We start from the raw sequence: 57671 nt of genomic DNA, 5'->3' as shown, positions 1-57671 counted from the left end.
CTCGCTATTGACAAACCTGGACCTTTAACAGAACCATCGCTATTATAAGTATTTCCAATTAAAAGCGTATTATTATCTGGTGAACATGATATTACAAAGTTATAATCATTGTTATTGATAGGTCTACCTAAATTTTTCATTTCAGACCAATTTCCGTTTGCATCTTTACTGCTAAACCAAACATCATCTTTTGTAGAATCTAAATTTAAACTACAATCTTTTCTAGCACAAAACAATGTTTTACCATCTGGAGAAATAACCGGATTTGCTTCCTCAAACTCTTTAGAAGAAATTGATTCTGGCATTTTTGTCATTTTAATATTTGGATTGAAAGATTCCACAACATCAATACTAAAAGGAACTTGAGTAATTTTTAAATTATCTACTGAAATTGATGTTTGTTTGTCAAGAATAAACCCAAATTTTGAACCATAATATAAATTTTCAGACGTTTGAAAAACCATAGTTCCATTAATAAAAAACTTTGTTAAATGAGCACGTTTTTCTATTCGTAAAAGATTTTTATTTCCTTTCCCTTTAACTATATCATTTTTTTCCCATTCTTTTAAATAATGAAACTCTTTGTTATAGTAATGATAAATTTGAAAATATCTATTCGCAGATAGTTGAAAAACCCTATAATCTGAATTATCTGAATAACCACAAAGTACAATTCCGTAATAAGCATTATCGGCAACTGAAGACTCTAATTGAATAGTTGCTTCTACATCAAAATCTGTCGTTCCTGCATCAAATGAAACGTCATATAAACTCCATTTTGAATTTTGAAGATGCGTATTTTCAATAAACATCTTACCTTTATCAACTGTTACATTATAACCGTCATTTGAAAGTGCCCAACCATTGGCATTGGTATCAAAATTGTCTTCAAATAATACTTTTTGACTGTAAACTATTGTTGTCATTAATGACAATAATAAATAATAAATTTTTTTAATCATATATATAAATAGCTTGGTTAAATTTTGTGTATTATTTTAATATTTAAATTAAACCTAATGAAAAATTAAATATTGACAAATATTATCTTCATAAAACAAAAGAAAATACGTATAAATACGTATTTTCTATACTTATCACAAACACAAATTATTTAATAATAATTTTTTCAGTAAACTTTTTACCTTCTTTAATAATTGAAATAATATAAATTCCCGAATTTAAATTAGTATTCGTAATTAAATCATTCATTTCAAAACTCATAACTTTTTGCCCTATCAAATTGTAAATTGAAACATTACTTCCTCTTAAATCTTCAGATATATTTATTGAAAACTCTCCATTTGAAGGATTTGGAAATAATTTAATAAAACTAGTAGTAACATTAAACTCTTCCTCAGAAAGCACACTATTGTTTTGTATACTAAACGGTGAAAATGTTGAAATTCCATTAACCAAATAAGTATATGGGTCTGTACCAGATAAAGCACCCGAAAATCCATCCCATAAAACACCATTAAAATGACCCATTTTTGCATTATTCCTATCAAATCCAGAAAGTTCCTGAGAAGTGTTCCATTGCAAACCTAAACTAACATTACTACCACCTGCTGTAGCTTCATTTATAAACCAAGTAGCATTAACTGCATTATTAGTTAATAAACTTCCTGGTATTTCTCCTGAATAAGTAGATGATATACCCGTCTCAACTCGTGCAGAAAAAGTATCATTTACACCCGAATTGGTCAATAAAACTGGATTAAAAGTAGTAGATGTTCCAATAGGTAAATTTACTATTCCTCTAGCTACATCAACATTTTCAACCGAAACTTTTCCTGTTCCGTTTGTAACGATATATGAAGTTAAATCTCCGGTTGCAGATGCTGTTTTTCCTTTTAAAATTAAACTATTATTATTTAAGGTAATTTTTGCTGAATTATTTAAAGAAGCTGTTCCATAAATATTCAAATTTCCAACATTAAGGTTTATGGGGGAAGCAACACTAATATTTCGAGCATATGCACTTGCCGATGTAGAAATTGAATATCCTGAAGGTATTGTTACATTATCAGAAGAATTTGGCACTAAAGTACTATTCCAATTATTTTTATTATTCCAATCTGAATTAACACTTCCATTAAAAGTGAAATCACCATTAAATTGAAATAATCCAAAATTATTATTAGAATTATATTCACCAAAGAAATATAATTTCCCATTTAATTCAAAGAATCCGTTTGGATTTGAACTAAAAGCACCATTTCCAACATCGAAAGCTAAATTTGTATTCACTTGTAAACCGTCACTTCTCCATACTTCTGCATTTGCTGGCGAACCTAAGTCGCGCGATTGCATCCATACAGAACCTTTATAAACTTTTAAATTTTGAGGATAACTTAAAGTAGAATGCACCACACTAGTACCTTCAATTGTACCATCAGTAACAATCAATTTAGAATTGGCTCCTGATCCAGAAAAATTATAATTTATGTACCATAATTTTTCATTATCTACTGCAGAATATGCAGAATCACTAATGTTATTATTTTCTGAGTTAAGTTTTATCGTTCCTGCAGTTGTACCATCAGTTCTCCAAAGTCCAAAATCTACACCATCATTTGCAATAAAAAAACAATAATTCCCAACTACTTTTAAATGTAATCCTTGAGCTTGTGTTGGTAATGAATTTCCACCAGGATTAATATTTTTCAACATAAATGTACCAGATGCGGTTCCATCACTAACATATGGTTCATATCCGTCAACAGTATTATGAGCAAAGAAAACTACTTTATTACCCAACTTAACCATATCTGAATTCACTATATAGAAAGGCTCCGTTACTGGAATCTGAGAAGTTCCAATATCAGTCCCATCAGTTTTCCATAATTTACCAGGATTTCCAACAGAAGAAGCTTTGAAAATCACATCAGATCCAATTTTACAAAATCCAGCTGGAGCGCTACCAGAAATTCCGGTCATAATATCTTTAACAATATATGTACCTATAGTTGTTCCATCAGTCCTCCAAATTTCAACTCCATTTGTAGCATCTTTGGCTGAAAAATAAAGAACATTTCCATCTAAAGAATAATTTTTTTTATGACCTTCAACGCTATAATAAATATTAATTTCAGATAAACTTGTAGTACCTAAAGTCTTCACTAAAACAGTTCCTGCAGGAGTTCCATCCGTTTTCCAAATCTTATCAGTTGCAGAAATAGATGGAGTAAAAGTTGTAACGGAAGTAATTACATATACAAAATCTTGTGCTGGAATTATTTTAGAAATTGTTTCACCTCCAAGATTAGAAATCCCTACTGTTCCTGCATTCGTTCCATCAGTTACAACTAATCTGTTTGAACCTGAACCAGAATAAAAAGCTTTACCATTCCACACACAATTATTCCATGGAATTTGAGAAGTAGACAATGCATTTGGGTTTAATGTAGAAGTTACATCTTTAACCAAAGTAGGCTGCTGGCTGAAACCCAATAATGCAGTTAATAAAAAAAAAAGATAATGTTTTTTCATAATATAAAGTTTTAACAAATTTATAGCATGCCTAAATACAAAAAAATACGTATAAATACGTATATTAATTAAATCAGTTTGTTGTTTTTTGCTTTTTGAACTGCTTCCAATTTATTATGCACCTGTAGTTTATTATAAATATTTTCTACATGTTTTCGTATTGTCCCTACAGACAAAAAAAGGTTTTCTGCTATAACTTGATATTTCAAACCTTTACTCAGTTGTTCTAGAACTTCAATTTCTCTTGTTGTTAAAACTATATCTTCATTTTCAGATTCGAAAACAATAGGTTCTCTTAACAATTTTAAGGTTTTTAAAGCAATTGAAGGTGTCATGGCGGCACCACCCGCTAAAGTATCTTGTATGCCGTTAAATAATTCTTGTGGATTCACTTCTTTTAAAAAATATCCATCCGCTCCGGCTTTAATTGCTTTAAAAATATTCTCATCATTATCAAAAACAGTCAGCATGATTATTTTAATATGTGGAAATTTATTTTTCACTAATTCTGTGGCTTCAATACCATTCATTTTTGGCATTTCAATATCCATTAGAATTAAATCGATATTATGATTTTTATCCAGTTTTTGCATCAAATCTACACCTTCAACTGCGGTAAATTTGATTTCAATTTCATTAAAAAAAGATAATTTTTCTTGGATCGCTTTTTGTAGAAAAGTATTATCGTCAACAATTGCAATTTTTATCATTTTGAAAATGTATTTATATAAATATATAAGTTTAGCAATATAATTATTACTACAACAATTAGGACAACTATTTCTATTCTAGCTTTTTTCATACTGGATTAAAATCCAAATGTAGCAGAATAGATTATGTGAGTAAATACGTAATTTATCGTATTTAACTTAAATTGTAATAGTTATATGAGTTCCTTTTTCGGTTGAATTCAATTGAAATTGTCCGCCAATTTCTTCTATTCGCTTTTTCATGTTATGAAGTCCATTTCCTTGAACAATATCATCAAATTTAAATCCAACTCCATCATCAAAAATATCAAACACTAATGCATTATTAATTTCTTTAGCAGAAATTTCAATATTTTGAGCATTTGCATGTTTAATAGCATTATTTACTGCTTCTTGTATCACTCTATAAATATTAATACCTTGTAAAGAAGAAATTTTCATTTGACTTAACGAATCGTCAATAGTAAATTTAAAATTAGTTTGTAAGGATGAAATTTGAGCTTTTTCAATAAAATTCAATAAGCGACTACGCAAATCAACGATATTAATATCATGGCTATTCATGGCCCAAATGGTATCACGAAGCTCTACAATTGTATCTTTTGTAAAGTTGCTTATTTTACTAAGATGATTTGAAATTTTATCATCTATATTCGGAAATCCAAATTTTAAATTTTCTACGGAAGAAATGATAAAAGTTAATTGAGCACCAATATTATCATGCAAATCTCTCGAAATTGTTAACCGTTGTTCTTGCAATTTATTTTGAGTTTCAATTGCTGCAATGGCATTTTTCAATTCAAATTCATGCTCTTGTTGTTTGTTTTTAAGCTTTTGCTGACGGAAAAACAAATATCCAATAATTACACTAGAAAGGATTAAAAATGATGCAAAAATTAACCAATACGTTTTCTTTTCATTTTCTTCTTCTTTTTCTAAAATTTGATTTTTGGCAATTAAAAGTTGTTTCTGTTTTTTCTCTGTTTGGTATTTGACTTCCATTTTTGCCAATGCTTCATCTCGCTCAACATTGTATATTGAATCTCTAAGTTTAATGTAATTTTCCTGTTCTTTTATCGTTTCAGAAAGATTGTTTCTTTTCTTATTGTATTTCGCTTTCTGAAAATAATAATCGCGAAGTTTCTCTGCTACATTACATTTTTTTGAATATTTAAAAGCTAAATCGAAATACTTGTCGGCATCTTCAAACTCATTTAATTCAGATGCAATGGTTGCTAAATTGGTATAATAAGTTGCATATTCATAATCTGCAACCGTTTGCATTTTCATTTTGACTTTATAATCGATAATTTTTTTGGAACGTACTATCCACTTTTTTGCTTCCGCGAATTTCTTCTGTTTTAAAAGTGTATTTCCAATGTTATTATACGTGTTATCTAGTATTAACGTATCTTTTCCTTTTACATATTTGAAATTTAATTTATGATAATACAAAGCCAATTCAGGTTTATTCCAATCATCATAATTAATCGCAATAGCATTTAATGCTGAATGATAATCTGTACCTTTTGAAGCTTTATCATTGGTAAATGTTTGAAGCGCTTTTTTACCATAAAAAATTCCTTTTTCATAATTTTCAAAATCATGATAATCATAAGAAATATAAGTATATAAATGTCCAATATAATTAGTTTTTTTCTGACTTTCAGCTATTTTTAACGCTTCAATTCTATAGTTAATAGCTTTGTCATATTGACCTTTACCGTTATAAATATGACCTAAATTATTATAAACTGTTAATAACGAATTATGACTTTTTCCTTCTTTAAGTTTAGGGATAGCAATATTAGCGTAATAAATTGCACTATCTGCAGAACCAAAATCAGCTTGACGAGCGCTTTTACAAAAATAAAACTCGCCTTCATCTGCTACAGAAACGATAGCTTTTTTGGCTTTTTTAAAATAATAATCTGAAGAATCCTGGGAAGTATATGCTTTGACTAAAATTTTTTGCAAATTTTGACAAAAGGATTGCAAAGAAAATAAAACGAAAATAAAACAAGTAATTTTTTTAATCATTGTATCTGCATTTTTTATAAAGTTACTTATTTTTTTTCAGAAATTAACTTTAAAAAAAATTCTTGCAATGAAACAATTTCAGCACCAATTAATTTGAAATCATTTTTGAAAGTAACATCAAAATTTTTACTAATTAAAACCTTTTCGTTCAATTGTTTTTCTTTTAAATGCAACGAATAAATTGTTGCTTTAAGTTCACTTATCTTCTTATAATGTTCTGATCTGATTTGATTGTTGTTTTTCAACAAACAATAAATCCACAAAAACAATAAAAATATCAATATGGCAAAAGTGAAAATCATAAAGCATAAGTTTTCTACAAAATTGAACCAATTATGCTTTTAGTACAATACGAAATTTGTCGTATTTAATGTAAAAATTTTTGAATTTCTTGTTGATTGGAAACGGTTTCTCCTTCAATTTCTACTTTCCATTTCATAATTTCTACAAAGGAATATAATTTAAAAAGCTCTTCTTTCAATCGTTTCTTAGCATCAGTTTTTAATGTTGAAGCATTAATTTTCTTATTCAGATTTTCTCGAGCTATTTTATTGATTTTATTATAATCTTGACCTTCAAATTCATTAAAAGTACTTTGATCAATATTATAATATTTATAATCCGGACTGATCTTTATTTCTTCTTTTGGAAGGTTAGAAATTTTCAATACTTTATGAATAGAATCCACTTCAAATTTAACCTGACTTAAATCGAAACCTACAGTAACATCAGCATTTATGACCACAATGGCTTTCTTTTCAAAAGACAACCAATCTCCCAAATATTTTTTTTGATCTTTATACGTTAGTACTTCAGAAAAATGACCTTCAGTAACTACCAATTTTCCAACATTTTTTATCTGTTGTTGAATTAAAGCTGTATCGTATTCAATTACATTGGTATCTTCTTTTTTATTTGAAAATTGAAAAAACAAATACAACACTACAATAAATCCGATAGCCCAAAGCCATTTTCTAACTTCCGAAATTTTACTAAAAATTGAATTTGAATGTTGTAATGAATTGTTCATGTTCTTAAAATTTATAACGAATGTATAAAAACTTATTTAGTTAACAATACATTTCAAACAGAAATGGGCCATGAATAAATTCAGAGCCCACTTCAACCAACAAACTAAAAACGCTTAGTTGTTTATTTTAATTTTTTCAACTTTTTTACCTTTAAAAGCATAGATAAACTCTCCATCTTCAGACACATCTAAACCGTTTCCATATTCAGGACTTCCACCTTTTCCTTTCGATTCTACAGAACCTTTTAAATCGCCATTTGTCATATCAATTCCATGAAGAATATTTTTACTATTGCGTTGATCTCTTAAAAAGTAATTTTCGCCAATTTTATAAAAGAAATCTACTCCTTTTATTTTCTCAGTTGCATAAGCTCTAGAACCATCTTTTTTATTGTAAGAAGCTAATCCTTTTTCTGAAAGCACAACAACTTTATCATTAAAATCGATTACATCAGTTGCTTTTCCTACACCTGCATCATTGTGTTTTACATCAAACAATTGATTTCCAGATTTAATATCGTATCCATAAAATTGATCACCATCTCCAACAAATAATGTTTTATCGCCATCTAAAACAAAATCAGTTATACGTTTGTCAAATTTTTCTGAACGCCATGAAGTCGTTCCCGATTTATCATCAATCGCTAAAACACCATTTTTTTGTGTTTTATAATCCCAATAGATATAAGGCACCCATTCTTGAGTTTCACCACCACCATACGGATTTACTTTTTTCTCTAATCTCCATTCTTGAACTTCAACTTTTCCACCAACTTGACACATTATTTTATCACCCGTTAAATAAATATTTGGCATACAAAAAGCACCTGTAATTTTTTCTGAAGTCCATAAAACTTTTCCAGATTGTAAGTCGTGTTTTTCAATATATTTCGTTCTGTCACGATTACCTAACATTACTATATAAACTGCATTATCAGTAAATAAAGGATCTGCCATTACTCTATAAAATCCTTTTCTAGATCTATTTCCTAAAAATGAACTTCCACTACTTTTCTCCATATCATTTTCATAAATAGCTTCCCAAAGTTTCTGACCGTTATTTAAGTTATAAACTTGTAAACCATTTAAGTATAAGAAAAGTTTATCACCTTTAATCCATAAATCTACAATAGCGCGACGTGTAACTAATTCTTTTTCAATGAATCCAGTAAAAGTTGCTTCCCATACTATTTCACCATTTTTAGCATTCATTTTAACCAATTGGTTTTTGAAACCTGCAAATAAGGCTCCTAAAGCAGTTGGTTTGAAATTAATCATGATAATTTCATTGCGTTGTGCATCGTAAATATATTTCCCAACAGAACCTTTAAATCTATTTGTTTCCCAAATTTTTTCTCCTGTATTTGCTTTTACTAAAATGACAGATTCTTTTTGAGAAATTAAAAAAGCATCCAATTCGAAAATGTATTTAACAGTTTCTAATTCACCATCATCTGAACCAGAATTATCTCCATCTTTAGGTATTAAATTTTGATATTGTTCAGAATTCCACATTTCCTTTCCAGAAACGATATCAATAACTGCAACTCTATCAGTTCCCATTTTTCGAGCATCAAAAAGAAACAAATAACCACCTTTTCCTTTTCCTTTATGAATAATATATTGGTATTCACATTTATTCGTTTTATTAGTTGTGATGTCTTTATAATCGCCACTCCAAACTTTATTACCAGTAGCATCTAATACGGTTGCTGAATTATCATCAGTACCTAAAATATATTCTCCATCATTAACTGCAACAGCTAAACGACTTGCTTTATTATCAAATTCTGATTCCCATGCTACTGCAAAGCTTCCAGATTTTTTTGAACCTCCACCACCTTTTACTTTGTCTATTAATTTTCCAAATTGGGCTGAAGAAGTAACGGTTGTCAGTAAACAAACAAACAACATTACTTGTGAACTTAATTTTTTCATAATCTTGCGTTTTTAGTTAGTTTTTTTTTTAGAATGTTACGGAATAACGAATTTTATATCGTTGTTTTTTTTGAAGTTTAAATTTGAATTTATGTTCTAAAATGTATTCAGACATAAAATCGATAAAATCAATGTTTTTAATGTCGCTCTCAACTTTAAAAAAAGTTGCTACTTTACCACTTTGAATAACCGAAATATCGATTACCATTTTACCAGTTACATCTGCAAATTTTTTATTTTTCTTTTTTAAAAAATCATCAGATTGAAAAACCTGATCAATTTCTTTAGTTACTGTTTCTGAAACAATTTCCTCATCTGTTAAAACTGGTCGTTGAGAAAAAGCTTCATTACACGAAAGAAAAAATAAGATCATGCAAATAGTATTTTTGAAAAATTGCATAAGATTTTAGTTATAGTTACAAGACAAACTTACAACTTAACTATACAGAAGGAAATACGATAAAATGCGTATTTTTAAAATTGAATATGAGGTAGTTTACTCTTAATTGAAGTTATTTTAGAATTCAGATTTTCTAAAAACTTTAAGTGACTTTCCGAGTTCGGATTAAATGGTTTATGATGCAACGCTTTTTGAATATCACAAACTTGTTGCATGGTTCCGAATTCCTTTTCAGCAACATAGTTTTCGAAAAACTTTATCCAGATATAATCAATTGCCGTTTGATTTGGATGCAACATATCTTCTGCATAAAAACGATAATCGCGTAATTCATCCATCATAATTTCATAACTCGGAAAATAGTTGCACTTCGACAAGCTCAATGTGACAACAGAATTCAAAGCTGCAATCAAATGCGCTTTACTCACGTTATTTTCCATAAATCCGTCTTTAATATGACGAACCGGTGAAACGGTAAAAATAAATTTACAATGCGAATTTATAGTTTGAATTTCCGAAAGTATCTTTTGAAGATTCGATTCAATTTGAGCTACAGAAAGTAATTCTTTAGTAAATTGTTTTTGCGGCACTTTATGACAATTGGCAACAATTTCATTAGATTCAATGTTTCGATACACCCATGAAGTTCCAAGTGTAATAATTATATGTGTTGATTCTAATAGTTGTTGATGAGTGGAATCGATTAATTCGTTCAAAGTTGTTAAAAATTCTTCTTTATTAGAATTTGAAAGTTCCGAATGCACTTCATAACAATGCCATAAATCGTTATGTTGAAAGATATCGTTTTCCGTAAAATATTGCTTGCGAATACATCTTATAATTAACTTTTCAATAGAAACCGAATTGAAAATTATTCCGAATGGATTTACCACATTTTCAAACTTGAAATATTCAAATTTCTCACCCATATTTTCAGCAAAACAAGAACCAAAGGAAATTATTTTTGAAGAATAATCTATTGGAAAATCTGATTTAGAAATAGGTATTTGCGTTTGAAAATTCATAGTTCTTATTATCTTTAATCAAAAGTACAAAAACAAGTTAAATACTTCCTAAAAAATACAGTAAGACTTTTTATTCCTTATTTTTGTAGGATAAATTTTTAGAAATGAAGTTACTTTATTCATACTTACAAAAACATAAATATTTATTACTTATTGCTTTATTCATGGCCGCTTTGAATATTTGTTTTAGCTTAAGTGATTCGGTTATTACCGGTAAATTAATGCAAGATTGCGGTGTTGGAATTGCTAAATATAAGGGAAATGAAATAGGCTTTTTAAAGTCAGTCGGATTTTGGCTTGGACTATCGATTTTCATTGCAATGATTTCTAGAATAACTAAAAATTTTCAAGATTATTTTACGAACATTGTTATTCAACGAACCGGTGCTGAAATGTATACAGATGGTATTAAAAAATCATTAGACTTACCTTTTGCACAATTTGAAGATCAAAGAAGTGGCGAAACGTTAAGCAAACTTCAAAAAGTACGAATTGATTCTGAAAAATTAATCAATCTTTCCATTTCCTTAGTATTTCAAACTATTGTTGGATTTATTTTTGTGTTTGTATATATCGCAAGAATTGATGTAAAAATAGCCTTAATCTTTATCGTAACTGCACCTATTATCGGATTTGTAAGTTCGTATTTAGGTAAAAAAATCAAAGAAGTTTCTAAATCAATTGTGGTTCAAACCAATGCGCTTGCTGGTGCTACAACAGAAAGTTTACGTAACATTGAATTGGTTAAAAGTTTGGGTTTAACGCATCAAGAAGAAAGTCGTTTAAACCTTAACACGCTTAAAATCTTAAAATTAGAATTACAAAAAATTCGTTACATCAGAAGTTTGAGTTTTATTCAAGGAACAACGGTTCATTTCATGCGTACCTTAGTGGTTTTTACTCTTTATTACTTCGTTTTTCAAGGTAAAATTGTAGTGGGAGATTTATTAACGATGACGTTTTTTACCTTCTTCATTTTTAATCCATTGCAAGAAATGAGTCAATTTATCATTGTAAAAAATGAAACAAGAGTATCGTTAGACAATTTCAAACAATTATTAGAAAAAGAATCGGAATACAAACCTGAAAATCCATCAAAAATTGGCGTCATTGAAAAATTAGCGTTTAATGAAGTTAGTTTTCAACATCAATCTGCTAGTTTTAAAGCGGTTGAAAACATCACTTTTGAAATTAAAAAAGGAGAAACTGTTGCCTTTGTTGGGCCTTCTGGAGCTGGAAAAACAACATTAGTAAAATTATTAGTTGGATTGTACAAACCTAAAACTGGAAGTATTACTTACAACAATATTGATGAGAAAAAAGTGGATGTATTAGAAGTTAGAAAACAATTAGGGTTCGTTACCCAAGATGCCCAATTATTCTCCGGTACAATTAAAGAAAACCTATTATTTGTAAAGCCAAACGCAACAGATGAAGAACTTTTAAATGCTTTACATAAAGCCAGTTGCCATAATCTTTTAAACAGAGCTGAAAACGGAATCAATACCACAATTGGTGAAGGTGGAATAAAAGTTTCAGGTGGTGAAAAACAACGATTATCTATTGCCAGAGCCATTTTGCGAAATCCTAATTTATTGATTTTTGATGAAGCTACTTCAGCATTAGATTCTATTACTGAAGAAGAAATTAATAGTACGATTCGAAATATATCCGATGAAAACAGAATTACTGTACTTATCGCTCACAGATTATCTACTATCATGCATGCTGATAAAATCTTTGTTTTAGAACAAGGTAAAATTATAGAACAAGGTAAACACCAAGATTTGGTTGACAGTAAAGGATTATACTATGCGATGTGGCGTCAACAAATTGGAGAGAGAAAATAATTTATTTTATGTTCAAAAAAGAATATTTACATCCTAACGAAGGTTTTTCGCAAGTAGTAATCACAGAAACTGGTGAAACGAAAACCTTACATATTTCTGGACAAATTGGGGAAGGCAACGATTTAGAAACTCAAACCATTGCTACTTTTAAAAAATTAGAAAAACTTTTAAAAGAGTGTAATTCTAGTTTTAAAGATGTAGTAAAAATGAATACGTATATAGTAAATTTCAATCCAGAAACAGATTTACCAATTTTCAGAAAAGTAAGAAAAGATTTTTTAGGCACTGAAAATTATCCCGCAAGTACTTTAGTTGGTGTAACCGTTTTAGGAAATAGAAATTGGTTAATTGAAATTGAAGCTACAGCTGTAATTGATAAAAAAGCGAATTAAAATAAAAACCCTCCAAGAGTTCTAAACTAATGGAGGGTTTTTAATAATTAATTATATTTTACTTCACGAAACTTACTACATTTTCTAAAACTGCACCAATTCCGTTAGCATTTTTACCTTTTCCTGATGCGAAAAACGGTTGTCCACCACCATTCCCATCAATAAGTTTTCCTAACTCACGAATTACATTTCCAGCGTTTAAGCCTTTATCGGCTACTAATTCTTTAGAAATATAACAGTGAATATTTGGTAAACCTTCTTCAATTGAAGCTAAGAACACAAAGGAATTTGGTTTTGAAGTTCCAATCGCTTGTGCTAAATCTTTCGTTGCACTCATTGACAAATCAACTTGTTTTGCTAAGAAATTAATTCCGTTTACTTCTTTCATTTCAGAAACTAAACTAGCTGATAATCCGTCGATTTTTTCTTTTAATAATTGCTCAACTTGTTTTTTCAATTTTGCATTATCATCTTGTAAAGAAACCACCGATTTTAAAATATCTTGAGGGTTTTTCAACGTCTCTTTAATATCCGCTAATGTTTGTTCTTGTTTCGTATAGAAATCTTTCACTGCATCACCAGTAATCGCTTCAATTCTTCGAATTCCCGCTGCTACTGCACCTTCCGAAACAATTTTAAATTGCCAAATATCCGCAGTGTTTTTCACGTGAATTCCTCCACACAATTCCATACTATCACCGAATTTAATCGCACGAACAGTATCACCATATTTTTCGCCAAATAATGCCATCGCACCTTCGTCTAACGCTTGTTGAATTGGAATACTTCTTCTTTCAATTAAAGGAATTTGCTGTGCAATTCTTTCATTTACAAAAGCTTCAACTTGAAGTAATTCCTCATCCGTCACTTTAGAAAAATGAGAGAAATCGAAACGTAAATAATTCGGATTTACCAATGAACCTTTTTGTTCTACGTGCGTTCCTAAAATTGTTCTCAAAGCCAAATGCATTAAATGCGTAGCCGAGTGATTTTTAGATGTCGCATTTAGTAAATCAGTATTCACTTTAGCTGTAAAACTAGCATTTACATTTTCAGGTAATTGTTTTGCAAAATGTAAAATTAAGTTGTTTTCTTTTTTCGTATCAATAATTTCAATCGTTTCATTCGCAGAAACTAAAACCCCTTTATCTCCTACTTGTCCACCACCTTCTGGATAAAAAGGTGTGTTATCTAAAACAATCTGATATAAAACACCATCTTTTTTAGAATCTACTTTACGAATACGAGTAATTTTAACTTCGTTTTCTGTTTGATCATATCCTACAAAAGTTTCTACATTTCCATCGATTAAGACCTTCCAATCTTCCGTTGAAACTTCTGAAGCTGCACGAGAACGTGCTTTTTGTTTTTGTAATTCTGCTTCAAAATCAGTTTCATTAAACGTATATCCTTTTTCTTTTAATATTAACGCAGTTAAATCTTTAGGGAAACCGAAAGTATCATATAATTCGAATGCTTTTTCTCCAGAAACTTCTTTTCCTGAAGTATTTTGCATTACGTTTTCTAACAATTGAATTCCTTGCTCTAACGTTCTTAAGAAAGACGCTTCTTCTTCACGAATTACATTTGTTACTAATTGTTGTTGCGCTTTAATTTCAGGGAAAAACTCACCCATTTGCGTAGCTAAAACAGCTACTAATTTATTGATAAAAGGTTCTTTTGTTCCTAAGAACGTAAATCCGTAACGAATGGCACGACGTAAAATTCTACGAATTACGTAACCCGCACCTGTATTTGAAGGCAATTGTCCGTCTGCAATAGCGAAGGCCACCGCACGAACGTGATCTACAATTACACGAATAGCAATATTTGTTTTGTTTTGCTCTTCAGTGATATTTTTTACTTCATTTGAAGTATATTTCAATCCAGTAATCTCTTCAACTTTCGCGATAAGCGGCGTAAAAACATCTGTATCATAGTTAGATGTCACGTTTTGCATTGCCATACATAAACGCTCAAATCCCATTCCGGTATCAACGTGTTGTGCAGGTAATTTTTCTAAAGAACCATCCGCTTTACGGTTGAATTCCATGAAAACGTTGTTCCAAATTTCAACAACTTGTGGATGATCGGCATTTACTAAACTTCTACCCGAAACAGCTGCTCTTTCTGCTTCTGTACGTAAATCGATATGAATTTCTGAACATGGACCACAAGGACCTTGATCTCCCATTTCCCAGAAATTATCTTTTTTATTTCCTAAAATGATTCGGTCTTCCGAAACATATTGTTTCCAAATATCAAATGCTTCTTGATCGAAAGGTACATTTTCAGAAGGATTCCCTTCAAAAACTGAAACATACAAACGATCTTTATCTAACTTTAACACTTCCGTTAGAAATTCCCAAGCCCAAGCTAACGCTTCTTTTTTAAAATAATCTCCAAAAGACCAGTTTCCTAACATTTCAAACATAGTGTGGTGATACGTATCAAAACCAACATCTTCTAAGTCGTTATGTTTCCCTGAAACACGTAAACATTTTTGAGTATCTGCAATTCTTGGACTTTTAGGTGTACCATTTCCTAAGAAAAACTCTTTAAACTGAGCCATTCCCGAATTATTAAACATTAAGGTTGGATCATCTTTTAAAACAATTGGTGCAGAAGGAACGATGGTATGTCCTTTACTTTCAAAAAATTGTAAATAAGCTTTTCTTATGTCTTGCGATTTCATTTGATATGTATTTATTGAAAAACTAAAATTTCTGTTTCAAAGTGAAACATTTCTAAAGATTTTTCGTATAATAATTGTTACTTTGTAATAAAGAGCACAAAAATAGTAATTTTTAAACAATTTAATGAAAAGAGTCAAATATTATTATGATGCTGAGAAATTGGCATTTAAGCAAATTGTAACTAAAAACAGTACCAAAATTGGCTATGCGTTTTTGTTTTTATTTGCAAGTGCATTATTTGGATTTTTATGCTTTTTCATTTTGAGTAACACCAGTTTTTTTGAAACACCAAAATCGAAATTACAAGCTCGTGAGTTGGAAATTATGAAACAAAATTACAATTTATTGAATCGAAAAATTGCTTTAATGGATGAGGGCTTATCTGCAATAGAACAGCGCGACAATAATTTGTATCGTGTTTATTTTAACAGCACTGCTATTTCAAACGAAGAAAGACGTGCAGGTTTAGGCGGCGTTAATCGATATAAAGATCTAGAAGATTTTAATAATAGTGATTTGATTATTGGTTCTTCAAAAAAAGTAGATGAAATCATGAAAGCAATGGCTATTCAATCGGTTTCTTTAGATGAAATTACAAAACTAGCGAAACAAAAAGCAAATTTATTAAAAGCGATTCCGGCGATTCAACCGGTAAAAAATGAAGAATTAAGACAAATGGCTTCAGGTTTTGGGTATCGAAGTGATCCATTTACAAAAATTAGAAAATTTCATAAAGGAATGGATTTTTCGGCTAAAACAGGAACACCAATTTATGCAACTGGTGACGGAATTGTTCGAAAAGCAGATGCGAGTTTATCAGGTTATGGAAATCATATAGAAATCAACCATGGTTATGGATATTTGACTTTATATGCTCATTTAAGTAAATATAAAGTAAAAGCCGGTCAAAAGGTGAAACGCGGGGATATTATTGGATATGTTGGAAGTACAGGTCGAAGTGAAGCACCACATTTACATTATGAAGTTCATAAAAATGGTGAAGTTGTAAATCCATTAAATTTTTATTACGGCAGTATTTCTGCTCAAGAATATGTTTTAATTAGTAAATTAGCCAATCAAGAAAATCAATCTCTTGATTAATTTGAAAATATAATAGAATAATGCAATTAAACTTACCAGAAAAAAGATATTATAGTATTGGCGAATTAGCAAAAGCTTTTGACGTGAATGCTTCCTTGATACGCTTTTGGGATAAAGAATTTGACGAAATTAATCCTAAAAAGAATGCTAAAGGCGATAGAATGTTTCGTCCGGATGATGTAAAAGTGTTACAAATGATTTACCATTTGGTTAAAGAGCGTGGTTTCACTTTAGAAGGTGCAAAAACACACTTAAAAGAAGGAAAAAAGAAAACCTTAAATAATTTTGAAATCATCACTAAATTAGAAGGGATTAAAAATCAATTATTAGAAATGAAAAAAGGACTTTGATTAAGTCCCGAAGTTTCTGGATATGTCAGAGTCACAGTTAACAGTAAAAAATTAAAAACTAAATAAATTAACTTAAACTATAAAATTATGAGAAAGTATTTACCGATTGTTATTATTTTAGGTGTATTAGCAATTTTATTTTTTTGGTTCATAAGCATTAAAAATGGTGCTGTACGTGTAAATCAAGATGTAAGTAAAGAATGGGGTAACGTTGAAACAACTTATCAAAGAAGAAATGACTTAATTGGTAACTTAGTAAAAACGGTTCAAGGTTCTGCAGATTTTGAAAAATCAACTTTAGAAGCAGTAATAAAAGCTCGTTCTGAAGCAACTTCTGTAAAAATTGACCCAACAAATATTACGCCAGAACAGTTAGCACAATTTAATCAAGCACAAGGTAACTTAAACAGTTCATTATCTAGATTATTAGTTACAGTAGAGCAATATCCTGATTTAAAATCAAACCAAAACTTCTTAAAATTACAAGACGAATTGGCAAGTACGGAAAATCAAATTTTAACTGCTCGTACTAGATTTAACGAATCTGTACAAAAATATAACAATTACATTTTAGTATTCCCTAACTCTTTATTCTTAGGAAATTACAAAGAGAAACCATACTTCGATGCTGTAGCTGGTGCTGAAAAACCAGTTGATGTAAATTTTAATTTTGACAATAAAGAAGATAAAAAATAATGTCGAAAACTGAGGATTTTTTAACTAAAGCAGAAGAACAAGAAATTGTTCAAGCTATTGTAGAAGCAGAAAAAAATACTTCTGGAGAAATCCGTGTGCACATTGAAGAAAACAATACTAAACCTCCTGTTGAAAGAGCACAGGAGGTTTTTCATATCCTTAAAATGGATGCAACTGAATTAAAAAACGGAGTACTTTTCTACATTTGTATGCAAACCAAAAGTTTTGCAATTATTGGCGATCAGGGAATTGACAAATTAGTTGAAGATGATTTCTGGGATTGCACAAAAGACCTTGTGATTTCACATTTTAAAAAAGGAGAATTTAAACTCGGACTCATAAATGGAATTTTAAGAGCTGGTGAACGTTTAAAAAAATACTTCCCTTACGATCACGAAAACGACACTAATGAATTGTCTAACGAAATTTCAAGAAATTAAGATGAAAACATTAGTCGTTAAAAACATGAAAATAGATGCTTTTAAAGTATTCTATTTCATTACAGCCTTACTTTTTACTTCTATTGCTTTAGGTCAATTTACAATTCCTAAAAAACCAAGTTTTCAGACTTCTGTATACGATTATGCTAAAGCATTAAGCGATAGTGAAGCAAAGCAATTAGAATCGAAACTTATTCAATATTCGGATAGTACCTCAACTCAAATTGTTTTCATTTCTATTGAAGATTTAAACAATGAAGACATCGGAATTTTAACACCAAAATGGGCTCATGAATGGGGAATTGGACAAGAAAAAGAAGATAATGGTATTCTGATTTTACTTTCTAAAAACGACCGAAAAATATGGATTGCACCTGGTTATGGTGTAGAAGAAAGATTAACAGCCGGTATTAATGGTGAAATCATTAGAAACATCATCATACCAGAATTTAAAGCAGGAAGTTATTATCAAGGATTAGACAAAGGAACTGATGCTATTTTTCAAGTTTTAAAAGGAAAATACAAAGGTGAAAGAAAAAGTGACGGACCCGGAATTTTACCTATAATATTAATCATAGTATTCATTATCATTTTCCTTACCATTGCATCTAAAAACAAAGGAAACGGTAGTAATTCAGGTGGCTTTGGAGGACCGGATTTAGGAGACATCATTATTTTAAGCCGAATGGGTCGCGGAGGCGGTTTTGGCGGCGGTAGTTTTGGTGGTGGATTCGGAGGTGGTTCTTCTGGCGGAGGATTCGGAGGTGGCTTTGGCGGCGGAGGATTCTCTGGTGGTGGAGCTGGAGGAAGTTGGTAAATTCAGTAATCAGTCGCAGTATTTAGTATTCAGTCTATAAAAACATAAACAAAAAACCCGATAATTGCTTATCGGGTTTTTTATTTTTATAACTATTTCTGTCTGAAGTAAATATCAATTGGAACTCCAGTAAAATTATAATTTTCTCTTAGTTTATTTTCAATAAAACGTTTATACGGATCTTTAATATACTGTGGTAAATTAGCAAAAAACACAAACTGAGGAATTGCCGTTGGTAATTGCATACAATATTTAATTTTCACATACTTACCTTTTAATGCTGGTGGCGGATAAGCCTCTATAATTGGCAACATCAATTCGTTGAATTTTGAGGTCGCAACACGTTGCTTTCTGTTTTCAAAAACTTCAACTGCTGCTTCTAATCCTTTTAATAAACGTTGCTTTTCTAATGCCGAAACGAAAATAATTGGAACATCAGTAAACGGCTTAATTTGCTCACGAATTCTGTTTTCGTATTCTTTAGACGTCATGGTATCTTTTTCAATTAAATCCCATTTATTTACTAAAATTACGATTCCTTTTCTATTCTTTTCCGCTAACCAGAAAATATTCTGATCCTGACTTTCAAATCCTCTTGTAGCATCAATAACTAAAATACAAACATCAGAATGTTCAATAGCGCGAACCGATCGCATTACCGAGTAAAATTCTAAATCTTCTTTAACTTTAGCTTTTCTTCTAATTCCAGCAGTATCAATTAAATTGAATTCAAATCCGAAACGATTGTATTTGGTATCAATAGCATCACGAGTAGTTCCTGCAATATCTGTAACTACGAAACGATCTTCACCAATTAAAGCGTTGATAATAGATGATTTTCCTGCATTTGGTCTACCAACTACAGCAAAACGTGGTAACGGATTTTCTTCTTCAATAGCTTCTGGTAATTCTGGTAACACTTTTACTAAATGATCTAATAAATCACCTGTTCCTGTTCCATTCATACCACCAATAGCAAAATATTCTCCTAAACCTAAGTTATAGAATTCTAATGCATCAGTATGGCGTTTCGAATTATCTACTTTATTTACCACCAAAATAACTGGCTTGGTAACTTTACGTAAAAGTTTTGCAACTTCTTCGTCCATTGGAGTAATTCCTTCTTCTACATCAACCATAAACATAATAGCATCAGCTTCATCAATAGCTAATTCTACTTGTTTACGAATTTCTCCTTCAAAAATATCGTCGGAACCTTTAATATATCCACCCGTATCAATAACAGAAAATTCTTTTCCATTCCACTCACTTTTTCCGTAGTTTCTATCACGAGTTACTCCGCTCACAGAGTCAACTATGGCATCACGACGTTGAATTAAACGATTAAAAAAAGTAGATTTTCCTACATTTGGTCTTCCTACTATGGCTACGATATTGTTCATTATTCTTATATTTTGTGCAAAAGTACGTTTTTTATTTTTAGAAGCCGATATTTTGTATTTCAAAACACTGACTTTCCCGCTTTCCAGGCTACAAGGTAGCTTCTTCCAATCGGGGCTAGATTACAGCTGCTTTTTTCAAATCACTTTTACTATTTACTTTTCACTAATTACTAGTAACTACTTTTGATTGTATCCGAATCTTCTCAATTGAAACGCGTTGTTTCTCCAATCTTTATTCACTTTTACGAAAATTTCGATGTGAATTTGCTTATCAAAAAACAATTCTAAATCGGCACGTGCTTGCATTCCTACTTTTTTCAGCGCTGCACCTTTGTGTCCAATGATTATTCCTTTTTGAGTATCACGTTCTACCATAATCACCGATTTAATTCGGATGATGTTTTCTTCTTCCTTAAACTCTTCCGTTTCAACTTCAACAGCATATGGAATTTCCTTATCGTAGTTTAATAAGATTTTTTCACGAATCGTTTCATTTACGAAAAAACGTTCTGGTTTATCAGTTAAAGCATCTTTTGGATAATACGGTGGAGAAACTGGTAATAACTCCACTATTCTATTTAATACTTCTTGAACATTAAAATTCTCTAATGCTGAAATTGGAAAAATTTCTGCATTCGGAACTTTTGCTTGCCAAGCTTGCACTTGTTCTTCTAATAATTCTTGGTTCGATTTATCGATTTTATTCAATAACAATAAAACCGGAATTTTAGCATGAATAATTTTATTGAAAAATTCTTCATCTTTTAATTCCTTTTCACCAATTTCTACCATGTAAATTAATATGTCGGCATCAGAAAACGCACTTTTTACAAAATCCATCATGCTGGTTTGTAAATCATAGGCTGGCTTTATAATTCCAGGAGTATCTGAAAATACTATTTGGTAATTTTCATCATTTACAATTCCGAAAATTCTGTGACGAGTTGTTTGTGCTTTACTTGTGATAATAGACAACTTCTCACCAACCATAGCATTCATTAAAGTTGACTTACCTACGTTTGGGTTACCTATTATGTTTACAAAACCTGCTTTATGCGACATAAATTTATTTTTTTGCAAAGGTACATAAAAAAGCCACTCCTTTCAGAATGGCTTTTATACTATATTATTTAAAAGATTATTCTGCAGCTACTAATTTGCTTGCACTTCTATATAAAAATTCATTGTAAATATGACGACGTGCAAAACGACTTGGCGATTCTGCATTTACCATTTTAATGTATGTATTTTTTGGAACACCGAAATATTCAAACTCACTACCATCTAAAAAGTTGATATATAAGACTCCGTTATCCATCCAAAAATCTAAAATATTAGATGTTTTAGTAGTGATTTCGTATGCTTCTTTTACTTTTTCTTGAGTTTCAGGAGCAATACTTACTAAAAAGTGGTATGCCTCAATGATGTTTTTACTTCTTTCTTCAGCCGCTAAACGTTCAACTGGATCAGCAATAGTATCAGGATGATCTTCCTTCATACTGTTTCTGTAGATTGTTTTTAACTCTTTTAAAGTGGCAGTTTTAGTAACGTTAAGTAGTTTTCTGTACTCAACAATTTTTTTCATGTTCATAATTTCAAAAAATAAAGGTGCAAAAGTAGTGTTTTTTATTTTCTTAAACCTAAGAAATAACTATTAATTTAAAGTTAAATAATTGAACCTGAGTTAATTGCATAAAAAAAGCCATTCATTTCTGAATGGCTTCTTAGTAGCGGGAACAGGACTCGAACCTGTGACCTTCGGGTTATGAGCCCGACGAGCTGCCTACTGCTCTATCCCGCGATATATTTTTAAATCAGAATTTCAATTTTAATTAAGGCTAAATCTTCTTCCTTAATGCGAGTGCAAATATACAACCTTTTTTGATTTCCACAAGTAAATAATGAAAAAAAATATTTTATTACGCTTATTAAATCTGAAAGTAGTAATTTTAGACCTTATTAAATTAAATAAATTCTCAAAAAAATGTCTTTAAAATACAGATTGATTTTAGGTTCACTTTTTTTAGTTGCGCAATTATTTTCACAAAAAACAATCCATAGACAGGCGCTTTGGGGAGCTTATACGGGGCAATATAAATTAAGCAATCAATTTGGCATTTATTTAGAATTCCAATTTAGAGGCGATTCTAAATTTGAACAAAACAACCAAAATTTATTTCGAATTGGCGGAATTTATTATTTAAATAAAAACACAACTTTTACAACCGGATACGGATTAATTAAAACTTTTAAACCATCAGTAAACGAATTTTTTACAGAAAATAGAGCTTGGGAACAAATTCAATTCAATCATAATTGGGCTAATGATTTAAATGTTATGTTACATAGATTTAGATTGGAACAACGATTTGTTGACAATATAATTTTAAATGTAGACGATGAAGTAGTTGTAGAAGCTACAAATTATCAAAATAGATTGAGATATCTAAACAGAAACACTTTTCATCTTTTCAAATTCAATAACGACAGAAATAAAACCTATGCTATTTTACAAGATGAATTATTTTTCAACTTAGCTGATAATAAAATTAATTCTAATTTCTTTGATCAAAACAGATTTTTAGTTGGATTTGGAATTAATTACGAAGACACAATAAGATTAGAAATTGGTTATCTAAACCATTTTATTACCTCTAGTTCAGGCAACGACACTATGAATCATATTATCTCATTAAGCATAACCCATAACTTAAATTATACCTCAAACAAACCAAAACCTCAAAACTAAAATGAAACTTTATTTAAAACTTGTCATCTTTTTTTGTTGCACATTTTCATTTGCACAAAACACCATTTCAGGAACAGTAAAAGAAGAAACAACCAACAACCCTATTCCGAACACATTTGTTTTTATTAACGAATTAAACAAAGGGGTTATTACTGACGAAATGGGCAATTACAACTTTAACATTAAAGCAAAAGGACAAATTAAATTACAATTTTCTCATTTAGGCTACGAAACCGTAATTAAAGAAATTTTGATCAAAAAGAATGAACCAACCATTACTATTGATGTAATTTTAAAAACTCAAACAATTGAAATTAATGAGGTTGTAGTAACTAATGCCTTTGAAAACAAACAACAACAAAACACTTTTAAAGTAGATGTTGCAAACAGTAATGATATTCAAAAGTATGGAGGTTTTAGTGTGATGGATGTTTTAAATAAAATCCCTGGTGTTGATGCTACAACTACCGGAACGTTAATTTCCAGACCTGTAATTAGAGGATTATCGAGCAATAGAGTTTTAACAGTTATAGATGGTGTTCGATTTGAAACACAACAATGGGACGACGAACACGGAATTGGAGTGAATGAAAATGGTTTAGACCGAATTGAAGTTATTAAAGGACCGGAAAGTTTATTATTTGGACCGGAAGCAATGGGCGGAGTTGTGAATTTCATAAAATCGAAACCAGCAGCAGTAGGAACTATTAAATCATCAGCTTTTACCTCTATGTCGAGTAATAATTTAGGCTGGAGAGCATTAGCTAATGTAGATGGAGCTAAAGAAAAATATAATTGGGGATTTAGCGGATTAGGAAAATTATATTCCGATTATTTCATAGACAATCAATCGTTTAGAGTACCCAATACACGTTTATTGGAATATGGCGCAAAAGCGTATATTGGAACAGACAGAAAATGGGGTTCAACAAATTTATCTTACACCTTTAATCAAGCTTTTTTCGGAATTTTAGATGGAAAAGACATTGTTTTTGGCCCAAATGGAGAAATTATCAATACCGATATCGAAAAAGAAAAATACCCATTTGAAATTGAAGCACCTTTTCATGCGGTTGTTGATAATAGAATTACATCTTCATCAACATTTTTAACAGGTAAATCTAAATTTGATGTGGTTCTGGGCTATCAAAACAATCACCGTTCTGAAAATGAAGAATTAACTGGAGTTAAAAAAGGCTATCGTTATGTAGATATGACGTTACAAAGCGTTACGTATAATGTAAAATGGTACACTCCAAAATGGAATAGATTTTCTACCATTATTGGAACTCAAGGAATGCTTCAAAACAATAAAAATAATAACGAAGCGGCGACAGTTTTAATTCCAAATGCGAAAATTAATGATTTCGGATTGTTTGCTGTAAGTAAATTTGATTTTAATGATTTCAATTTCACAATAGGAACTCGATATGATTCCAGAAAACTTGACACTGAAATGACAAACGGCATGAATTATACCATTCCAGAAATTTCTAGATCATATAACAACATAAGTTCTTCTTTTGGTTTAGCATATACTGTATTAAAAGATTTAACCTTCAGAACAAGTTTTGCAACGGGTTACCGCTCTCCAAATTTAAACGAATTAACTTCTAACGGATACAAATTAGAATCGAGACGATTTGAAACGGGTAATGCTAATTTTGAAAAAGAACATAACAATCAATTTGATTTCAATGTAACTTATGCTAAACCTTCGATAACTTTTGAAACTTCTTTCTTTACCAATCGTGTAAACAATTACATTTATATTGCGGCAACAGGAAATATGGTCCCAAACAATACCAACCCAACAGATATGGTACCAGAATATAAATTCTACCAGTCTGATGCAGAGTTAACAGGTGGAGAAGTTCGATTAGATATTCACCCAGTTCATTTGAAATGGTTCCGATTTGAAACTAAATACGCAACTTTAGAAGGTAAAAGAACAGACAATAATTCATACTTACCAATGATGACGCCTACAAAACTTTCGAATACATTTTATTTGAATATGAATGATTTTGGGAAATTCACTAAATCATCATTCAGTATTAATTTAGCTTCTACATTCGATCAAAATAAAATTGAAGAAAACGAGTTAAAAACGAAGGGATATTCTATATTAAATATTGGAGTATTTACAACTTACAAAAAGATTGATTTTACGTTAACGGCAAATAATGTATTAGACAAAGAATATGTCAATCATATGTCGAGATTCAGACAATTTAATATTTCCGAACCTGGTTTAAACGTTTGCATTAGCGCTAAGAAGAATTTCTAAAAAAATAAATCCAAATAAAAAATCCGTCAAGAAAATTTCAAGACGGATTTTTTTTATTCGTAAATCTAAAATCGTAAATCTAAAATTAGATTACATCATTCCTGGCATTCCACCACCCATTGGCATTGGAGCTGCATCTTCTTTAATATCGATTAAAGCACATTCTGTAGTTAAGATCATTCCAGAAACTGAAGCTGCATTTTCTAAAGCAACACGAGTTACTTTTTTAGGATCGATAATTCCAGCCGCTAACATTTGAACATATTCACCTGTTTTAGCATTGAAACCGAAATCACCTGAACCTTCAGAAACTTTTGCAATTACAACAGATCCTTCTCCACCAGCATTTTCTACAATAGTACGTAATGGCGCTTCAATTGCACGAGAAATGATATGAATTCCAGTTGCTTCATCTGCATTTTCAGCTTTTAATGAATCTAAAACAGATTTTGCTCTTACTAAAGCTACACCTCCACCAGCAACAATTCCTTCTTCAACTGCAGCACGAGTTGCGTGTAAAGCATCATCTACTCTATCTTTTTTCTCTTTCATTTCCACTTCAGAAGCAGCACCAACATAAAGAACAGCAACACCACCTGCTAATTTAGCTAAACGCTCTTGTAATTTTTCTTTATCGTAATCAGAAGTTGAGACTTCCATTTGCGCTTTAATTTGGTTCACACGACCTTTAATCATTTCTGCATTTCCAGCACCATTAACTATAGTCGTATTATCTTTATCAATAGAAATTGTTTCAGCAGTACCTAACATTTCTAATGTTGAATTTTCTAAAGAGTATCCACTTTCTTCAGCAATTACAGTTCCACCAGTTAAAATAGCAATATCTTCTAACATTGCTTTTCTTCTGTCGCCAAAACCTGGAGCTTTTACAGCAGCAATTTTTAAACCACCACGTAATTTATTAACTACTAAAGTAGCTAACGCTTGTCCGTCTACATCTTCAGCAATAATTAATAAAGGACGTCCTGATTGTGCAACTGGTTCTAAAATTGGTAATAACTCTTGTAAGTTTGAGATTTTTTTATCGTAAAGTAACACATAAGGATTACTTAATTCAGCAACCATTTTATCTGCATCTGTTACAAAGTAAGGAGATAAATAGCCTCTATCAAATTGCATTCCTTCCACTACATCAACGTAAGTATCTGTTCCTTTAGCTTCTTCTACAGTGATTACACCTTCTTTACCTACTTTCGTGAAAGCTGTAGCAATTAACTCACCAATAGTTTCATCGTTATTAGCAGAAATAGAAGCAACTTGTTTGATTTTCTCTGAAGAATCTCCTACAGCAACCGTTTGTTTACCTAATTCTGCAACAATAGCTTCAACTGCTTTATCAATTCCACGTTTTAAATCCATTGGATTGGCACCAGCAGCAACGTTTTTCAAACCTTCTTTAACGATAGCTTGCGCTAAAACAGTAGCTGTAGTTGTTCCGTCACCTGCTAAATCATTCGTTTTAGAAGCAACTTCTTTTACCATTTGCGCACCCATATTTTCTAATGGATCTTGCAATTCTACTTCTTTAGCAACAGAAACTCCATCTTTTGTTACAGTTGGTCCACCAAATGATTTAGAAATAATTACATTTCTTCCTTTTGGTCCTAAAGTTACTTTAACTGCATTAGCTAATGCATCTACTCCACGTTTTAATCCGTCACGTGCATCAATATCGAATTTAATATCCTTTGCCATTTTTTTTTAATTTTAAATTTAGAAATCTGAATGTAGAAATCTGAAATATGTTTTCTTTTTAATTTAAATACACAATTCTGAAAGTAAGAAAAAAAATTAAAAGTCAGTTTTTTTCTGAAATCTAACTTCTTAATTCAGAATTTATAAAATCGCGTAAATTTCGTCTTCACGCATGATTAAATAATCTTTCCCTTCGTATTTTAATTCTGTACCTGCATATTTACCATACAAAACAACGTCTCCTACTTGTACTGTCATTTCATAGTCCTTTTTACCAGAACCAACAGCAACAACAGTTCCTTTTTGTGGCTTTTCTTTAGCAGTATCAGGAATAATAATACCTGAAGCAGTTGTAGTTTCGGCAGCAGATGGTTCTATCACCACTCTATCTGCAATTGGTTTTATTTTTATAGACATAACAATATAAATTTTAATTTTTCGATTTTCTTTTTTTCAGAAATTGTGCCAAACCCTATTTCTGACATTTTTACTTAAAAAAAAATGCCAGCACTGACAGGCTGGCATTTTTTATATATTTTCTACAAATTATTTTTTTGTTGAATCTGCTGCTGGAGTTGTAGCTGCAGGTTTAGATGCTGCTGGAGTTGCTGGAGCAGAAACCGGAGCATTTTCATCTACTAATTTAGAACCACCAGTACTACCATTAAAACTTAAAGCAGATAATAAGATTAAAACGATTAACGCACCTGCTAAAACCCAAGTAGATTTTTCTAAAAAGTCTGTTGTTTTTTGTACACCACCCATTTGAGCGCCACCACCAAAAGAAGAAGATAATCCACCACTTTTAGGATTTTGTACCATAATTGTTAGAATTAATAAAAAACAAACAATGATTATTAGTGCTAAAAAAATTGTAAATGACATAACTTTATGTATTAATTATTTTGTTGTAAAATTTTTATATTTTTTATTCGGTCTGCAAAGAAACTACTTTTTTCTGGATATTTCAAAATTAAAATTTCATAAGCTTGTATTGCTTTAGTATATTTTTTCTGTTCTAAATATATTTGAGCTAATGTTTCTGTCATAATTGAAGACGGCATTTCGTTGCTTTTAGCAATATTTGCGGGTGCTGACGCCGTTTCTTTTGCTGGAGCAATTTTCGGATTTAACTCAATAAATTTTTCAATTAAATCGAATTTTTTTTCTAATTCTGATGAAATAGCAGTAGTATTTTTATCTTCTTCACGTTCAATTGGGGCCATTTTTGAAAGTTGTAACCATTCGGTAAAGGAATGTGTTTCTGATTTTTCAAAAGTGAATGGCTTTCCAATTTCTAATTTTTCTTCAATACTTTCTGGTTCTGGTTTGGATTCAATAACTAAATCAGAAACTTGAACTTCTTGAATGTGTTCAAAATCGGTAACTTCAATATTTTGAATTTCGGCTTGATATTTATCGTAAACATCTTGCTGGAAAATTTTAAAATCATCTGAAGTAATAAAATCAAACAAAACGGTTCTATCTGTAGTATGCGCAGCCGTTTTCTTTAATTCGTAATTATATCTGAAACTTTCTTGATTATACAATCCTTTTAAATATAAAGCTCTGGCACTTTGAAAAAAAGGAAATTCTTGCACAATAGTTTCTAATACTAACGTTTGTTTGTCGTTAATAGCTTTAGAATTATTGAGTAAGTTGATATAATCGTTTGTATTCATTTTTTATTAAGGAATAGTGAATAGGTTTTAACTAAAAATTAGTTACCATTTCGCTAAAGATTCATTGAAAATATCTTGAGTAATACGTCCGTAAATAAATTCAAGAGCCTCACTTAACACTTCGGCAGGTAACTTATTAGCGTCGTAATCATAAAAAAACGAAAAACGTTTTTCAAAATTATCTTCTTCAGCATTTTTATTTGAGTACCTAACATTAACTGTAATTGTCATTCTATTTTGAGATGATAATTGTTCTGCGTTTGCAGACATAGGTGATATACGATAATCTACAATTTCGCCTTCATATAATAAATCGCCACCAGAAGTAACCAAATTTAAATTGGTTTGGTTTAAAATTATGTTTTTCAATTTTTGAGTAAAAATACGTTCAATACCTACTTCCACTATTTCTGCATTATTTTGAAAATAATTGACTTGAAAACTTTTAGCATTAATCTTACCTGTTCCTGTAAAGTTATATTTTACATTACAACTTACAATTGTAAATAGTGCTAAAATTGTAAATATTTTAAAAGTTAATCTCATTTTGTTTACAAATCAAATTGTTTTATTTTTCTATATAAAGTTCTTTCGGAAATTCCTAATTCATCAGCGGCTGCTTTCCTTTTTCCTTTATTTTTTTCTAACGATTTTTTTATTAATTCTATTTCTTTTGCTTCTAAACTCAATGTTTCTTCTTCATCTACAGCCTCAGCATATAAATAGTTTTCATTATCGTCTTCATCTATAAATTCTTCTTGCTCAACTTCCTCTTCTACAGGTAAAACATGTAATCTAGATTCCTCTTCAAAAATAGCATTTTTTTCTTCCGTATTGCCATAAATTTTCTGAATCAACGATTTATTATTTTCCTGAACTTTAGCATTTCCATTTTGCATCAATTCTAAAGTTAGTTTTTTCAAATCGTTCAAATCACTTTTCATATCGAAAAGAACTTTATATAAAATTTCTCTTTCGTTACTAAAATCATTAGCGCTTTTTTTATCACTAACAACTTGTAAAGCATTTGATTCTGTATTTGGCAAATACGTACGAAGTGTTTGCAACGAAACTTCTCTATTTGTTTCTAGAACAGAAATTTGTTCTGCAGCATTACGTAATTGTCGAATATTTCCACTCCAACGATAATGCAATAAATATTGAACCGCATCATCTGATAATTTAATTGGAGGCATTTTATATTTATGCGCGAAATCGGCTGCGAATTTTCTAAATAATAAATGAATATCTTCTTTTCGTTCGCGTAAAGCAGGCAGATTAATTTCAACTGTACTCAAACGATAATACAAATCTTCACGGAATTTACCTTTTTCAATAGCATCCAACATATTAACATTTGTGGCAGCTACAATTCGAACATTTGTTTTTTGTACTTGGGAAGAACCAACTTTAATAAACTCACCATTTTCCAACACACGTAACAATCGAACTTGAGTAGTTAAAGGCAATTCTCCAACTTCATCTAAAAAGATAGTTCCACCATTTGCTACTTCAAAATACCCTTCACGAGTAGAAGTTGCGCCTGTAAACGAACCTTTTTCATGTCCGAACAACTCCGAATCAATAGTTCCTTCTGGAATTGCACCACAGTTTACAGCAATGTATTTACCATGTTTTCTGTGCGAAAGTGCATGAATAATTTTCGGAATACTTTCTTTTCCAACACCACTTTCCCCCGTTACCAAAACAGAAATATCTGTTGGAGCAACTTGGATTGCTTTTTCAATGGCACGATTCAATTTTGGATCGTTACCAATAATTTCAAAGCGTTGTTTTATGTTTTGAACTGATTCCATAGTTATTGCGAGGCACGAAGCAATCTCTTTTTATTTTTATTGAAATAAATATCCTTAGTTCATAATTTCTGAATATCCTACAGCTTCTCCAATTAAAGTAGCAGTAGTACAATCTGTGATTTTTACATTTACAAAATCACCTGGTTTATAATTTTCTTTAGGGAAAACAACTACGGTATTTTGTGAATTTCTACCCGACCAATGTAAATCAGAACGCTTAGAATCCTTTTCGATTAACACTTCAACGGTTTGACCTACAAAACGTTTTGTACGTTCTAAAGCCATTTTTTGTTGTAAATCGATAATCTCATTTAAACGTCTTTTCTTCACAGCTTCAGGAATATCATCTTCCATTTTACGCGCAGCTAAAGTTCCAGGTCTTTCAGAATACGCAAACATAAATCCGAAATCGTATTTTGCATGTTCCATTAAACTCAACGTATCTTGGTGATCTTCTTCTGTTTCTGTTGGAAAACCAGCAATCATATCTTGAGATAAAGAAATATCTGGAATAATTCTGTAAATATTATCTACTAAAGTCATATACTCTTCACGAGTATGTTGACGGTTCATTTCTTTTAATATTCTTGTACTTCCCGATTGAACTGGTAAGTGAATGTATTTACAAATATTATGATGTTTCGCCATCACTTCAATTACTTCCAAGTGCATGTCTTGTGGATTTGAAGTTGAGAAACGGAAACGCATTTTCGGAAATTGCGTAGCACATCTGTCTAATAATTGAGCAAAATCTACAGCTGTTGCTTTTTGCATTTCAGAAGCTTTTTCAAAATCTTTTTTCAAACCGCCACCATACCAAAGGTAACTATCAACATTCTGACCTAATAAAGTAACTTCTTTAAAACCTCTGTTATGTAAATCTTGAATTTCTTCAATGATACTTTCAGGCTCACGACTACGTTCACGCCCACGTGTAAAAGGAACTACACAAAACGTACACATATTATCGCAACCACGTGTAATAGAAACAAATGCAGAAACTCCGTTACTACTTAAACGAACTGGAGAAATATCACCATACGTTTCTTCTTTTGAAAGAATAACATTAATAGCATCTCTACCTTCTTCAACTTCTTTAAGCAAATTAGGAATATCTTTGTAAGCATCCGGACCTACAACCATATCTACAATTTTTTCCTCGTCTAAAAATTTCTCTTTTAAACGCTCTGCCATACAACCTAACACCCCAACTTTCATGGTTGGATTGATTTTTTTAATGGCATTATATTCTTGCAAACGTTTTCTAACCGTTTGTTCTGCTTTATCACGAATAGAGCAAGTATTTACTAATACTAAATCGGCTTCTTCTAAATTCTGAGTCGTATTATAACCTTGTTCAGATAAAATAGATGCAACAATTTCACTATCAGAAAAATTCATTTGACAACCATAGCTCTCAATAAATAATTTTTTCTGATTTCCATCTTTTTGATCTTGAACTAAGCTAGTTCCTTGCTTAATTTCTTCAATTACCTTTTCTTCCATAATCCTTTTGCTATTTTTTGAATGTTGTTCATAACAAAATGCAACTTCATTCTGCGAGCAAAGATAGTGCTAAATTTTATTATCTGTCAAGTTGTCAGCACGCAATTAACAAAATATTAGAATAGAAAAATTCAAATGTTAGATTTTGTTTCCTTTTTTTAAAAAAATCAAAAAAAACACTCCTATATATATATATCAAAAAAAACTTCTACTTTTGTCCCATCAAAATATTGAAAATGGCAAAGAATTTAGTTATCGTGGAGTCACCTGCGAAAGCAAAAACAATTGAAAAATTTTTAGGTAAAGATTATCAAGTAGAATCAAGTTATGGACATATAGCTGATTTACCTTCAAGAGAGATTGGTGTAGATGTAGAAAATAACTTTAAACCTAAATATGAAGTTTCTTCCGATAAAAAGGCACTCGTAAAAAAATTAAAAGATCTATCAAAATCAGCAGAAATGGTTTGGTTAGCTTCCGATGAAGACCGTGAGGGAGAAGCTATTGCTTGGCATTTATCTGAAGAATTAAAATTAGATCCGAGTAAAACAAAACGAATTGTTTTTCATGAAATTACTAAAACAGCCATTCAAAAAGCAATTGAAAACCCAAGAGGAATCAATTATAATTTAGTTAATGCTCAACAAGCACGTAGAGTTTTAGACCGTTTAGTAGGTTACGAACTTTCACCGGTTTTATGGAAAAAAGTAAAAGGTGGACTTTCGGCTGGTCGTGTTCAATCGGTTTCTGTTCGTTTAATTGTAGAACGTGAAAGAGAAATTCAAAACTTTAAACCTGTTGGTAGTTATTCTGTTAGTGCAGAATTTACAAATGAAGCAGGAAAAGTTGTTAAAGCTAAATTGAACAAAAATTTCAATACGAAAGAAGAAGCAAAATCATTCTTAGAAAAAAATATTGGCGCTGATTTTAAAGTTGGCGATTTAGAAACAAAACCAACAAAAAAATCTCCAGCAGCACCCTTTACAACTTCAACGTTACAACAGGAAGCTGCTCGTAAATTATATTTACCTGTTGGAATTACAATGCAAATTGCACAAAGATTATACGAAGCCGGTTTGATTACTTACATGAGAACGGATAGTGTAAACTTATCTCAAGAAGCTATGAATGCTGCTCAAGCAGAAATTACTTCTTATTATGGTGCAGAATATAGCAAACCAAGAAATTACAACACAAAATCGAAAGGTGCTCAAGAAGCTCACGAAGCCATTCGTCCTACAGACATGAGTCGCCACACGGTTGATGTAGATCGAGATCAAGCTCGTTTATATGAATTAATTTGGAAACGTACTTTAGCATCGCAAATGAGTGATGCAGAATTAGAACGTACGAACGTAAAAATTGAAACGAATAAACATAATGAAAGTTTTTCTGCAACTGGTGAAGTAATCAAATTTGAAGGTTTCTTAAAAGTATATTTAGAAGGTAACGATGACGATGAAGAAGAACAAGAAGGTATGTTACCTGCATTAAAAGTTAATGAGAAACTGAACATGCAACAAATTACTGCAACAGAAAGATTTACACGTCCGGCAAGCAGATATACTGAAGCTTCTTTAGTTAAAAAATTAGAAGAATTAGGAATTGGTAGACCTTCAACTTATGCACCGACCATTTCAACAATCATCAATAGAAATTATGTTGAAAAAGGTAGTTTTGAAGGAACAGAAAGAAAATACGAGCAATTAACTTTAGTTGGAAACGAAATCCAAACTCAAACGTTAAAAGAAAATACAGGTTCAGACAAAGGAAAATTAGTTCCAACAGATATTGGAGGAATCGTAAATGATTTCTTAGTGAAAAACTTTGAAACGATTTTAGATTATAACTTTACTGCAAAAGTAGAACAAGATTTTGATGAGATTGCCGTTGGAAACGAAGACTGGCATAACATGATGAATAATTTCTACAAGCATTTTCATCCAAATGTTATTGATGTGGAAAAAAATGCCGATAGAGAAAGTGGTGAACGTGTTTTAGGAATCGATCCGAAATCAGGGAAACCTGTAAGTGTACGTTTAGGTAAATTCGGACCAATGGCTCAAATTGGAGATGCAGAAGATGACAACAAACAATTTGCAAGTTTACGTGCCGAACAAAACATTAGCAATATTACTTTAGAAGACGCTTTAAATTTATTTTTACTTCCAAAATCATTAGGAAATTATGAAGGTGAAGAAATTGAAGTAAATAATGGTCGTTTTGGTCCGTATGTGAAATTTGGATCGCAGTTTATTTCATTAGCTAAAGGTGAAGATCCATTAGATGTGTCTTTAGAAAGAGCTATTGAATTAATTCAAGAAAAAGTTCAAGCAGACGCTCCAATTGCAGTTTACGAAAATTTACCCGTTCAAAAAGGTGTTGGTCGTTTTGGCCCATTCATTAAATGGAATGGAATGTTTATCAACGTAAATAAAAAATACAACTTTGATAATTTAACTCAAAGTGATGTGGCTGAATTGATTGAAGAGAAAATTCAAAAAGATATCGACAAAGTAATCCATCATTGGGAAGCTGAAGGAATTAAAGTTGAAAAAGCACGTTGGGGAAGATCGGTAATTACGAAAGGGAAAATTAAAATTGAACTAAGTAAAGATGTCGATGCATCAAAATTAACTTTAGAACAAGTTAAGGAAATGATTGAGAAAAAAACGCCGGCAAAAAAAACTACAGCAAAAAAAACAACCGCTAAAAAGAAATAATTTATGATATTCGAATATTTACAACCTGTTTCAGAAAACATACAGAAATATGTAGAAAGTTTATCTAATCAAAGTTTAGGTAAAAAGGTTGTAATGCATACCGATACGGATTATCCAAATCTAGAAAACATCTCTTTAGCCATTATTTGTGCAAATGAAAATAGAGGTGCCGATTTAGAAAATGAAGATTACGATTTCGATAATTTTAGAAGAAATTTTTACAGTTTATTTCCAGGAAACTGGAATAAAGGAATTGCTGATTTAGGTGATGTTTTAGTTGGGAATCAAACAAGCGACACTTATTTTGTGTTAAAAACAATTTGCGCGGAATTAATCAAACTAAAAATTATACCTTTGGTCGTTGGTGGTTCACAGGATTTAACCTATGCTCTATACAGAGCATTTGACAATCTTGATCAAATGGTAAATTTAGTTGCTATTGATAATAAATTCGACTTTGCTAAAGAAGAAAAATTACAATCTGATTCCTATTTATCAAGAATCATAATTGAAGAACCTAACAATCTTTACAATTTTAGCAGTGTTGGTTATCAAACCTATTACACTTCGCAAGAAGAAATTGATTTGATTGACAAATTATTTTTCGATGCTTATCGTTTAGGTGAAATAATAAAAAATCCTGCAATTGTAGAGCCCATTTTTAGAGATGCTGATATAATCAGTTTGGATTTAAAAGCTATTCGTTCAGCTGATTTAGGCAACGAAACAGAGTTTTATCCTAACGGATTTGACGGTAGAGAAATATGTTCATTAGCAAGATATGCTGGAATTAGTGATAAAGTAAGTGTTTTTGGAATATTTAATCAATTCTATTCTAAGAACGAAAATCATTTAATTGCGCAATTATTATGGTATTTCATAGAAGGTTATCATTTTAGAACCTATGAATATCCATTTGAAGAAAAAACAAATTATAACAAATACATCGTTTTAGCGGATGATGAAGAATTAGTTTTCTACAAAAGTAATCGCTCGGAAAGATGGTGGATTGAAATAAATTATAATAGCATATACAATAAAACAACAAAAAAAACGTTATTACCATGCACTCATGACGATTATTTAGCTGCATGTGACGCGGAAATCCCTGAAAGATGGTGGAAAGCGCACAAAAAAAGTTTCTACTAAATCGGTAAAAGTGTCAAAAAATACGATAAAATGCATTTTTTTAAGTTTTTTTTTAAATTGCTATTGTATATGTCAAAATAATTAAATAGGTTTGAACCCTTAAATAAATAAAATTTTTTAACCCAATTTATATGAAAAAATTTTTAGTACTATCAGCAGCATTAGCTTTATTAACAAGCTGTGGTAAAGGCGATAAAGGTGAGCTTGTAGGAGTTAAAGGTAAGAAATGGTTTTCTGAGAAACCATACGGTATGTCTCTTATTCCAGGTGGAGCCTTTATAATGGGTAAATCAGATGATGATGTTGCCAACATTCAAGACGCACCAACTAAAACCGTAACGGTACGTTCATTCTATATGGATGAAACTGAAATTACGAATAGTGAATATCGTCAATTTGTTGAATGGGTAAAAGATTCAATCATTAGAACTCGATTAGCTATTCAAGCTGAAGAGGCAGGTGCTAAACCAGCTGAAGGCGGAAAAGGCGGTAAAAAAGGTGGAAGCATCGGAGATTTCGCATTTAAAGATGCTGATCCAGAAAAAATGACTGCATATGATAAATATATGTACGAAAACTACTATAGTGTTGGTACAGATAGCGATCCGTATGCAAACCGTAAGTTAAACAACGGAAAAAAAGGTCCAAAATTAATTACAGAAACTGCTAAATATCCAGACGCGGATTATGTTGAAGTAATGGACTCTATGTATTTACCTGAATCAGAATCGTTTAATGGGTTAAAAACGATTGATGTAAGTAAATTAAAATTCAAATACAATCAAGTAGACTTAAATAAAGCAGTTAAGAAAAAAGGTCGTAAAAACTTTTACGAAGATGCTCCAGCTTTAGAAATCTACCCTGATACAACTGCATGGATTAAAGATTTCGCATATTCTTATAATGAGCCAATGCATAATGACTATTTCTGGCACCAAGCTTATGGTGAGTATCCAGTAGTAGGAGTTTCTTGGAAACAAGCTAAAGCATTTTGTGCTTGGAGAACTATGTACAAAAATTCATATGTTAAAAAACAAAAAGGTAGAGATCAAGTTAACTCTTTCCGTTTACCAACTGAAGCAGAATGGGAATATGCTGCTAGAGGTGGAATCGAATCAGGAACTTACCCTTGGGGAGGTCCTTATGCTAAAAACGACAGAGGATGTTTCTTAGCTAACTTCAAACCAAACAGAGGAGATTACGCAGCTGATGGAGCTTTATACACTGTAGAAGCAAAATCTTACGAACCAAATGATTTCCATTTATACAATATGGCTGGAAACGTTTCTGAGTGGACAGAATCAGCTTATGACGCAGGAGCTTATGAGTTTGTTTCTACAATGAATCCAAACGTAGCTGATGCTAAAAACCAAAGAAAAGTTGTTCGTGGTGGATCATGGAAAGATGTTGCTTTCTTCTTACAAGTATCAACTCGTGACTTTGAATATGCAGATTCTGCAAGAAGTTACATCGGATTCAGAACAGTACAAGATTATATGGGTACTGATGCAACTGGAACAAGACCAAAATAAGAAAATATTAAACTTAACTAAATTAACTTAACTAACTAAAATTTTTAAATTATGGCAATTTTACCACCTAAAGTAATGGGATTCCTTTATGGAATGGGGGCAGCAGTAGTAATCGTTGGAGCATTATTCAAATTAATGCACTGGCCAGGAGCAGGACCAATGCTTATTGTTGGATTATTAACAGAAGCAGCTATCTTCGCTTTATCTGCTTTCGAAGCACCACCAAAAGATTTAGATTGGTCTTTAGTATATCCTGAATTAGCAGGTGGAGAGGCAAAACCAAGATCATTAAAGAAAGAAGATCCATCTGAAGCTCAAGGTTTATTATCTCAAAAATTAGACAACTTATTAAAAGATGCTAAAATTGATGCTGAATTAATGACTAGCTTAGGAAACAGTATTAAAAATTTCGAAGGTGCAGCTAAAGGAATCGCTCCTACAGTTGACGCTATTGCATCTCAAAAGAAATATGCTGACGAAATGGTTAACGCTGCTGGTTCATTAGAAGCATTAAACAATTTATACAAAGCACAAATCGAGGGAGCTCAGAAAAATGCTGATGCTAACGCACAAATTGCTGAAAATGCAGCTAAATTAAAAGAGCAAATGCAATCTATGACTTCTAACATATCTTCATTAAATGCTGTATATGGTGGAATGTTATCTGCAATGCAAAATAGAGGATAATTAGTTTTATCAAATTCAATTAACAAATTAATTAACAAAAACTAATTATTAAGAAATGGCAGGAGGAAATTTAACCCCTAGACAGAAGATGATCAACCTGATGTATCTGGTTTTCATCGCCATGTTAGCACTTAACATGTCAAAAGAAGTATTATCAGCCTTCGGATTAATGAATGAAAAATTCTCTGACGTTAATAAATTTTCGAAAGATTATAACCAAGGTTTATATGATCAATTAGCTTCTAAAGCTGGTGAGAATAAAGCTCAATTTGGAGTTCCATTCGAACAAGCAAAACAAATCAGACCTATTGTTGACGAATTCTTCAAATTTATTGAAGGTGTAAAATCTGAAGTATCTGGTTCTTTCAAACCAGAAGAAAGTGGAGTTAACAAAGGGAAATTACCTTACGAAGCAATGGATAAATCAACTATTGATGAAGTATGGTTTGCTGGTGATGGTTACTCAAAAAGAGGAACTGAAATCGTAGCTGCATTTGATAAATTCAAATCTGGAATTGCTGGTGTTATCGGTAAAGATGTGAAATATCAAATCATCATGGAAGATTTAAATAAAAGATTCAGCACTGCTGACGTTACTGACGGAGAAGGTGTTAAGAAAAAATATTTAGATTACCACTACAAAGGTTTCCCTGCTATCGCAACAGTTTCTAAATTATCAGCTGTTCAAAATGATGCTAAAAAAGTAGAACAAGATATTTACAATGCTTTAATTGGAAATACAACTGCAGCTGCAGCTTCTATGAAAAATTATAAAGCTATTGTTAACTTTGAGAAAAACGTTGTTTTCCAAGGTGAAGCAGTAAAAGGTAGAGTTGTATTAGGACGTTACGATGAGTCAACTGTACCACAATCTATCGTTGTTAACGGTGCAAGTTCTAAAATTGAAAGCGGACAAGCTGTATTTACAGCAACTGCTGGTGGAATTGGAGAGAAAAACATCACAGGTAAATTTACATTCATTGAAGATGGTAAACCAGTTATTATCGAATTCGAAGATAAATACGTAGTTGTTCCAAGACCAAACCAAGCAATTATTTCTGCTGACAAAATGAATGTAGTTTATAGAGGAGTTGATAACCCAATTTCTGTTTCTATCCCTGGTATTTCAGCAGATAAAGTAACTGCTTCTGCTCCAGGAATGAGATCAGCTGGTAAACAAGGTGCTTATATCATCTCTCCTACTACAGGAACATCTGTAACAATTACAGCAACTGGTAAATTACCTGACGGTAAAACAGTTTCAAGTAGTGTTCCATTTAGAATCAAAGGATTACCTTCACCACAAGGAAGAATTAGAGGTGAAGCTTCTCCAAAAGGTCCTAAATCAAGTTTAGAACAATCAACAGTTACAGCTGTTATGGAAGATTTCGATTTCCCTATCACAGTTACTGTTAAACAATTTAATTTAAAAGTTCCTGGACAACCTACAATTGTAGTATCTGGAAACAGAATGAACGCTTCTGCATTAGCAGCTATCAAAAAAGCAGGTAGAGGTGATGTTGTAACAATTTCTGAAATTAAAGCAGAATTTGCTGGTTTATCTGTTAAACCAAAAGCAACAAGCCCATGTTCTTTTGAAATTCAATAACAATTAAAAATAAAAAAATGAATTGGAGAAATTTTTTATTAGTATCTGTATTTAGTTTAAGCACATTTTCATTTGCTCAATCTAACTTACTTAATGCAAAAACACCTGCTGAAATAGGTAAAAAAACTCAAGCAGAGTTAAATGCTGACAACGACAAACCATTACCATATGGTTATGTTGGAGATAGAGATATCTTAATGGGGAAAGCAGTATGGGAATTAATCGATGTTAATCAAAGAGTTAACTTCCCTATGTATTATCCTGTAGATGACTCTAAAGATTTAGGTACAGATAGACTTCCTCTTTATCAAGTTCTTATGAATGGAATTAAAGATAAAAAGATTACGGAAGTTTATGATTCTGGTTACTTTACAACTAAGAAAACATACGAAGAAATTGAAAAAGTTTTGTCATTCAAAGATACTTTAGATCAAGGTATTGAAGAATTAAACTCAGGAGCTACTAAAATTTCTGATGAGTTTATCGTAAAATACGAGATTAAACCAATTGATGTTGCTGGTTATAGAGTTAAAGGATTTTGGTACTTTGATAAACGTCAAGGAGAATTAAAATACCGTTTATTAGGTATTTGTCCAGTTGTACCAGATGTTTACACTTTAAAAGGTGGTAGTGATAAACAAGAATATGTAGATTTATTCTGGATTTATTTCCCAGATTCAAGAGAAGTGTTACATCAAGCTAAAGCTTTCAATGAGAAAAACTCAGCTATGCCATTTTCATTTGATCACTTATTAAATTCACGCCGTTTTAGTGGTGTAATTTACTTAGAAGAAAATGTATATGGAGATAGAGAGATTAAAGATTACATGAAAGAAAACTCTCAAATGCAATTATTAGAATCTGAGAGAGTAAAAGAAAAAATACGTAATTTCGAATTAGATATGTGGAATTACTAATTAAAATATTTCTCCAATCATAAAATACTAAACTCTTGCTTCGGCAAGAGTTTTTTTTGTTATATAATAAAAGTATCTATATACTTTAATTAAATTTGCACAAACTCTAAAAAATGGAATTAGATTATATTATTATAGGAAGTGGCTTAGCTGGAATAGCTTTTGCTGAAACATGTATAAATAATGGTAAAAAAATTAGAGTTATAAATGATAGTTCTCAAAACTCTACAACCATTGCTGGAGGATTATACAACCCCGTTGTATTAAAAAGATTCACTAAAATATGGGAAGCAGAAAATCAGTTAGAAATTTCAATACCTTTCTACAAAAAATTAGAGCAAAAATTAAAAACTAAATTTTTATTTGAAATTTCATTATATAGAAAATTAAATTCAATTGAAGAACAAAACAATTGGTTTATCGCATCAGATAAACCTAGCTTAACTGCTTTTTTAAACTCATCTTTAGTTAATTTAAATCATCCTTTTATTGAAGAACCTTATAAATTTGGAAAAGTTAATCATACAGGTTTTTTAGATACTTTTGAATTAAAACAGACATACATTAATTATCTACGAAATTTAAATATTTTAATTGAAGATACTTTTGATTATTCAAAGTTAAAAATTGAAGAATCTTTCATTCAATACGAAGAATACAAAGCAAAACAAATCGTTTTTGCTGAAGGCTTTGGAATACATGCCAATCCACATTTTAACAATTTACCATTAGATGGCACTAAAGGAGAACTTCTAATCATAAAAGCACCAGATTTAAAACTAGATAAAATCATCAATTCCAGTATTTTCTTTTTACCTATTGGAAATGATTTATATAAAGTGGGCGCAACTTATAATTGGGAGGACAAGTCTACTAATTTAACAGAAGAAGGAAAAAAAGAATTAGTATCAAATCTGAAAGAGCTTATCTCCTGCCCTTTTGAGATTGTTGAGCATTTTGCAGGCATTAGACCAACTGTAAAAGACAGAAGACCTTTACTTGGCAATCATTATCAATATAAAAATTTATACATCTTAAATGGACTAGGAACACGTGGGGTATTATTTGCTCCGTATCTAGCAGATAAATTATTTAATTTTATCGAAAATGGTATCGAATTAGATAACGAAATATCCGTAAACAGAATTTACAAAAAGTTATTTCGATAATTTTTCCTTCCAATTTTTATCATAGCTTACAAAAAAGCTAATCCAAATATTTCGAGATAATCGCATCATTATTGGCATCATAACAATTAGTGTTACAACTATTGCAATGAAAGCAATTTTTAAATTTGTTTTGAAAAAAACATAAGAAACGATAAAAGCTGCTACAGAAAATGCAACTCCTAAAGCATAACTTACATACATTGCTCCATAAAAAAAAGAAGGTTCAATACTGTATGTTAATCCACAATGTGAACATTGTTCATGCATATCATAAATTTTAGATAAATGAAACGGATTGGTGTCTTTGTACATGTTTTCTTCATTACATTTTGGACAACAACCTGTTGTAATTGCGTAAATTTTTGATCCTTTTCCAAACATTTCTTAAAATTTTATACAAAGGTAAAATAAGTATAGTATTTTTGCGCAACATTAGTCACATAACATGCTTAATATACATAATTTATCGGTTTCCTTTGGTGGAACATTCCTTTTTGAAGAAGTAACTTTCAGACTAGGCGCTGGCGACAGAGTTGGTTTAGTTGGAAAAAATGGTGCTGGAAAATCAACCATGCTTAAAATGCTAGCAGGTGATTTTAAACCAGATAGTGGAACAATTGCTACTGAAAAAGAAGTCAAAATTGGATTTCTTCGTCAGGATATCGATTTCGTAAAAGGAAGAACCGTTTTAGATGAAGCGTACCAAGCTTTTGAAGAAATAAAATATTACGAAAACAAAATTGATGAAATTAATCATCAATTAGCGACTCGTACCGATTATGAGAGTGAAGGATATTCAGAATTAATTCAACAATTAAGCGATTATCAACATCAATATGAAATTCATGGTGGTTATAATTATGTTGGTGATACTGAAAAAATATTATTAGGATTAGGTTTTAAACGTGAAGATTTCGACAATCAAACTGATACTTTTTCGGGTGGATGGCGTATGCGAATTGAATTAGCGAAATTATTATTACAATCGAATGATATTTTGTTATTGGATGAGCCTACGAATCACTTAGATATTGAAAGTATCATTTGGTTAGAAAGTTTCTTGAAAAATTTCCCAGGTGTTGTTGTCATCGTTTCGCACGATAAAATGTTTTTAGATAATGTTACGAACAGAACTATTGAAATTTCTTTAGGAAAAGCTTACGATTTCAATAAACCGTATACGGAATATTTAGTGTTACGAGAAGAAATTCGCGAAAAGCAATTGGCAACTCAAAAAAATCAAGCTAAAAAAATTGAGGAAACTCAAAAATTAATTGACAGATTCCGATATAGTGCTACTAAGTCTTCAATGGCTCAATCACTTATTAAAAAATTAGATAAGGTTGAACGTATTGAAGTGGATGAAGATGATAATTCGGTAATGAACATCTCCTTCCCTGTTTCTGTAACACCAGGAAGAGTTGTTGTAGAAGCAGAACATGTAACTAAAGCATACGACGACAAAGTTATTTTAAAAGATATTTCGCTTTTAGTAGAACGTGGAAGTAAAATCGCTTTCGTTGGTCAGAATGGTCAAGGAAAATCGACTTTCATCAAAGCTATTGTGAATGAATTTAAATATGAAGGAACGATAAAATTAGGTCATAATGTACAACTAGGTTATTTTGCCCAAAATCAGGCGGAATATTTAGATGGCGAAAAAACATTATTAGATACTATGTTAGAATCAGCTTTAGACAGTAATCGTTCTAAAGTTCGCGATATGTTAGGTTCTTTTTTATTTAGAGGAGATGATGTTGAGAAAAAAGTAAAAGTATTATCTGGTGGTGAAAGAAACCGTTTAGCACTATGTAAATTACTATTACAACCAATCAATGTATTAGTAATGGATGAGCCAACGAATCACTTAGATATTAAATCGAAAAACGTCTTAAAAGCGGCTTTACAAAAGTTTGAAGGTACTTTATTATTGGTTTCTCACGATAGAGATTTCTTGCAAGGTATGGCCAATACAGTGTATGAATTTAAAGATCAAAAGATAAGAGAATATTTAGGTGATATTAATTTCTTCTTAGAACAAAGAAACGCACAAAATATGCGTGAAATTGAGAAGAAAGACGAAGTAAAAGCTGCTCCAAAAGTTGAAGTCAAACAAGCGAAAAGTTTGAGCTACGAAGAACAAAAAGCACAAAAATCGTTACAAAATAAATTGTCTAAAATCGAAAGTCAAATTCAACAATTAGAAAAGGACATTCAAAAAGACGACAAAGAATTAGCTTCTAATTATGATAAATTAATTGAAAATGCGAATTTCTTTACCGCTTATGAAAAAAAGAAAAAAGAATTGGATCAATTATTAGAAGATTGGGAAAAAGTTCAGGAAGAAATAGATACTATGACGTAATAAAAAAGCTCAGTTGAAATAACTGAGCTTTTTTTATTCTTTAAATGGATGTCTTTGTTTCCATTCCACATCTGGTTCTAGTTTCTTAAATATTTTTGGTAAAAATTTATCTACTATTGCATTACTATGATAAATGAATCCAGACATTAGTACAGGCTCTGCTCCTATTGAACTCTTAATTTCTAAAGCTGTTCTTCCGAAAATTATCTTTTTATAATTATTTTCAATTCCGAATTCGGTCATGTTGTATAACATATTCAAATACAACATATTTTCTTTTTGAATTTCTTCATCATAACCCAGAAAATAGGTTTCTAAAACTGTTCCGTTTTGTAAAATAGAATGAAATCCTACTAAAACATCATTTAAAAAGTATCCGAAAATTCTAAACGTTTCGCCACATTGTTTTTTAAAAGTAGAAAAATGATCTTTTGCTAAGAAAAAAGTATTAAACGGCGCGTTTTTAGCCACATAATGATACAATTCGTAAATTCGTTCTTCATTGGAAATAACTTCTTCTAAAGTCAGCTCTTTTACTTGAATTCCATCAAATTTTTTGTGTGCACGTTTGTATTGATCTCTGTATTTTTTGGTAAATGAAGCCACATAATCTTCTTTGGTTTTCCATTCAGGATGCAAATTGAAAATCATGTTGGGTTGTGTATTGAATTCATATAAATGTGAAAAATCATATTTTTTAAATTCAACCGAACATTCATCATAGAAATCTTTAAAAGAAATAATGTGCATTTTTATGCCTTTCTTTTTAAAGTAAGCAATTATTTCATCAGCACATTGAATCATTAACGTACTAATATCTTTAAAACTAATTTGTTTAGAAAAGGCATAACCATTTTGCCCTGTAATCATATTATTCCCTAAAAACAAGGTATGTGACGCAAAATTTCTGAAAATAAAGTTTCTGATACTGGTTTTAAAACAATTGTCTCGTTCTCCAAAGGATTCTAATTTATTGATATCTAAATATTGGGCTAATGAAGTACCAATAAGTTGTTCATTCTCAAAAATACCAATAAAAAAACACTCCATATTCGTAGGTGCTGAATCTTCTAACACTTTCAAATAGGGTGTTTGTAAAAAATGATTAATACTAGCCACTTCATCCCAAGTTTGAGGAAGTTGATTAACTGACGTAAATATTTTAATAGTAATGTTTTCCAATGCCAAAAAAAAGTCCTACAAATGTAGGACTTATGTATTATAATAAAATGTTAAACAAATTTAATTTTATTACTTTCTGATTACAGTTTAATGCCGATATAGTATGAAAATTGTTCAATTATTGAACAATATTGAATACATCATCGGTATTAATTATTTCCAACCGCAAATAATTGCACCCATAATAGTTAAAGAAACAATCCAATAACCTGCAGTTACTAAAATATATTTCCAAGATTTATGCTCAAATAAACCATTAATTGCAGTAACAGGTAATACAAACATTAATCCTGCAAAAAAACCATGTAATGCTCCATGTTTAAAACTTCTGAAAGCATCACCTTTGTCTTTCATAAATTCAATTAAAGAGGCATTTGTTTCATCACCTCCTACTAATTGAAATGCTCCAATTTGATGAATTACCATCGAAGGAACAACCATAAAAGAAATCATTAATGAAAACAATAATGTTAATCCGAAGATTTTAATCATGTTTCCTTTTTGTGCTTTTTCTTCTGTCATACCCGTTTCATTCATCCAAATAGTACCAAATACTTTTGGATTATACCAAATGAAACCTACTAAAAACGTTGATAAAGCTGCTACTAAGCAAGCGATTGGATTAAAAGGCATAATAAATAATTTAATTGGTTAGTATACCAAATATAAAAAATTTATTTAACAATTAATGACTTTCTTGCGTTCTGTATTTACAACATCCGTGAATTTTAGCATACTCTTCATCCGTTGCTTTTACATCTTGTGTATCGTGCCCAGCTTTTGCAATTGCTTTTTCAACATCTAAAATGCTGCATTTTGTTTCGTCGATAATTAAATGTAAATCTTGATGATCAGCATGCCATTCAGCACTTTTTACACCTTTTACAGAATAAGCCGCTTTTTCAATACGTTTTTCACACATTGAACAAACTCCACTTACTTCAATTTCAACTTTTTTGTTTTTACTTTTCTTTTCTTGAGCATTTGCTGTTAACCCAAAAAATGCGATTAAAACTACTAAAACTAATTTTTTCATATTCGTATTTTATTAATTATGATTTTCTACTTGTTGAACTTCTTTTGCTTTTGCTTCTTTAATTTTAAAACGCAAACCCGCGTAAAACATTCTACCAAAAACCGGACCATAAATCATAGTACTATCAAAATAATTACCATTTGGTTGGTCTGCTGCTAATATAGCATTTGTTTGTTTAAAATTACCTAAGTTTTCAATTCCTAAATACATTTCAAAAAAACTAGAAAACGTTCTAGTAACTTGAGTATTAATTAAATTATAAGCTGGAGAATTACTTGCTAACTGATATTGTGTTGGATTCGACATCGTATTAGGTAATCTTTGCTCTCCAATCCAGTTGAAAGTTGCGTCAAATTTCCATTGCTGACCTTTATCCAAAATATGAGTTTCATAAGCAATGTTAGCAAAAAAACGATGTTGCGCTTGTAAAGGCTTTTGCAATAATCCAGTTGAATAATCTGTTTTTACGTTTAAATATTTATAAGCCGTTCTTAAATCTAAATGTCTCATTAGATTAATATTCCATTCAACCTGGAAAGATTCTGCAAAACTTTTTCCTTTTAAATTTGAAAAAACTACTTGTTGCGAATTTTCTAAATCTACTACAACTTGATTATCAAAATCGGTTTTATAATAATCAACTACAATTTCGTTTTCTTTCCCGAAAATATAGAATTTTTGAAGTAAACTTGCTCCGTAATTCCAAGCAATTTCTGGATTTAATCCGTATAACTTACCATTTTCATTTAAAATTGTAACATCTCTATTACTTGCTAAATAATTAATATTTTCCGCAAAAATATTGGCTGCTCTTTTTCCTCTTCCTGCCGAAAAACGTAAAGTTGTATTTTCAAAAGGAACATATTTTGCATGTAATCTTGGAGTTACAAAAGTTCCTAATCGATTATGATTATCCACTCTTCCTCCTAATACAAAACTAAAATTGTTTAAATTATCATACGAATACTCGAAAAACGTTCCAATTGATGTGTCTTTTCTATCAAAATTTTGACTAAAATTTACTAGTAAATCTTCTTCGAAAGCATCGTAATTGAAATTAATTCCAGTAATAAATTTATGCTTGGTATTATTGATAATTGAGTTAAACAATAAATTCGAAAAATAACTTTTATGGGTTATATTATGTTGATTTGAACCAAACATTGACTTTTGATTATTTACTTGAAAAGCTTGTTGGAATCCAATACTTTGAAAGGGCATATCTGGAAAAACATATCCAATTTTACTTGATAATTCGAGTTTATCTGTCACCACATTACTTTGCCAACTCATTAATGGATCTGAATTATGCATCGTTCCGCCACTTTTCTCATCTTTAAAATATTTAATATTGAAAAATGAAACGATACCTTTTTCGGCATCATTATACTGCCATCTGTTTAAAATATTAACTTGTTCTCCAAGTGGATTATCTAAAAATCCATCGTGATTCATGTCGTTTTTTTGGTTACGTACATTACCATGAAGCAATACTAAAGAACTTAATTTGTCTGAATATTTTGTTTTGAAATTGGTATTCATTTCATAACGACCATCGTTTGAAGCATAAGTATTTAAAAAGAAAGGTACTTCTTTAATTGGTTTTAATAATTCGTAATTAATTTGACCTGAAATACTTTCATAACCATTAGTTACACTTCCTGCACCTTTAGTAATTTGAATACTTTCTACCCACGGTCCAGGAATAAAATTCAATCCGGTTGCTTGTAAAGCTCCACGAATAGCTGGAATGTTTTCTTCAGACATTAAAATATACGGACTCGTTAATCCTAACATTTTAATTTGTTTATTACCAGTAACTGCATCTGAAAAATTTACATCAATTGAAGGATTGGTTTCAAAACTTTCTGATAAATTACAACAAGCAGCTTTTTGTAATTCTTTTTGAGATAAATTTAAAGTATTTGTGACTTTCTTTAAATGAGAAGCACTTTTCTTATCTGAAATAACCGTAATGGTTTCGATATCTTTCGCTTTTTCAGCAGCTTCTAATTGAATGGTAAAATCTTGAGCACAACTTTGAGAAATTTCTAAAGTTTTAAAACCTGTTGCTTCTAAAACTAAATTAACCGATCCATTACCTTGAATCAATGAAAAAATACCGCTAGTATCTGAAAACAAAACGTTTTTCGATTCAACATTTGTAATTTTTACATTTGGAATAGGATTATTATCCTTATCGGTGATTTTACCTGTTACACTAGATTGTGCAAAGGAAATTATTGGAAAAATAACCAATAATAAAATTTTCTTAAACATAATTTTGGTATAAATATTAATAATTCTTTACAACTCGTCAATAAATTCAAGACGAATTAATCTAAAAATTAAAATATTTATGCGTAAAAAACCAATTGAGAATAGAGTTTATAAAGTGGAGGTGCATGAGAATCGCAATAATAGCTTAATTTCTCATGGTTTGTGAAAGTTTCATCAGCAAATTGAAAAACGTTTTCTTGATAGGGTAAAAAGGTTACAGCAGTAAACTTAATTTGAAAATCTTTAAGTAAAGTATAATCAACCTTTTTTTCTACTTTAATTTCTTGATCAGAACAACATTCTTTTTTTTCATCAACTTTTTTCAGTTCTACACAACAACTGTGTAATTCTGAATCGTCATTTGAACTTTTATCTTGAAAAACTAATGAAACATAAGCAATTTGATCTTGGCAATAATGCATAACCAAACTTGCACTACTATTTACTAATAAAATAAATAATGCTAAGAAAATACTTATGTGCTTTTTGAAATTCATTGATGCAAATATAAAAAAATATCTTCTTAAAAAAATGTTACGTTCTATAATTCAATTACTTGATTTAAAATAGGTATTTGACAGTCATAATTATAACGCTCTGAAATCTTGGACTTTAACCCTTCCAATGCGGTACTTTCACCATGAATTAAAAATATTTTTTGAGGTGAGTTTTCTAACTCGCTCATCCAATTCAACAAGTCGTTTTGATCGCCGTGTGCCGATAAACCTTCAATTGAAAATATTTTGGCTTCAACTGGATAAAATTTCCCGTAAAACTTAATTTCTTTTTCACCTTCCAACAACCTTCTTCCTCTAGTTCCTTCAGCTTGAAAGCCTACTAAAATAACCGTATTTTCGGGTTCCGTTATATATCGTTCTAAGTAAGAAAGCACTCGCCCACCGGTAACCATACCACTTGCCGCAATTACAACTTTGGGTTGGTTATCATAAATGGCCGCAATGGTATCTTCATAATCAGAAATTAACGTAAATACATCACACATTTCTTCACATTCATTTATGGGTAGTTTATGCCATTTCAAATTATCTCTAAAAACATTTAATACACTTATTCCCATTGGTGTGTCGATAATATATTTAATATCTGGAATTTTATTTTGCTTTCTCAATTGCCAAATTAAATACATCATAGTTTGTACTCTTTCTACAGCAAAACTTGGTATAATTACATTGCCATTTTTGGCAACAGCATCATTAATAATAGTTTCTAATTCTGATAAAACATCTTCTTGAGGATGAATTCTATCACCATAAGTACTTTCTAAAAAAATGAAATCGGCTTTTTTAGGTTTAATGGGAGGAAACATTAATACATCATCATCCTGACCAATATCCCCTGAGAAAATTAAAACTTTATCCTCTACATGTAATTCAATGGAACATGCACCTAAAATATGTCCAGCATAAAATAATTTAAACCAACAATTGTCTGATAATTTAACTTCTAAATTAGGTTCTACCACTCGAAATAACGGCAATACATTTTTTGCGTCATCAGTTGTATATAAAGGAATAGCTGGATTGTGTTTTGAATAATTATTTTTATTGGCCAATTCCGCTTCTTCTTCCTGAATTTTAGCACTATCCAATAATATTAAATTAGCAATTTCTTTTGTGGGATGAGAACAGAAAATTTTACCTGAAAAACCTTCACTAACCAATTTTGGAAGCCAACCACAATGATCTAAATGTCCGTGAGTTAAGAGCACAAAATCAATCGAATTGGGCAAAACCGACAACGGCTCTCTATTTAATTCGCGAAGTTCTTTTAAACCCTGAAACATTCCACAATCTACCAAAATTCGTAATTCATCTGTTTCAATCAGAAATTTCGAACCTGTAACGGTACCTGCTGCTCCTAAAAAATGAATTTTCATGTTGTTTTGTTTTATAATTGGTTGACTTCAGTTAAAACTCTTTTCATCCTAGCTTTACTTAATTCTAATTTTTCAAGTTTACTTTTATCGGATAATAAATCTTTAGTGATGATAATATTTTCTGCTAATAATTTTTCTTTCTCAGCAATTGTAAGTGTTGTTAAACAAGTTATGGGGTAAATTTTCAATTGATCAATAATATCTCTTAATCCATTTTGATGCGGAAAATCCCAACTCAACATCTTTAAATGAGAACATTTTGCAAAAGCCAAAGCGTCTTCTGTAAATTTATTATTGGTAACAATTAAACATGAATCAATATACCTCATATCGCCAAACATTTCATAGGTCCTATCTTTTAAATCATTAAACCGTGATAAAATATACATAGGAACTTTTACATCTGACTTTGCTTCAACTCCAGCGTGAAACTTACATTCAATCATGGTTACCACATTCTCTTTTAAAAGTACGATATCTACTTCATGAGAAACACATTTTCCTTGAAAACGCAAGTTAATCTCTGTTTTAAAACCTAAATATTCATGAATTTTTGCAATGAATTTTTCAAAATAAAATCCGGCTGGACCCAATGCAGCTATTGCCGATTTAAGATTATATCGAGCCGCATGCGCATTGGAATAATTTTTTAAATATTGAAAAGCGAGTTTATAAATTTTTTTGGATGGTATTCCATCATACAATTGCGGTTCAATAAGTTGAAAAATTTCGGAAACCATAAAATCATTGGCACCTGATTTTTTTAAGGAACGAATAAGTTTATCTTTTTGAAATTCAATTTGTTCACCAGAATATTTCGTTACTTTCATTACGCATAACTTTATATAAAGTTACGAAAAATTATTGGACTTTCCTTTGATAATAAAAAGCTGGAACAAAGAGAATTAAAAACAACGGTTGAATTAGAAATCTGCGAATGTAAAAAACATACAAATAATCAGGATGTGTAGAATAATTCAATAATAAAAACAACAATCCAATAAGTACAATAAAAAAAACTATTAGCAATATACTCGTAAGTTTAACAATTGAATTTTCTTTAAATAAAAAGTAAATAATTAAAACGGTAACCACACTATTTATGAAATACCTCATCAACAAACCTAAAAATAAATGAAAACCATCAAAATCAGGCAACGATTTATTCTGAAAATCATCCTTAAAAAAAGCCAAAAAAGGATCGTAAAACAAATCATCTTCAAAAACTCTAACCATGATTAATATCAAAATTAAAGCTAAAACGATAAGTATACTTTTTCTATTTTGAAGTAACTTTTGCATAGCCAGAAAATTTTAATACCCATATAATCCACAATAAAAACACCACACCATAGATGACAATTGGAAAAACAATATCGTGTAAGAAGTGTTCATTTTTTGGGAAATTATACAATGCAATCGTTAAAAAAGCAATTCTTAAAATATTTAATACAAAAATTAAAAGTGAACCACTTATGATGAATAAAAAAGTTCTTTTGAAAGTAGAAGAAAAAGCAAAAACAAAAGATGCAAACAAAATAATTACACTTATTGCATTACAACCTTCCACAACCCTTGCCAAATATTTATTAGAATAAAGAATCTTATAAGAAGGTTCAAATTCATGTTTTAAAACATCCGAATCTTTACCCATAGCAACTAAAACCGATTTTGTTTGTTCCGCCACAAATTTAGTTATGTTATCCACTTCGTTATTTTGAACTTCAAACTGACTTAAATAAAATTTATAAATCAGCGTAAAAATCAAATAAAACAAAACGAATTTGAGTAAAAAAACAAAAAAGGGTTTATGCTGGTTTATAATATCTTTCATATGGCGGTGTCTATTGTTTCGTTTATGTGATATGAAATTGAAGAATCACATACAATGTTTCAAATAAAATCTAACATTAAGCTCATTTCAAAATGTTTTGATTTTTAACAAAAATATAATTTTTAGATGCTCTAATATATATAATTTTGTAAAAAAAATTAAAAATGCCATTCGAAAACTTAAAACCTCAAATCATATCAATTGTTAATAGCCCTTTAACAAGAGATGAAAAGCTAAAAAATATTTGCCAATTATTACAAGACAACATCTCGTATTATAATTGGGTTGGCTTTTATTTTGCTAATCATGAAGCAAAAACATTGCATCTTGGACCATATGTTGGTGCAGAAACCGATCATACTGTAATTCCATTTGGAAAAGGAATTTGCGGACAAGTTGCAGAAAGTAATGCAAACTTTGTGGTTCCAGATGTATCTGCTCAAGATAATTACATTGCTTGTAGCTTTACTGTAAAATCTGAAATTGTAGTTCCTTTATTTGTAAATGGAATAAACATTGGTCAAATTGATATTGATAGCCATGTTATCGATCCGTTTACTGAAGCTGATGAAAGATTCTTAGAATTTGTAAATGAGCAAGTAGCAACACTTTTTTTCGAATAATTTTGGTAAAACGAAAAAACATTCCTACTTTTGCACCCGTATTGAGACAAACTCAATCTACATAATAATCATTTAAATAAATATTAGCATGTACTTAACTAAAGAAGTAAAAGCAGAAATCTTCGCTAAACACGGAGGAAAAGCAGAAAACACAGGATCTGCAGAAGGACAAATCGCGTTATTTACGCACAGAATTTCTCACTTAACGGAGCACTTAAAAAAGAATCGTCATGATTATAACACTGAGCGTTCGTTAGTACTTTTAGTAGGAAAAAGAAGAAGTCTTTTAGATTACTTAAAGAAAAAGGATATCAACAGATATCGTTCTATCATTAAGGAATTAGGAATTAGAAAATAATACACTGAAAGGGGCTTTGTGCCCCTTTTTGTTTACAAAAAAAGCAATAAAAGTTTGGTTTTTCATTGGGTTAGAAGCAACTACACAAACAACAACTACAACAACAACACAACTAACCCATTGTTTAACCTTATAGAATTAAATTTATGATTCCACAATTATTTGTAGAAAAAATCGATTTAGGTGATGGAAGAAATATCACTATCGAAACAGGACGTTTAGCAAAGCAAGCCGATGGTTCTGTAGTTGTTAGAATGGGCGACACGATGATATTAGCAACTGCTGTATCTGCTCGTAGCGCAAATCCAGGAGTGGATTTTTTACCATTAACAGTAGATTATCGCGAAAAATTTGCTGCCGCTGGTCGTTTTCCAGGAGGTTTCTTCAAAAGAGAAGCACGTCCAAGTGACAGTGAAATTTTAACTATGAGATTAGTTGACCGTGTATTACGTCCTCTTTTCCCAGACGATTATCATGCAGAAACACAAGTTATGATTCAGTTAATGTCTCACGACGAAGAAGTTATGCCAGATGCATTAGCAGGTTTAGCCGCTTCAGCAGCATTAGCCGTTTCAGACATTCCGTTTTACAATTTAATTTCTGAAGTACGTGTTGCTCGTATTGATGGAAAATTTGTAATCAACCCAAGCAGAGAAGAATTAGACAAATCTGACATCGACATGATGATTGGAGCTTCTAGAGATTCAGTTTGTATGGTTGAAGGAGAAATGAAAGAAATTTCAGAAGCAGAAATGGTAGAAGCTATCAAATTTGCTCATGATGCAATCAAAATTCAAATTGACGCTCAAGAAAGATTGAGAGCTGCAATTGGTGCTCCAGCATATAGAGAATATGAAGGAGAAAAAGAAGATGAAGCTATTTACGCTAAAGTAAAAGCTGCAGCTTACGATAAAATTTACGCTATTGCTCAAGAAGCTTCAGCAAAAAGTGAAAGAGGAGAAAAATTTGCCGCTGTTAAAGAAGAAGTTAAAGCTTTATTTACTGAAGAAGAATTAGCTGAAAACGGAGATTTAGTTGGAAAATATTTCTACAAAACAAACAAAGAAGCAGTTAGAAATGTAATCTTAGAAAAAGGATTACGTTTAGATGGTAGAAAAACTACAGATATCAGACCAATTTGGTGTGAAACTGATTATTTACCAAGAGTTCATGGTTCTTCTGTATTTACACGTGGAGAAACTCAGGCTTTAGCAACTGTAACTTTAGGAACATCTAGAGAAGCAAATATGATTGATTCTCCATCTGAACAAGGTGAAGAAAAATTCTATTTACACTATAACTTCCCTCCTTTCTCTACAGGTGAAGCAAAACCTTTAAGAGGAACTTCAAGAAGAGAAGTTGGTCACGGAAATTTAGCACAACGTGCTTTAAAAAATATGATTCCTGCAGATTGTCCTTATACTATTCGTGTAGTTTCTGAAGTATTAGAATCAAACGGTTCTTCTTCAATGGCTACAGTTTGTGCGGGTACAATGGCATTAATGGATGCTGGTGTTCAAATGACTAAACCAGTTTCTGGAATTGCAATGGGATTAATTACTGATGGTGAAAAATTTGCGGTATTATCTGATATTTTAGGAGATGAAGATCACTTAGGAGATATGGATTTTAAAGTAACAGGTACAGCAGAAGGTATTACTGCATGTCAAATGGATATTAAAATTGACGGATTACGTTATGATATCATGGAACAAGCGTTAGATCAAGCAAGAGAAGGTCGTTTACATATTTTAGGCAAATTAACTGAAACGATTGCTACTCCAAGAGCAGAAGTTAAAGTACATGCACCAAAAATCATTACAAGAACAATTCCTGGAAACTTTATTGGAGCTTTAATTGGTCCTGGTGGAAAAGTAATTCAAGAATTACAAAAAGCTACAGGAACAACTATCGTAATAAACGAAGTAGACGAGCAAGGTGTAGTTGAAATTTTAGGAACTAGTCCAGAAGGAATTGCAACTGTTTTAGCTAAAATTGACTCAATCATTTTCAAACCAGAAGTTGGTGAAGCATACGAAGTTAAAGTAATTAAAATGTTAGATTTCGGAGCTGTTGTAGAATATACAAAAGCGCCAGGAAACGAAGTTTTATTACACGTATCTGAATTAGCTTGGGAAAGAACTGAAAATGTTACTGACGTAGTAAATATGGGAGATGTGTTTATGGTGAAATATTTAGGTGTAGATCCAAAAACGAAAAAAGAAAAAGTTTCTCGTAAACAATTATTACCTCGTCCACCAAGAGAAGAGAAAAAAGACGATGCTCCAAAAGCATAATCATTTTTAAATATTTAAAATCCCGATAATTTTACATTATCGGGATTTTTTTTGTAGGAATTTTTATAATTTTACATAAATTTTTAAATACACATCTTTAATTTTATGAAAAAGTTAGTTTTTATTACTTTTATATTTTTCCCACTATTGGCAATGTCTCAAACATTAGAATTTGGTCCAACTTTAGGCTTACATGCCTCTAGTATTGATGATGCTAATTTTTTTATTGACAAACCATCCATTGGTAAAAGATTATGGAATGTTAACAAAGGATTTCAAACTATACTATACTTTAAAGATCCAAAACAAACTTCTACAGGGGCAATTACGTTAAATTTTCACAATACCGATTATGGCGTAAGAAGTGACAAAAGGCAAAACTTTTACTCTTACAATACAAATTCATTTGATATTGGATATCGATTTTCTGGATTTCCTGATTATGAAAAAAATATTAGGGCGTATTTAGAAGCAGGTTTAGGAATAAATTTATTCGACACATCAAATTATTATCATGGTTTAACCGAAGAAACAGATGCTTTTCCAGAATTAAAAGAAGCAATAGCATTAAAAGATAAAGAATTAAAACTAGTATTAGGTTTAGGATTTGATTTTAATGTGTTTAAAGATTTCATTTGTTTTACAGAATTAAAAGCAAGTGGCGGTTTTACTAATATTACACAAAACGATGGAGCTTATATAGACACCTATTTTCAATTAAATACTGGATTAAGATACATTGTCAATTTCAAGAAAAAAGAATCAAAAATTGAAGAATAACAAGTACATAATACATTATACTTTATAAAAACTGAAACCTGAAAAATAAATTTCAGGTTTTTTTTATTATTTAAAAGCAACCTTTTCATAGTTTCAATAACTAAATATTAGAACCAATAAAAACAATAGTATGAAAACTCTAAAAATTTATTCTTTAGCTACAATTTTTTCAGTATTATCATTTTCATGTGATAATGAAAATTTAAATGAAGACACAACTTCACCTACCAATCAAAATTTGATGACATTAAACAAAAAAGTTATTCATCAAACGTATGAATCAAATCCATCAGCAGATTACACAAGAATTCAATACTATTCAAACAATGAAGTTATTGCAGATACGGTTTTCAATTATTTGAATGAATGGACATCTCGATATATAAAAGTTACAACTGGAAACGCCATTAACACACAACAATTAAACACGAATGGTGAAATTATTTCTCAACAAGAAATAACTTATGACAATCAAGGAAGAATTATACAAAGAAGAACAGATTTTCCAAATAATGTAATGGTAATTTCTTTCGAATATAATTCTGACAATTCAGTTATTGCAAAAGCAACAAACACTTTAGACAATAGTGTTATTAATTTAGGAACTTTCTTCAAAAACAACGATGGTTTAATCTACAAAAAAACGCCATACAATTCCACTGGATCAATTGAATTAATTTATGACGGATTAAAGCCAACAGCAATGACATCACCAACTCAAACTCATAATTTCGATTATTTTACAAATCCAATGCCGTTAAATATTTTAAAAACCACCACCCAATTAAACAATATGGCATTGAGCAACTTAACTTTAACACCAATCGCACAATTTGGAAACTTTTATTACAAACCAGCTGGAAATAATTACATCGCAAATTTTAATTCTAACAATTATTTAGAATATACCAAAACCACAGACATAAACAGTACAAACAACACTCAAATGGTAAGAGAAACATTTTATTATTACAATTAATTTAATTTTTTGAGGCAACCTTTTCATTTTTCTGATACTACTATATACAACCAATAACACACACAATGAAAAAGCTATTTAAAATACTACCGATTTTATTCTTTTTATTAA

The 57671-nt window shown here is 30.7% G+C and carries 52 protein-coding genes and 1 tRNA gene (2 of these 53 only partly in view); 23 read left to right on the top strand and 30 right to left on the bottom strand.

The window, feature by feature from the left end; genetic code table 11:
* The 8 genes from BMY86_RS05780 to BMY86_RS05740 all read right to left on the bottom strand — a co-directional run.
* A protein-coding gene (locus BMY86_RS05780) for an OmpA family protein (RefSeq protein WP_091466362.1) crosses the window boundary here: on the bottom strand, positions 1-962 show its 5' portion. It extends 1114 nt beyond the left edge of the window; 962 of the gene's 2076 nt are visible here — the first part of the coding sequence; it begins with the start codon at positions 960-962; its stop codon lies beyond the left edge, outside the window.
* A gap of 148 nt (positions 963-1110) precedes the next feature.
* On the bottom strand, positions 1111-3495 hold the full coding sequence (locus tag BMY86_RS05775; protein ID WP_091466359.1) for a T9SS type A sorting domain-containing protein: 2385 nt from the start codon (positions 3493-3495) through the stop codon (positions 1111-1113).
* Positions 3496-3563: 68 nt separating this feature from the next.
* Positions 3564-4205, bottom strand: coding sequence for a response regulator (locus BMY86_RS05770; RefSeq protein WP_091466356.1), 642 nt, complete (start codon positions 4203-4205; stop codon positions 3564-3566).
* 159 nt (positions 4206-4364) lie between these two features.
* Complete coding sequence (locus BMY86_RS05765) at positions 4365-6182, bottom strand: tetratricopeptide repeat-containing sensor histidine kinase (protein WP_177177132.1); 1818 nt, start codon at positions 6180-6182, stop codon at positions 4365-4367.
* Between the two features lie 430 nt (positions 6183-6612).
* Complete coding sequence (locus BMY86_RS05755) at positions 6613-7275, bottom strand: DUF4230 domain-containing protein (protein WP_091466349.1); 663 nt, start codon at positions 7273-7275, stop codon at positions 6613-6615.
* Positions 7276-7389: 114 nt separating this feature from the next.
* Entirely contained in the window at positions 7390-9213 is a 1824-nt protein-coding gene (locus BMY86_RS05750) for an outer membrane protein assembly factor BamB family protein (protein WP_091466347.1), read from the bottom strand.
* A gap of 28 nt (positions 9214-9241) precedes the next feature.
* Positions 9242-9586 carry a hypothetical protein gene (locus BMY86_RS05745; RefSeq protein ID WP_091466345.1) on the bottom strand — a complete coding sequence of 115 codons (345 nt, stop codon included), beginning with the start codon at positions 9584-9586 and terminating at the stop codon, positions 9242-9244.
* Positions 9587-9687: 101 nt separating this feature from the next.
* Positions 9688-10638: a GSCFA domain-containing protein gene (locus tag BMY86_RS05740; RefSeq protein WP_091466342.1), complete on the bottom strand. Its 951-nt coding sequence runs from the start codon at positions 10636-10638 to the stop codon at positions 9688-9690.
* A gap of 104 nt (positions 10639-10742) precedes the next feature.
* Here BMY86_RS05740 and BMY86_RS05735 point away from each other — a divergent pair, with 104 nt between their 5' ends.
* Together BMY86_RS05735 and BMY86_RS05730 are read left to right on the top strand one after the other, a co-directional pair.
* A complete protein-coding gene (locus tag BMY86_RS05735; protein ID WP_091466340.1) occupies positions 10743-12488 on the top strand; it encodes an ABC transporter ATP-binding protein in 1746 nt (581 codons plus the stop codon).
* Between the two features lie 8 nt (positions 12489-12496).
* Entirely contained in the window at positions 12497-12880 is a 384-nt protein-coding gene (locus tag BMY86_RS05730) for a RidA family protein (RefSeq protein ID WP_091466338.1), read from the top strand.
* A gap of 58 nt (positions 12881-12938) precedes the next feature.
* Here BMY86_RS05730 and alaS read toward each other — a convergent pair whose 3' ends face one another.
* Complete coding sequence (gene alaS / locus BMY86_RS05725; protein WP_091466336.1) at positions 12939-15575, bottom strand: alanine--tRNA ligase; 2637 nt, start codon at positions 15573-15575, stop codon at positions 12939-12941.
* Between the two features lie 124 nt (positions 15576-15699).
* On the opposite strand from alaS, the gene BMY86_RS05720 reads away from it, so the two are divergent.
* The 5 genes from BMY86_RS05720 (at position 15700) to BMY86_RS05700 (ending at position 18980) form a co-directional block, all read left to right on the top strand.
* Complete coding sequence (locus tag BMY86_RS05720) at positions 15700-16677, top strand: M23 family metallopeptidase (RefSeq protein WP_091466334.1); 978 nt, start codon at positions 15700-15702, stop codon at positions 16675-16677.
* A gap of 20 nt (positions 16678-16697) precedes the next feature.
* On the top strand, positions 16698-17027 hold the full coding sequence (locus BMY86_RS05715) for a MerR family transcriptional regulator (protein WP_091466333.1): 330 nt from the start codon (positions 16698-16700) through the stop codon (positions 17025-17027).
* An 87-nt stretch (positions 17028-17114) separates the two neighbouring features.
* Positions 17115-17723 carry a LemA family protein gene (locus BMY86_RS05710; RefSeq protein ID WP_091466331.1) on the top strand — a complete coding sequence of 203 codons (609 nt, stop codon included), beginning with the start codon at positions 17115-17117 and terminating at the stop codon, positions 17721-17723.
* A complete protein-coding gene (locus BMY86_RS05705) occupies positions 17723-18163 on the top strand; it encodes a TPM domain-containing protein (RefSeq protein WP_091466328.1) in 441 nt (146 codons plus the stop codon). Before BMY86_RS05710 ends, BMY86_RS05705 begins: the two co-directional genes overlap by 1 nt.
* A gap of 25 nt (positions 18164-18188) precedes the next feature.
* Positions 18189-18980 (top strand): TPM domain-containing protein, encoded by a 792-nt coding sequence (locus tag BMY86_RS05700; RefSeq protein ID WP_394332561.1) that lies wholly within the window; start codon positions 18189-18191, stop codon positions 18978-18980.
* A gap of 92 nt (positions 18981-19072) precedes the next feature.
* Here the strand turns inward: BMY86_RS05700 and der are convergent, their stop codons facing one another.
* From der to BMY86_RS05680, 4 genes are all read right to left on the bottom strand, one after another.
* Positions 19073-20383 carry a ribosome biogenesis GTPase Der gene (gene der / locus BMY86_RS05695; RefSeq protein WP_091466324.1) on the bottom strand — a complete coding sequence of 437 codons (1311 nt, stop codon included), beginning with the start codon at positions 20381-20383 and terminating at the stop codon, positions 19073-19075.
* A 177-nt stretch (positions 20384-20560) separates the two neighbouring features.
* A complete protein-coding gene (era, locus tag BMY86_RS05690; protein WP_091466321.1) occupies positions 20561-21445 on the bottom strand; it encodes a GTPase Era in 885 nt (294 codons plus the stop codon).
* Between the two features lie 76 nt (positions 21446-21521).
* Entirely contained in the window at positions 21522-21968 is a 447-nt protein-coding gene (locus BMY86_RS05685) for a KTSC domain-containing protein (RefSeq protein ID WP_177177131.1), read from the bottom strand.
* A 143-nt stretch (positions 21969-22111) separates the two neighbouring features.
* A tRNA-Met gene (locus tag BMY86_RS05680) sits at positions 22112-22184 on the bottom strand.
* Positions 22185-22367: 183 nt separating this feature from the next.
* On the opposite strand from BMY86_RS05680, the gene BMY86_RS05675 reads away from it, so the two are divergent.
* Both BMY86_RS05675 and BMY86_RS05670 read left to right on the top strand, forming a co-directional pair.
* The gene (locus BMY86_RS05675) at positions 22368-23132 is read left to right on the top strand and encodes a DUF2490 domain-containing protein (protein ID WP_091466315.1); all 765 of its coding nucleotides are present in this window, start codon (positions 22368-22370) and stop codon (positions 23130-23132) included.
* Position 23133: 1 nt separating this feature from the next.
* Complete coding sequence (locus BMY86_RS05670; RefSeq protein ID WP_091466313.1) at positions 23134-25422, top strand: TonB-dependent receptor; 2289 nt, start codon at positions 23134-23136, stop codon at positions 25420-25422.
* A gap of 90 nt (positions 25423-25512) precedes the next feature.
* Here BMY86_RS05670 and groL read toward each other — a convergent pair whose 3' ends face one another.
* From groL to miaB, 7 genes are all read right to left on the bottom strand, one after another.
* A complete protein-coding gene (gene groL, locus BMY86_RS05665) occupies positions 25513-27138 on the bottom strand; it encodes a chaperonin GroEL (RefSeq protein WP_091466311.1) in 1626 nt (541 codons plus the stop codon).
* A 141-nt stretch (positions 27139-27279) separates the two neighbouring features.
* On the bottom strand, positions 27280-27555 hold the full coding sequence (locus tag BMY86_RS05660; protein ID WP_091466309.1) for a co-chaperone GroES: 276 nt from the start codon (positions 27553-27555) through the stop codon (positions 27280-27282).
* Between the two features lie 129 nt (positions 27556-27684).
* Positions 27685-28023, bottom strand: a complete 339-nt coding sequence (secG, locus tag BMY86_RS05655) for a preprotein translocase subunit SecG (protein WP_091466306.1) — start codon at positions 28021-28023, stop codon at positions 27685-27687.
* A gap of 11 nt (positions 28024-28034) precedes the next feature.
* A complete protein-coding gene (locus BMY86_RS05650; protein ID WP_091466304.1) occupies positions 28035-28820 on the bottom strand; it encodes a tetratricopeptide repeat protein in 786 nt (261 codons plus the stop codon).
* 42 nt (positions 28821-28862) lie between these two features.
* Positions 28863-29366: an LptE family protein gene (locus tag BMY86_RS05645; RefSeq protein ID WP_091466302.1), complete on the bottom strand. Its 504-nt coding sequence runs from the start codon at positions 29364-29366 to the stop codon at positions 28863-28865.
* Between the two features lie 5 nt (positions 29367-29371).
* The gene (locus BMY86_RS05640) at positions 29372-30637 is read right to left on the bottom strand and encodes a sigma-54 interaction domain-containing protein (protein ID WP_091466300.1); all 1266 of its coding nucleotides are present in this window, start codon (positions 30635-30637) and stop codon (positions 29372-29374) included.
* Between the two features lie 54 nt (positions 30638-30691).
* On the bottom strand, positions 30692-32143 hold the full coding sequence (gene miaB, locus BMY86_RS05635; protein ID WP_091466298.1) for a tRNA (N6-isopentenyl adenosine(37)-C2)-methylthiotransferase MiaB: 1452 nt from the start codon (positions 32141-32143) through the stop codon (positions 30692-30694).
* A gap of 236 nt (positions 32144-32379) precedes the next feature.
* On the opposite strand from miaB, the gene topA reads away from it, so the two are divergent.
* The 7 genes from topA (at position 32380) to BMY86_RS05600 (ending at position 41929) form a co-directional block, all read left to right on the top strand.
* Entirely contained in the window at positions 32380-34866 is a 2487-nt protein-coding gene (topA, locus tag BMY86_RS05630; protein WP_091466295.1) for a type I DNA topoisomerase, read from the top strand.
* 3 nt (positions 34867-34869) lie between these two features.
* Positions 34870-36015, top strand: a complete 1146-nt coding sequence (locus tag BMY86_RS05625) for a formimidoylglutamase (protein WP_091466293.1) — start codon at positions 34870-34872, stop codon at positions 36013-36015.
* A 131-nt stretch (positions 36016-36146) separates the two neighbouring features.
* Positions 36147-37547, top strand: a complete 1401-nt coding sequence (gene porK / locus BMY86_RS05620; RefSeq protein WP_091466291.1) for a T9SS ring complex lipoprotein PorK/GldK — start codon at positions 36147-36149, stop codon at positions 37545-37547.
* A 51-nt stretch (positions 37548-37598) separates the two neighbouring features.
* The gene (gene porL, locus BMY86_RS05615) at positions 37599-38234 is read left to right on the top strand and encodes a type IX secretion system motor protein PorL/GldL (RefSeq protein WP_091466289.1); all 636 of its coding nucleotides are present in this window, start codon (positions 37599-37601) and stop codon (positions 38232-38234) included.
* 55 nt (positions 38235-38289) lie between these two features.
* Positions 38290-39843 (top strand): type IX secretion system motor protein PorM/GldM, encoded by a 1554-nt coding sequence (gene porM / locus BMY86_RS05610; RefSeq protein ID WP_091466287.1) that lies wholly within the window; start codon positions 38290-38292, stop codon positions 39841-39843.
* A gap of 17 nt (positions 39844-39860) precedes the next feature.
* Positions 39861-40760 carry a type IX secretion system ring subunit PorN/GldN gene (gene porN / locus BMY86_RS05605; RefSeq protein WP_091466285.1) on the top strand — a complete coding sequence of 300 codons (900 nt, stop codon included), beginning with the start codon at positions 39861-39863 and terminating at the stop codon, positions 40758-40760.
* Between the two features lie 113 nt (positions 40761-40873).
* Entirely contained in the window at positions 40874-41929 is a 1056-nt protein-coding gene (locus BMY86_RS05600; RefSeq protein WP_091466283.1) for an NAD(P)/FAD-dependent oxidoreductase, read from the top strand.
* Here the strand turns inward: BMY86_RS05600 and BMY86_RS05595 are convergent.
* Positions 41918-42310, bottom strand: coding sequence for a DUF983 domain-containing protein (locus BMY86_RS05595; protein WP_091466281.1), 393 nt, complete (start codon positions 42308-42310; stop codon positions 41918-41920). The two genes, BMY86_RS05600 and BMY86_RS05595, sit on opposite strands and share 12 nt — an antisense overlap.
* 64 nt (positions 42311-42374) lie before the next feature.
* On the opposite strand from BMY86_RS05595, the gene BMY86_RS05590 reads away from it, so the two are divergent.
* Positions 42375-44294, top strand: coding sequence for an ABC-F family ATP-binding cassette domain-containing protein (locus tag BMY86_RS05590; RefSeq protein WP_091466278.1), 1920 nt, complete (start codon positions 42375-42377; stop codon positions 44292-44294).
* 33 nt (positions 44295-44327) lie between these two features.
* Here the strand turns inward: BMY86_RS05590 and BMY86_RS05585 are convergent, their stop codons facing one another.
* From BMY86_RS05585 to xrtF, 9 genes are all read right to left on the bottom strand, one after another.
* Positions 44328-45476, bottom strand: coding sequence for a GNAT family N-acetyltransferase (locus BMY86_RS05585; protein ID WP_091466275.1), 1149 nt, complete (start codon positions 45474-45476; stop codon positions 44328-44330).
* A 153-nt stretch (positions 45477-45629) separates the two neighbouring features.
* A complete protein-coding gene (locus tag BMY86_RS05580; RefSeq protein WP_091466272.1) occupies positions 45630-46109 on the bottom strand; it encodes a DUF1761 domain-containing protein in 480 nt (159 codons plus the stop codon).
* Between the two features lie 52 nt (positions 46110-46161).
* A complete protein-coding gene (locus BMY86_RS05575; protein ID WP_091466269.1) occupies positions 46162-46512 on the bottom strand; it encodes a heavy-metal-associated domain-containing protein in 351 nt (116 codons plus the stop codon).
* Between the two features lie 12 nt (positions 46513-46524).
* On the bottom strand, positions 46525-48792 hold the full coding sequence (locus tag BMY86_RS05570; RefSeq protein ID WP_091466267.1) for a TonB-dependent receptor: 2268 nt from the start codon (positions 48790-48792) through the stop codon (positions 46525-46527).
* Between the two features lie 77 nt (positions 48793-48869).
* Positions 48870-49289: an HYC_CC_PP family protein gene (locus BMY86_RS05565; protein WP_091466265.1), complete on the bottom strand. Its 420-nt coding sequence runs from the start codon at positions 49287-49289 to the stop codon at positions 48870-48872.
* Between the two features lie 44 nt (positions 49290-49333).
* Positions 49334-50689 carry an MBL fold metallo-hydrolase gene (locus BMY86_RS05560; RefSeq protein ID WP_177177130.1) on the bottom strand — a complete coding sequence of 452 codons (1356 nt, stop codon included), beginning with the start codon at positions 50687-50689 and terminating at the stop codon, positions 49334-49336.
* A gap of 11 nt (positions 50690-50700) precedes the next feature.
* On the bottom strand, positions 50701-51519 hold the full coding sequence (locus tag BMY86_RS05555; protein WP_091466260.1) for a restriction endonuclease: 819 nt from the start codon (positions 51517-51519) through the stop codon (positions 50701-50703).
* Positions 51520-51550: 31 nt separating this feature from the next.
* Positions 51551-51991 carry an exosortase F system-associated membrane protein gene (locus tag BMY86_RS05550; RefSeq protein ID WP_091466257.1) on the bottom strand — a complete coding sequence of 147 codons (441 nt, stop codon included), beginning with the start codon at positions 51989-51991 and terminating at the stop codon, positions 51551-51553.
* Entirely contained in the window at positions 51969-52523 is a 555-nt protein-coding gene (gene xrtF / locus BMY86_RS05545) for an exosortase family protein XrtF (RefSeq protein ID WP_091466254.1), read from the bottom strand. The genes BMY86_RS05550 and xrtF overlap by 23 nt, the downstream gene beginning before the upstream one ends.
* A gap of 164 nt (positions 52524-52687) precedes the next feature.
* On the opposite strand from xrtF, the gene BMY86_RS05540 reads away from it, so the two are divergent.
* The 6 genes from BMY86_RS05540 to BMY86_RS05515 form a co-directional block, all read left to right on the top strand.
* Positions 52688-53146, top strand: coding sequence for a GAF domain-containing protein (locus BMY86_RS05540; RefSeq protein WP_091466252.1), 459 nt, complete (start codon positions 52688-52690; stop codon positions 53144-53146).
* A gap of 88 nt (positions 53147-53234) precedes the next feature.
* Complete coding sequence (gene rpsO, locus BMY86_RS05535) at positions 53235-53504, top strand: 30S ribosomal protein S15 (protein ID WP_091466249.1); 270 nt, start codon at positions 53235-53237, stop codon at positions 53502-53504.
* A gap of 146 nt (positions 53505-53650) precedes the next feature.
* A complete protein-coding gene (locus BMY86_RS05530; protein ID WP_091466247.1) occupies positions 53651-55801 on the top strand; it encodes a polyribonucleotide nucleotidyltransferase in 2151 nt (716 codons plus the stop codon).
* A 105-nt stretch (positions 55802-55906) separates the two neighbouring features.
* On the top strand, positions 55907-56581 hold the full coding sequence (locus BMY86_RS05525) for a hypothetical protein (protein WP_143065606.1): 675 nt from the start codon (positions 55907-55909) through the stop codon (positions 56579-56581).
* 130 nt (positions 56582-56711) lie between these two features.
* A complete protein-coding gene (locus tag BMY86_RS05520; RefSeq protein WP_091466243.1) occupies positions 56712-57560 on the top strand; it encodes a hypothetical protein in 849 nt (282 codons plus the stop codon).
* Between the two features lie 65 nt (positions 57561-57625).
* On the top strand, positions 57626-57671 hold the start of the coding sequence (locus BMY86_RS05515; protein WP_091466241.1) for an Lcl C-terminal domain-containing protein. It continues 1232 nt past the right edge of the window; only the first 46 of its 1278 coding nucleotides appear in the window; the start codon lies at positions 57626-57628; the stop codon falls past the right edge of the window.

This window comes from Flavobacterium urocaniciphilum (genome assembly GCF_900110615.1).
In the GTDB taxonomy this organism is placed as follows: Bacteria; Bacteroidota; Bacteroidia; order Flavobacteriales; family Flavobacteriaceae; genus Flavobacterium; species Flavobacterium urocaniciphilum.
The sequence above is the reverse complement of the archived record's forward strand: the minus strand, read 5'-3'. Positions and strand labels throughout refer to the sequence as shown.

Excerpts from the sequence above, each read along its gene's own strand:
- BMY86_RS05775 (WP_091466359.1), bottom strand. The coding sequence starts at position 3,495 with ATGAAAAAACATTATCTTTTTTTTTTATTAACTGCATTATTGGGTTTC.
- BMY86_RS05770 (WP_091466356.1), bottom strand. The coding sequence starts at position 4,205 with ATGATAAAAATTGCAATTGTTGACGATAATACTTTTCTACAAAAAGCG.
- BMY86_RS05755 (WP_091466349.1), bottom strand. The coding sequence starts at position 7,275 with ATGAACAATTCATTACAACATTCAAATTCAATTTTTAGTAAAATTTCG.
- BMY86_RS05750 (WP_091466347.1), bottom strand. The coding sequence starts at position 9,213 with ATGAAAAAATTAAGTTCACAAGTAATGTTGTTTGTTTGTTTACTGACA.
- BMY86_RS05745 (WP_091466345.1), bottom strand. The coding sequence starts at position 9,586 with ATGATCTTATTTTTTCTTTCGTGTAATGAAGCTTTTTCTCAACGACCA.
- BMY86_RS05740 (WP_091466342.1), bottom strand. The coding sequence starts at position 10,638 with ATGAATTTTCAAACGCAAATACCTATTTCTAAATCAGATTTTCCAATA.
- BMY86_RS05735 (WP_091466340.1), top strand. The coding sequence starts at position 10,743 with ATGAAGTTACTTTATTCATACTTACAAAAACATAAATATTTATTACTT.
- BMY86_RS05730 (WP_091466338.1), top strand. The coding sequence starts at position 12,497 with ATGTTCAAAAAAGAATATTTACATCCTAACGAAGGTTTTTCGCAAGTA.
- alaS (WP_091466336.1), bottom strand. The coding sequence starts at position 15,575 with ATGAAATCGCAAGACATAAGAAAAGCTTATTTACAATTTTTTGAAAGT.
- BMY86_RS05720 (WP_091466334.1), top strand. The coding sequence starts at position 15,700 with ATGAAAAGAGTCAAATATTATTATGATGCTGAGAAATTGGCATTTAAG.
- BMY86_RS05715 (WP_091466333.1), top strand. The coding sequence starts at position 16,698 with ATGCAATTAAACTTACCAGAAAAAAGATATTATAGTATTGGCGAATTA.
- BMY86_RS05710 (WP_091466331.1), top strand. The coding sequence starts at position 17,115 with ATGAGAAAGTATTTACCGATTGTTATTATTTTAGGTGTATTAGCAATT.
- BMY86_RS05705 (WP_091466328.1), top strand. The coding sequence starts at position 17,723 with ATGTCGAAAACTGAGGATTTTTTAACTAAAGCAGAAGAACAAGAAATT.
- BMY86_RS05700 (WP_394332561.1), top strand. The coding sequence starts at position 18,189 with ATGAAAATAGATGCTTTTAAAGTATTCTATTTCATTACAGCCTTACTT.
- der (WP_091466324.1), bottom strand. The coding sequence starts at position 20,383 with ATGAACAATATCGTAGCCATAGTAGGAAGACCAAATGTAGGAAAATCT.
- era (WP_091466321.1), bottom strand. The coding sequence starts at position 21,445 with ATGTCGCATAAAGCAGGTTTTGTAAACATAATAGGTAACCCAAACGTA.
- BMY86_RS05685 (WP_177177131.1), bottom strand. The coding sequence starts at position 21,968 with ATGAAAAAAATTGTTGAGTACAGAAAACTACTTAACGTTACTAAAACT.
- BMY86_RS05675 (WP_091466315.1), top strand. The coding sequence starts at position 22,368 with ATGTCTTTAAAATACAGATTGATTTTAGGTTCACTTTTTTTAGTTGCG.
- BMY86_RS05670 (WP_091466313.1), top strand. The coding sequence starts at position 23,134 with ATGAAACTTTATTTAAAACTTGTCATCTTTTTTTGTTGCACATTTTCA.
- groL (WP_091466311.1), bottom strand. The coding sequence starts at position 27,138 with ATGGCAAAGGATATTAAATTCGATATTGATGCACGTGACGGATTAAAA.
- BMY86_RS05660 (WP_091466309.1), bottom strand. The coding sequence starts at position 27,555 with ATGTCTATAAAAATAAAACCAATTGCAGATAGAGTGGTGATAGAACCA.
- secG (WP_091466306.1), bottom strand. The coding sequence starts at position 28,023 with ATGTCATTTACAATTTTTTTAGCACTAATAATCATTGTTTGTTTTTTA.
- BMY86_RS05650 (WP_091466304.1), bottom strand. The coding sequence starts at position 28,820 with ATGAATACAAACGATTATATCAACTTACTCAATAATTCTAAAGCTATT.
- BMY86_RS05645 (WP_091466302.1), bottom strand. The coding sequence starts at position 29,366 with ATGAGATTAACTTTTAAAATATTTACAATTTTAGCACTATTTACAATT.
- BMY86_RS05640 (WP_091466300.1), bottom strand. The coding sequence starts at position 30,637 with ATGGAATCAGTTCAAAACATAAAACAACGCTTTGAAATTATTGGTAAC.
- miaB (WP_091466298.1), bottom strand. The coding sequence starts at position 32,143 with ATGGAAGAAAAGGTAATTGAAGAAATTAAGCAAGGAACTAGCTTAGTT.
- topA (WP_091466295.1), top strand. The coding sequence starts at position 32,380 with ATGGCAAAGAATTTAGTTATCGTGGAGTCACCTGCGAAAGCAAAAACA.
- BMY86_RS05625 (WP_091466293.1), top strand. The coding sequence starts at position 34,870 with ATGATATTCGAATATTTACAACCTGTTTCAGAAAACATACAGAAATAT.
- porK (WP_091466291.1), top strand. The coding sequence starts at position 36,147 with ATGAAAAAATTTTTAGTACTATCAGCAGCATTAGCTTTATTAACAAGC.
- porL (WP_091466289.1), top strand. The coding sequence starts at position 37,599 with ATGGCAATTTTACCACCTAAAGTAATGGGATTCCTTTATGGAATGGGG.
- porM (WP_091466287.1), top strand. The coding sequence starts at position 38,290 with ATGGCAGGAGGAAATTTAACCCCTAGACAGAAGATGATCAACCTGATG.
- porN (WP_091466285.1), top strand. The coding sequence starts at position 39,861 with ATGAATTGGAGAAATTTTTTATTAGTATCTGTATTTAGTTTAAGCACA.
- BMY86_RS05600 (WP_091466283.1), top strand. The coding sequence starts at position 40,874 with ATGGAATTAGATTATATTATTATAGGAAGTGGCTTAGCTGGAATAGCT.
- BMY86_RS05595 (WP_091466281.1), bottom strand. The coding sequence starts at position 42,310 with ATGTTTGGAAAAGGATCAAAAATTTACGCAATTACAACAGGTTGTTGT.
- BMY86_RS05590 (WP_091466278.1), top strand. The coding sequence starts at position 42,375 with ATGCTTAATATACATAATTTATCGGTTTCCTTTGGTGGAACATTCCTT.
- BMY86_RS05580 (WP_091466272.1), bottom strand. The coding sequence starts at position 46,109 with ATGCCTTTTAATCCAATCGCTTGCTTAGTAGCAGCTTTATCAACGTTT.
- BMY86_RS05575 (WP_091466269.1), bottom strand. The coding sequence starts at position 46,512 with ATGAAAAAATTAGTTTTAGTAGTTTTAATCGCATTTTTTGGGTTAACA.
- BMY86_RS05570 (WP_091466267.1), bottom strand. The coding sequence starts at position 48,792 with ATGTTTAAGAAAATTTTATTATTGGTTATTTTTCCAATAATTTCCTTT.
- BMY86_RS05565 (WP_091466265.1), bottom strand. The coding sequence starts at position 49,289 with ATGAATTTCAAAAAGCACATAAGTATTTTCTTAGCATTATTTATTTTA.
- BMY86_RS05560 (WP_177177130.1), bottom strand. The coding sequence starts at position 50,689 with ATGAAAATTCATTTTTTAGGAGCAGCAGGTACCGTTACAGGTTCGAAA.
- BMY86_RS05555 (WP_091466260.1), bottom strand. The coding sequence starts at position 51,519 with ATGAAAGTAACGAAATATTCTGGTGAACAAATTGAATTTCAAAAAGAT.
- BMY86_RS05550 (WP_091466257.1), bottom strand. The coding sequence starts at position 51,991 with ATGCAAAAGTTACTTCAAAATAGAAAAAGTATACTTATCGTTTTAGCT.
- xrtF (WP_091466254.1), bottom strand. The coding sequence starts at position 52,523 with ATGAAAGATATTATAAACCAGCATAAACCCTTTTTTGTTTTTTTACTC.
- BMY86_RS05540 (WP_091466252.1), top strand. The coding sequence starts at position 52,688 with ATGCCATTCGAAAACTTAAAACCTCAAATCATATCAATTGTTAATAGC.
- rpsO (WP_091466249.1), top strand. The coding sequence starts at position 53,235 with ATGTACTTAACTAAAGAAGTAAAAGCAGAAATCTTCGCTAAACACGGA.
- BMY86_RS05530 (WP_091466247.1), top strand. The coding sequence starts at position 53,651 with ATGATTCCACAATTATTTGTAGAAAAAATCGATTTAGGTGATGGAAGA.
- BMY86_RS05525 (WP_143065606.1), top strand. The coding sequence starts at position 55,907 with ATGAAAAAGTTAGTTTTTATTACTTTTATATTTTTCCCACTATTGGCA.
- BMY86_RS05520 (WP_091466243.1), top strand. The coding sequence starts at position 56,712 with ATGAAAACTCTAAAAATTTATTCTTTAGCTACAATTTTTTCAGTATTA.